Annotated in this window: 56 protein-coding genes (1 of these 56 only partly in view); 7 read left to right on the forward strand and 49 right to left on the reverse strand. The window is 61.5% G+C overall.

Features of this window, described 5'->3' with window-relative positions; genetic code table 11:
- The coding region (locus AC559A_RS12835) for a hypothetical protein (protein WP_498818219.1) at positions 1-182 on the forward strand (182 nt) is incomplete at its 5' end.
- Positions 183-224: 42 nt separating this feature from the next.
- On the opposite strand, the gene AC559A_RS12840 is transcribed toward AC559A_RS12835, so the two are convergent.
- The 45 genes from AC559A_RS12840 to AC559A_RS13060 all read right to left on the reverse strand — a co-directional run bounded on the left by AC559A_RS12840 (position 225) and on the right by AC559A_RS13060 (position 43,574).
- Positions 225-1,544, reverse strand: coding sequence for an MFS transporter (locus AC559A_RS12840; protein WP_498818220.1), 1,320 nt, complete (start codon positions 1,542-1,544; stop codon positions 225-227).
- Between the two features lie 22 nt (positions 1,545-1,566).
- Positions 1,567-2,454, reverse strand: coding sequence for a DMT family transporter (locus AC559A_RS12845; RefSeq protein WP_498818221.1), 888 nt, complete (start codon positions 2,452-2,454; stop codon positions 1,567-1,569).
- A gap of 112 nt (positions 2,455-2,566) precedes the next feature.
- Entirely contained in the window at positions 2,567-3,457 is an 891-nt protein-coding gene (dapA, locus tag AC559A_RS12850; protein ID WP_028573387.1) for a 4-hydroxy-tetrahydrodipicolinate synthase, read from the reverse strand.
- A gap of 70 nt (positions 3,458-3,527) precedes the next feature.
- The gene (dapF, locus tag AC559A_RS12855) at positions 3,528-4,439 is read right to left on the reverse strand and encodes a diaminopimelate epimerase (protein WP_498818222.1); all 912 of its coding nucleotides are present in this window, start codon (positions 4,437-4,439) and stop codon (positions 3,528-3,530) included.
- Between the two features lie 231 nt (positions 4,440-4,670).
- Positions 4,671-4,952, reverse strand: coding sequence for an HU family DNA-binding protein (locus AC559A_RS12860; protein WP_028573389.1), 282 nt, complete (start codon positions 4,950-4,952; stop codon positions 4,671-4,673).
- Between the two features lie 107 nt (positions 4,953-5,059).
- Complete coding sequence (locus AC559A_RS12865; protein WP_035261998.1) at positions 5,060-5,866, reverse strand: MinD/ParA family protein; 807 nt, start codon at positions 5,864-5,866, stop codon at positions 5,060-5,062.
- Positions 5,867-5,889: 23 nt separating this feature from the next.
- Entirely contained in the window at positions 5,890-6,756 is an 867-nt protein-coding gene (locus AC559A_RS12870) for a GGDEF domain-containing protein (protein WP_498818223.1), read from the reverse strand.
- Positions 6,737-7,895, reverse strand: a protein-coding gene (gene prfB, locus AC559A_RS12875) for a peptide chain release factor 2 (RefSeq protein ID WP_245590088.1) whose coding sequence is annotated in 2 segments (ribosomal slippage) — positions 6,737-7,786 and positions 7,788-7,895 — 1,158 coding nt in all. Because the reading frame shifts where the segments join, the coding sequence is not laid out codon by codon here. Before prfB ends, AC559A_RS12870 begins: the two co-directional genes overlap by 20 nt.
- 54 nt (positions 7,896-7,949) lie before the next feature.
- The gene (gene lnt / locus AC559A_RS12880) at positions 7,950-9,488 is read right to left on the reverse strand and encodes an apolipoprotein N-acyltransferase (protein WP_498818224.1); all 1,539 of its coding nucleotides are present in this window, start codon (positions 9,486-9,488) and stop codon (positions 7,950-7,952) included.
- Positions 9,485-10,327 carry a hemolysin family protein gene (locus AC559A_RS12885; protein WP_028573393.1) on the reverse strand — a complete coding sequence of 281 codons (843 nt, stop codon included), beginning with the start codon at positions 10,325-10,327 and terminating at the stop codon, positions 9,485-9,487. The genes lnt and AC559A_RS12885 overlap by 4 nt, the downstream gene beginning before the upstream one ends.
- A 56-nt stretch (positions 10,328-10,383) precedes the next feature.
- Positions 10,384-11,421 carry a PilZ domain-containing protein gene (locus AC559A_RS12890; protein WP_498818225.1) on the reverse strand — a complete coding sequence of 346 codons (1,038 nt, stop codon included), beginning with the start codon at positions 11,419-11,421 and terminating at the stop codon, positions 10,384-10,386.
- Positions 11,409-12,134, reverse strand: coding sequence for a hypothetical protein (locus tag AC559A_RS12895; protein ID WP_028573395.1), 726 nt, complete (start codon positions 12,132-12,134; stop codon positions 11,409-11,411). The genes AC559A_RS12890 and AC559A_RS12895 overlap by 13 nt, the downstream gene beginning before the upstream one ends.
- 14 nt (positions 12,135-12,148) lie before the next feature.
- Positions 12,149-13,132, reverse strand: a complete 984-nt coding sequence (locus AC559A_RS12900) for an MlaD family protein (protein WP_498818226.1) — start codon at positions 13,130-13,132, stop codon at positions 12,149-12,151.
- On the reverse strand, positions 13,129-13,650 hold the full coding sequence (locus AC559A_RS12905; RefSeq protein ID WP_028573397.1) for a hypothetical protein: 522 nt from the start codon (positions 13,648-13,650) through the stop codon (positions 13,129-13,131). Before AC559A_RS12905 ends, AC559A_RS12900 begins: the two co-directional genes overlap by 4 nt.
- 27 nt (positions 13,651-13,677) lie before the next feature.
- The gene (locus AC559A_RS12910; RefSeq protein ID WP_028573398.1) at positions 13,678-14,457 is read right to left on the reverse strand and encodes an MlaE family ABC transporter permease; all 780 of its coding nucleotides are present in this window, start codon (positions 14,455-14,457) and stop codon (positions 13,678-13,680) included.
- Entirely contained in the window at positions 14,454-16,439 is a 1,986-nt protein-coding gene (mnmG, locus tag AC559A_RS12915; protein WP_498818227.1) for a tRNA uridine-5-carboxymethylaminomethyl(34) synthesis enzyme MnmG, read from the reverse strand. The genes AC559A_RS12910 and mnmG overlap by 4 nt, the downstream gene beginning before the upstream one ends.
- A 74-nt stretch (positions 16,440-16,513) precedes the next feature.
- Positions 16,514-17,749 carry a M20 family metallo-hydrolase gene (locus AC559A_RS12920; RefSeq protein WP_498818228.1) on the reverse strand — a complete coding sequence of 412 codons (1,236 nt, stop codon included), beginning with the start codon at positions 17,747-17,749 and terminating at the stop codon, positions 16,514-16,516.
- A gap of 30 nt (positions 17,750-17,779) precedes the next feature.
- On the reverse strand, positions 17,780-18,034 hold the full coding sequence (locus AC559A_RS12925) for a PxxKW family cysteine-rich protein (protein ID WP_498818229.1): 255 nt from the start codon (positions 18,032-18,034) through the stop codon (positions 17,780-17,782).
- A gap of 306 nt (positions 18,035-18,340) precedes the next feature.
- Positions 18,341-19,534 (reverse strand): helix-turn-helix domain-containing protein, encoded by a 1,194-nt coding sequence (locus AC559A_RS12930; protein WP_498818230.1) that lies wholly within the window; start codon positions 19,532-19,534, stop codon positions 18,341-18,343.
- Positions 19,535-19,686: 152 nt separating this feature from the next.
- Positions 19,687-22,425: a DEAD/DEAH box helicase gene (locus AC559A_RS12935; RefSeq protein ID WP_498818231.1), complete on the reverse strand. Its 2,739-nt coding sequence runs from the start codon at positions 22,423-22,425 to the stop codon at positions 19,687-19,689.
- Between the two features lie 25 nt (positions 22,426-22,450).
- Complete coding sequence (gene rsmA / locus AC559A_RS12940) at positions 22,451-23,281, reverse strand: 16S rRNA (adenine(1518)-N(6)/adenine(1519)-N(6))-dimethyltransferase RsmA (RefSeq protein WP_498818232.1); 831 nt, start codon at positions 23,279-23,281, stop codon at positions 22,451-22,453.
- 8 nt (positions 23,282-23,289) lie between these two features.
- Complete coding sequence (locus AC559A_RS12945; protein ID WP_156933007.1) at positions 23,290-23,871, reverse strand: DUF2062 domain-containing protein; 582 nt, start codon at positions 23,869-23,871, stop codon at positions 23,290-23,292.
- Positions 23,868-25,958: an elongation factor G gene (fusA, locus tag AC559A_RS12950; protein ID WP_498818233.1), complete on the reverse strand. Its 2,091-nt coding sequence runs from the start codon at positions 25,956-25,958 to the stop codon at positions 23,868-23,870. Before fusA ends, AC559A_RS12945 begins: the two co-directional genes overlap by 4 nt.
- 111 nt (positions 25,959-26,069) lie before the next feature.
- Complete coding sequence (locus tag AC559A_RS12955; RefSeq protein ID WP_498818234.1) at positions 26,070-26,990, reverse strand: hypothetical protein; 921 nt, start codon at positions 26,988-26,990, stop codon at positions 26,070-26,072.
- A gap of 76 nt (positions 26,991-27,066) precedes the next feature.
- Complete coding sequence (locus tag AC559A_RS12960) at positions 27,067-27,801, reverse strand: outer membrane protein assembly factor BamD (protein WP_498818235.1); 735 nt, start codon at positions 27,799-27,801, stop codon at positions 27,067-27,069.
- The gene (locus AC559A_RS12965) at positions 27,798-28,718 is read right to left on the reverse strand and encodes an NAD(P)/FAD-dependent oxidoreductase (protein ID WP_498818236.1); all 921 of its coding nucleotides are present in this window, start codon (positions 28,716-28,718) and stop codon (positions 27,798-27,800) included. Before AC559A_RS12965 ends, AC559A_RS12960 begins: the two co-directional genes overlap by 4 nt.
- Positions 28,719-28,727: 9 nt before the next feature.
- Complete coding sequence (trxA, locus tag AC559A_RS12970; protein WP_028573406.1) at positions 28,728-29,045, reverse strand: thioredoxin; 318 nt, start codon at positions 29,043-29,045, stop codon at positions 28,728-28,730.
- 121 nt (positions 29,046-29,166) lie between these two features.
- On the reverse strand, positions 29,167-30,261 hold the full coding sequence (tsaD, locus tag AC559A_RS12975; protein WP_498818237.1) for a tRNA (adenosine(37)-N6)-threonylcarbamoyltransferase complex transferase subunit TsaD: 1,095 nt from the start codon (positions 30,259-30,261) through the stop codon (positions 29,167-29,169).
- 31 nt (positions 30,262-30,292) lie between these two features.
- Complete coding sequence (gene fbp, locus AC559A_RS12980) at positions 30,293-31,300, reverse strand: class 1 fructose-bisphosphatase (RefSeq protein WP_028573408.1); 1,008 nt, start codon at positions 31,298-31,300, stop codon at positions 30,293-30,295.
- 22 nt (positions 31,301-31,322) lie between these two features.
- A complete protein-coding gene (locus AC559A_RS12985) occupies positions 31,323-32,087 on the reverse strand; it encodes a hypothetical protein (protein WP_028573409.1) in 765 nt (254 codons plus the stop codon).
- Positions 32,088-32,136: 49 nt separating this feature from the next.
- Entirely contained in the window at positions 32,137-33,273 is a 1,137-nt protein-coding gene (locus tag AC559A_RS12990) for a tetratricopeptide repeat protein (RefSeq protein WP_498818238.1), read from the reverse strand.
- Entirely contained in the window at positions 33,270-33,569 is a 300-nt protein-coding gene (locus AC559A_RS12995; protein ID WP_028573411.1) for an FtsB family cell division protein, read from the reverse strand. The genes AC559A_RS12990 and AC559A_RS12995 overlap by 4 nt, the downstream gene beginning before the upstream one ends.
- A 51-nt stretch (positions 33,570-33,620) precedes the next feature.
- On the reverse strand, positions 33,621-33,866 hold the full coding sequence (locus tag AC559A_RS13000) for a hypothetical protein (protein WP_156933009.1): 246 nt from the start codon (positions 33,864-33,866) through the stop codon (positions 33,621-33,623).
- A 41-nt stretch (positions 33,867-33,907) separates the two neighbouring features.
- Positions 33,908-34,540 (reverse strand): MJ0042-type zinc finger domain-containing protein, encoded by a 633-nt coding sequence (locus AC559A_RS13005; protein WP_498818239.1) that lies wholly within the window; start codon positions 34,538-34,540, stop codon positions 33,908-33,910.
- A gap of 36 nt (positions 34,541-34,576) precedes the next feature.
- Complete coding sequence (locus tag AC559A_RS13010; protein WP_028573414.1) at positions 34,577-35,764, reverse strand: type IV pilus twitching motility protein PilT; 1,188 nt, start codon at positions 35,762-35,764, stop codon at positions 34,577-34,579.
- 3 nt (positions 35,765-35,767) lie between these two features.
- Positions 35,768-36,850, reverse strand: coding sequence for a type IV pilus twitching motility protein PilT (locus tag AC559A_RS13015; protein ID WP_028573415.1), 1,083 nt, complete (start codon positions 36,848-36,850; stop codon positions 35,768-35,770).
- A gap of 273 nt (positions 36,851-37,123) precedes the next feature.
- Positions 37,124-37,675: a CDP-diacylglycerol--glycerol-3-phosphate 3-phosphatidyltransferase gene (pgsA, locus tag AC559A_RS13020; RefSeq protein WP_028573416.1), complete on the reverse strand. Its 552-nt coding sequence runs from the start codon at positions 37,673-37,675 to the stop codon at positions 37,124-37,126.
- Between the two features lie 3 nt (positions 37,676-37,678).
- Positions 37,679-38,281: a transglycosylase SLT domain-containing protein gene (locus AC559A_RS13025; RefSeq protein WP_498818240.1), complete on the reverse strand. Its 603-nt coding sequence runs from the start codon at positions 38,279-38,281 to the stop codon at positions 37,679-37,681.
- A gap of 42 nt (positions 38,282-38,323) precedes the next feature.
- Positions 38,324-39,244, reverse strand: a complete 921-nt coding sequence (locus AC559A_RS13030) for a P-loop NTPase (protein ID WP_498818241.1) — start codon at positions 39,242-39,244, stop codon at positions 38,324-38,326.
- Between the two features lie 94 nt (positions 39,245-39,338).
- Positions 39,339-39,983 carry a protein-L-isoaspartate(D-aspartate) O-methyltransferase gene (locus AC559A_RS13035; protein ID WP_028573418.1) on the reverse strand — a complete coding sequence of 215 codons (645 nt, stop codon included), beginning with the start codon at positions 39,981-39,983 and terminating at the stop codon, positions 39,339-39,341.
- 202 nt (positions 39,984-40,185) lie between these two features.
- Entirely contained in the window at positions 40,186-40,809 is a 624-nt protein-coding gene (locus AC559A_RS13040; RefSeq protein ID WP_498818242.1) for a redoxin domain-containing protein, read from the reverse strand.
- Between the two features lie 8 nt (positions 40,810-40,817).
- Entirely contained in the window at positions 40,818-41,390 is a 573-nt protein-coding gene (locus tag AC559A_RS13045) for a peroxiredoxin family protein (protein ID WP_498818243.1), read from the reverse strand.
- 283 nt (positions 41,391-41,673) lie between these two features.
- Positions 41,674-41,937 (reverse strand): hypothetical protein, encoded by a 264-nt coding sequence (locus tag AC559A_RS13050; RefSeq protein ID WP_051434799.1) that lies wholly within the window; start codon positions 41,935-41,937, stop codon positions 41,674-41,676.
- Between the two features lie 41 nt (positions 41,938-41,978).
- Positions 41,979-42,830 (reverse strand): FlgO family outer membrane protein, encoded by an 852-nt coding sequence (locus tag AC559A_RS13055; protein WP_498818244.1) that lies wholly within the window; start codon positions 42,828-42,830, stop codon positions 41,979-41,981.
- A 12-nt stretch (positions 42,831-42,842) separates the two neighbouring features.
- Positions 42,843-43,574 (reverse strand): hypothetical protein, encoded by a 732-nt coding sequence (locus AC559A_RS13060; protein ID WP_498818245.1) that lies wholly within the window; start codon positions 43,572-43,574, stop codon positions 42,843-42,845.
- Positions 43,575-43,843: 269 nt separating this feature from the next.
- Here AC559A_RS13060 and AC559A_RS13065 point away from each other — a divergent pair, with 269 nt between their 5' ends.
- Positions 43,844-44,551 carry a FlgO family outer membrane protein gene (locus tag AC559A_RS13065; protein WP_498818246.1) on the forward strand — a complete coding sequence of 236 codons (708 nt, stop codon included), beginning with the start codon at positions 43,844-43,846 and terminating at the stop codon, positions 44,549-44,551.
- 123 nt (positions 44,552-44,674) lie between these two features.
- Here AC559A_RS13065 and AC559A_RS13070 read toward each other — a convergent pair whose 3' ends face one another.
- The 3 genes from AC559A_RS13070 to AC559A_RS13080 form a co-directional block, all read right to left on the reverse strand.
- Positions 44,675-45,529, reverse strand: coding sequence for a 2-oxoacid:ferredoxin oxidoreductase subunit beta (locus AC559A_RS13070; protein ID WP_498818247.1), 855 nt, complete (start codon positions 45,527-45,529; stop codon positions 44,675-44,677).
- Complete coding sequence (locus AC559A_RS13075) at positions 45,526-47,301, reverse strand: 2-oxoacid:acceptor oxidoreductase subunit alpha (protein WP_498818248.1); 1,776 nt, start codon at positions 47,299-47,301, stop codon at positions 45,526-45,528. Before AC559A_RS13075 ends, AC559A_RS13070 begins: the two co-directional genes overlap by 4 nt.
- A 139-nt stretch (positions 47,302-47,440) precedes the next feature.
- Positions 47,441-47,959, reverse strand: coding sequence for a ferritin (locus AC559A_RS13080; protein WP_028573422.1), 519 nt, complete (start codon positions 47,957-47,959; stop codon positions 47,441-47,443).
- A 468-nt stretch (positions 47,960-48,427) separates the two neighbouring features.
- Between AC559A_RS13080 and AC559A_RS13085 the strand changes: the two genes are divergently transcribed.
- From AC559A_RS13085 to qrcD, 5 genes are all read left to right on the forward strand, one after another.
- Entirely contained in the window at positions 48,428-49,882 is a 1,455-nt protein-coding gene (locus tag AC559A_RS13085; RefSeq protein ID WP_498818249.1) for a mannose-1-phosphate guanylyltransferase/mannose-6-phosphate isomerase, read from the forward strand.
- A gap of 204 nt (positions 49,883-50,086) precedes the next feature.
- The gene (qrcA, locus tag AC559A_RS13090) at positions 50,087-50,674 is read left to right on the forward strand and encodes a menaquinone reductase multiheme cytochrome c subunit QrcA (protein ID WP_028573424.1); all 588 of its coding nucleotides are present in this window, start codon (positions 50,087-50,089) and stop codon (positions 50,672-50,674) included.
- A gap of 16 nt (positions 50,675-50,690) precedes the next feature.
- Positions 50,691-52,850 carry a menaquinone reductase molybdopterin-binding-like subunit QrcB gene (gene qrcB, locus AC559A_RS13095; RefSeq protein ID WP_498818250.1) on the forward strand — a complete coding sequence of 720 codons (2,160 nt, stop codon included), beginning with the start codon at positions 50,691-50,693 and terminating at the stop codon, positions 52,848-52,850.
- Between the two features lie 15 nt (positions 52,851-52,865).
- Entirely contained in the window at positions 52,866-53,639 is a 774-nt protein-coding gene (gene qrcC / locus AC559A_RS13100; RefSeq protein ID WP_028573426.1) for a menaquinone reductase iron-sulfur cluster-binding subunit QrcC, read from the forward strand.
- Positions 53,640-53,642: 3 nt separating this feature from the next.
- Positions 53,643-54,878 carry a menaquinone reductase integral membrane subunit QrcD gene (gene qrcD, locus AC559A_RS13105; protein WP_028573427.1) on the forward strand — a complete coding sequence of 412 codons (1,236 nt, stop codon included), beginning with the start codon at positions 53,643-53,645 and terminating at the stop codon, positions 54,876-54,878.
- Positions 54,879-55,009: 131 nt separating this feature from the next.
- Here qrcD and hydA read toward each other — a convergent pair whose 3' ends face one another.
- Positions 55,010-56,295, reverse strand: partial view of a dihydropyrimidinase gene (gene hydA, locus AC559A_RS13110; RefSeq protein ID WP_498818251.1) — the 3' portion only. It continues 124 nt past the right edge of the window; 1,286 of the gene's 1,410 nt are visible here — the last part of the coding sequence; the start codon falls outside the window, past its right edge — the gene reads right to left on this strand; it ends in the stop codon at positions 55,010-55,012.

Consider the following 56,295-nt stretch of genomic DNA (forward strand, 5'->3'; position numbering starts at 1 on the left):
TCAAAGAACTCATGCCCGACGACCACGAAACCGACCCAAACTCACCAGCCGGAAGTGCTCGCCGCGAAACGACAGTATCTAAAAGAACTCCCCCGTACTGTCAACAAAAACTTTCTGAATTTTTAAAAAATATTTTTTCGCCAATGAATTCAAAGGGCTTTCTCTGGGCTGATCTATCGTGAAGATGAGGTACTGATCGACATGTGCAAGAGTGAGGATATCGGCTACGACTTTTCCCGAGGCGGATGGCAATGGGTTTCCCTAGTGAACCAAGCCAGAAAAACTGTGACGCAGAGCCAGGCGAGCATGGGCAGGAAGGCCGCTTGGTAGGCCTGGGCGTCGTAGATCCGTACGCCGTTGAGCAGCTCTCCCCGCCATTGTCGGTCCAGAATCCACCCGACCAGAGGTTGGAGGATCATCGGGCCGGACATGGTGCCCATGTTGCAAACGCCGGAGACCGTCCCGGCCAGGCGGGACGGCACGGATTCCTTGGCAAAGGCGAAGCCCACGATGACGACTCCGCAGGCCGCGGCCCCGGCCATGGCGGCAACGGCGAACAGAGGCAGGGGCAGTCCGGGGATGAGCAGGGCCGCGGACCAGCCCGTCAAGGCGACCACGGAGGCGGCCACGTAGAGCCGTTTACGGGCGCACAACTTGTCCGAGAAGAATCCCAGAAGGGGGCCGGACAGAGCCCAGGAGATCATGATCGCCGAACTCAGGGTCGCAGCGGTCAGCGTGGAAAGGGCGTAGCGGGCTTCCAGGAACGGGACCCCCCACAGTCCGCCGAAGGTCAGCACCGTGCCGACCATCCCGCCCTGGGCCACGGTCAGCAGCAAGGTGTTTCGGTAGTGAAAGATGCTGCCGAGGCCGTGGAACATGCTGTCGGAAGAATTGCTCTTCGCGGCGAGCGTGGGAGCATGGGAGGCATACCCCCGCTGTGTCGGGTCGTCGCGGACGATCAGCCAGATGGCCGCGCCCAGGATCAGACAGATGAGTCCTAGAATCCACATCACCCCGCGCCAACCCATCAGATCGACCAGCAGGCGCAGCGGCGCCCCGGCGGTGACCGCGCCCATCACCCCCACCAGCAGCCCGATCCCGGTGACGAAAGCAAACATCCGTGGCGGGAACCAGTGGGTGGCCAGTTTCATCAGGGTCACCCAGGCCACGGCCACGGAACCGCCGATGAGCAGCCGACCGATGTTGGCCAGGAGCACGGTGTCGGCCAAAGCGAAAAAAATGGTGCCCAGGGCCGCCAGCAAGGCCCCGGCCGTGAGCAGCCGCCTCGGCCCCCAGTGGTCCGCCAGCATGCCCGTGGGGACCTGCATGGCCACATAGCTGTAGAAATAAAAGGCTGAAAAATTGCCCAGGGCAGCGGCTCCGATCTGGAAATCGCTCATCAGCAGGTCGGTCATCACCGCCGGGGCCACCCGCTGGTAGAAACTCATAAAGTAGAGCGCAGCGCCCAACCCCCATATCAGCCAGGAAAGCCCAAGGGGAGGAGGGGCGAGGCTCGCCGGGACGCGATCGTCAATGGGGGACATCGAGGGCTTCATCAAGAGTATTTCATCGGGGTGCCGCCCCTTTTCGATTGGTGAGGTACACGCCCAAGCCGACCATGGCCGCTCCCAGAATCAGGGTCAGGCTGATGGTTTCACCCAGGATCAGGAATCCGGAGGCAATGGCCCAGACGGGCACGAAGTTGATGAATACCGCGGCTCTGGACGGGCCGATGGTTTTGACGCCCTGATAGAACCAGGTGAAGCCCAGCACCGTGCCGAACACTCCAAGATAAATCAGGGCCGCCCAGCGTGTCCAGGTCAGCGCCAAGACGTGGCCCGGCAAGCCCTCGGCCAAGCTAAAGGGCAGCAGTGCCGCGACGCCCACCAGGCAGGACCAAGTCACCGCCGCATGAGGTGAAAGATTCTTCATCATCACTTTACCCACCAGGAGATAGATCACCCAACTGGCCACGCAACCGAAAATGGCCAAATCACCCCAAGACAAGGCTTGGTTAAAAAGATCCTGGGGGCGGCCGCCGGTAATGGCCAGGATCGCCCCGCAGACCGAAAGTCCGATGCCGACCAGTCTGCCCATGCCCAGCGGTTCCTTAAACAGTGGAGCGGCCAGCAGGGCGACGAAGATGGGATTGGTAGCCACGATCACCGCCGCCCGTCCGGCTTCTACGGTGCGCAGGCCGGTGAAGAACAACACATTGTAGGCGAAGATGCCGCTCATGCCCAGGATGAACACCGGAAGCAACTGACCCAGGCGAAGTCGCGGCAGGCCGCCTTCGTACACGCGCACCAGAATCACTAGGCTGACTGAGGCGATGGCGAAGCGTAAAAACGCCGCGGAGAACGGCGGCAGGTCCGCGGCCACCACTCGCCCGGCCACGAAGGTGCCGCCCCAGAACATGGAGGTGCAGAGCAGCTTGAGGTAGGTTTTGAACACGAGGGATCTTTGCCCGGGCTGTTGGAATGGTTGTCGTTCGGGGGACGCGGAATAAAAAAAGGGACGAGGGAGAGCCCTCGTCCCTGGTCGCCGAACCGTGTGCGGCGTTGGATTATTTTTTCAGGGTGATCAGGCCGGCTTGTCCGAGAATGTCCTTGAGTCGGGCCTCGTTGTTGGGCTGCATCCGAACCATGGGCAGACGGAACTCCGGCTTGACCTTGCCCATCAGGGACAAAGCGGTCTTGGCGGGTGCCGGGTTGGTCTCCAGGAACATGGCCCGGCACAGCGGGGCCAGTTCGTAATGCAGATCCTGGGCCTTGGCGGTGTTGCCTTCTCGATATTCGCGGCAGAGGGCGCTCATTTTGTTTGGAGCGATGTTGGAAACCACGGAGATGACCCCCTTGCCGCCCAGAGCCAAGAGGGGCAGGACCGTGAAGTCGTCCCCGGAAAGAACGATGAAGTCCGATCCGCAGTATTCGAGCACTTCGGAAACCTGAGCCATGTTCCCGGTGGCCTCCTTGACGCCTTTGACCTCCGGAACTTCCCGGAACAGCCGGGAAAGGGTCTCCGGGAGCATGTTCACGCAGGTCCGGCCCGGAACGTTGTACAGGATCATGGGAATGGAAACTTCCTTGGCCACGGCCCTGAAGTGGGCCACCAGTCCTTCCTGGGTCGGCTTATTGTAGTAGGGCGTAATCAGCAGAACGCCGTCGGCCTTGGCCTGTTTGGCCACTTTGGTCAATTCGACGGCCTCCTTGGTGCTGTTGGAGCCCGAACCGGCCAGCACGGGGACCCGGCCTTTGACTTGATCGACGCAGATCTTGACGACCTGAGCGTGTTCGGCGTGGGACAGGGTCGCGGATTCGCCGGTGGTGCCGCAAGGAACCAACCCATTGATTCCTTCCTCGATCTGCCACTCGATCAGACTTCTGTAGGCGTCTTCATCAATCACGCCGCTGTTGAACGGTGTGACCAGCGCGGTGAACGCTCCGTGAAACGACATATTTCCTCCTTGTGCTGTACGTGCGTGCCGGTGCCGGGCGAATGAATCCGGCCATGGACCGTGTCGCGGATTATGGCTCGGTCCGATTCAGACCCAGGGATCGGAGATTGAGATTGGCCGTAAAGACCAGGACGGCCTTTCCGGTCAGAAAAACGGCGTCTTGGTGAATGGTGATGCCGAGCAGTTCGCCTCCGGATGTGCGGATGTTCACCTCCGGTCCGGTTCGGTTCAAGGCGTGGGTTATCAGGGCCGAGGCCGCCGCTCCGGTGCCGCAGGCGTAGGTTTCCCCCTCAACGCCGCGTTCGTATGTGCGCAACAACAGATTCTCCCGGTCCTGGACCTGGACGAAATTGACGTTGGTGCCGCTGGGGGCGAACCGGGGATGCTCGCGGAACCGGCGTCCGAGGTCTTGGACGTCCAGGCCGGCCACATCCGGAGAGAAGACGACCAGATGCGGAACTCCGGTGTTCACGAAGTGAGCATCCCAGGAGGGCGTTGATTCGATTTGTTCGGAAGCCTTCGGAAGAGACGATTCCAGAGCCAGATTCAGACCCAGGCGCAGATCGTGGTGCGGGGTCAGCTGGACCTTGACCAAGTCCTGGTCGGGCAAGACCTCGGCTTTGATGGGACCGGCGTCCGTGCCCAGAACATGCGTCTTTCCGGCCAGTCCCAATTCATGGGCCAGTCGGGCGGCGCACCGGGAACCGTTGCCGCACATTTCGGCCCGGGAGCCGTCGGCATTGTAGAAGTGCCAGATATAGTCCGCCTCCACGCCCGAAGGCGTCGTGTCCAGCAGGATCAGCCCATCGGCTCCCACGCCGAAGGCCTTGCGGCAGACGGCCCTGGCCCAGGCGGGCATTTCACCTTGGGCAAGTTGCAAAGCCCGGTTGTCCAGGACGACGAAGTCGTTGCCGCTGCCCTGCATCTTGCAGCATTCCACCCAGGGACCGAACGCGTCGCTGGTTGATATCCGTTGGTTCATTGCGCTTCCTCAGATCGTGGGCGATGCACGCGCCAATGTTGTGTGACGATACCTGCTCAAAAACTCCGAGGTGACCGTCCTCTCATGCTCAGCGAAGCGGTGCTCGTGCTCGTGTTTGGAATCGAGCTGGAAGGTTCGGGAAAACGACCGATTACGAGTACGAGCGCCGCCGTGACCGGCTGAGCACGAGCACGATTGGGCGTTGTTCCCTACGACGTTGCGCTTGCAGCGCTACGCGTCTTCGTTCAGGTGGTCCTTGAGCTCCTTGCCCGGTCGGAAGAAGGGCAGTCGTTTGGGCTGGACTTCCACGGACTGACCGGTTTTGGGGTTGCGGCCCTTGTAGCCCTGGTAGTCCTTGACCTTGAAGCTGCCGAATCCCCTGATCTCCACGCGGTCGCCCTGGATCATGGCATCCTTGATGGACTGAAAAAAGGTGTTCACCACAGTGGTTGCGTAATCCATCGGGATGTCGTTCTTTTCGGCAAGATTGCGGATTAATTCGCTTTTGTTCATGAGCATTTTCTCCAAATCTGTATGGCGGGCGATACGAAAAACACCACGGCAAGGGCCAATTCGCGACTACCTACACCGATACGTGAAAAAATTCTATAGGTTGAAGGTTAAAAATTTGCCAGGGCCGGTTTGTCGAGCAATCCCGGCATCAGGGCCGCGCGCAGGGATTGCAGCCGTTCGGCCAGGACCCGAATGTCCTCGGCAGCCGGTGATTTGGGCGCGATGCGCATCAGGGCTTGCTGCTTGGCCACGGCTTTTCCCATGTTCGGATCACTCCGGACCATGCCCAGGTAGTGGGTTTTGAAGCCGAGAAATTTTTCCACGGCAGCGTCCAGGCGTCGATGGGTGGTTTGGGCCTCCTCCCGGTTCGCGACCTGGTTGACCAGGATCAGAAAGTCGTGAATGTCGGCTTTGGCTGAAAGCACTTTGATTACGGCGTAGGCGTCGGTCAGCGAGGTGGGCTCCGGAGTGAGCACGACGATCCGCTTGGCAGCGGCCCGTGCCATGGCCAGCAACGTGGGGTTCAGACCGGCGGCCATGTCCAGGATCAGAAAGGCGTAGTCGGATATGATCGGCTCCAGTTTTTTCAGCAACAGGCCGCGCTGGTCCTCATCCATCTCCACCAGTTCGGGCACACCGCTGGCAGCCGGCAGCAGGTCCAGGTTTGGGGCCACCGGCTGGACGAGTCGTTGTGCGGCGATGTCCCGGACCAGCAGGTCCTGGATGGTGGCTTCGCTGGAGATTCCCAACAGGATGTCCAGATTGGCCAGCCCGAGGTCGCAGTCCATCAGCAGGCAGCGCAGTCCGGATTCACTGAGGCAGAAGCCCAGGTTCGCGCTGAGGCTGGACTTGCCGACACCGCCCTTGCCGCTGAATACGGCGATGCTCAAGGTCCCATTGGGGTTGGTTTGCATTGGTTGGTGGGGGTTCATGGTGATCAGGCGGACAATCCTTGGAAAAGAAAATTTTTCTCCGTGGCATCCACCAAGGTTTGGGAAGCCGAATCCGGAGCGATGTCCCGGAACGGGGCTTTTTCCAGACGATCCTTGCCGGCCCGCTTGGCTGAGTACAAGGCGTTGTCCGCCAGTTCGACCAGTTCCACGGGCAACATGTTCCGGAACCCCTTGTAGCAGGCCAGTCCGGTGGAAATGGTCACCTGGGGGACGGTGGAAGGAGCGGGACAGTCGAAACGCAGCTTCCGGACGGCGTCCATGATTCGCTCCAGCAGGATCACCGCGCTGGTCTGGGTCGTGGCGGGCATCAGCAGGGCGAATTCCTCCCCACCCAGGCGTGCGGCCAGATCGGCCCTGCGGATGTTTTTGCGCAGAACCTCGGCCACGGTTCGCAGGACCAAGTCTCCGTGGACATGGCCGCAGTCGTCGTTGATTTGCTTGAAGTCGTCGATGTCCAGAATGGCCAGGCTCAAGGACAGTTTGGAGCGCCGGGTGCGTTCCATCTCCGTGTGCAGGGCCTGATCGAAGACGACTCGCCGGGCCAAATCGGTCAGATCGTCATGGCCGGCGGCGTGGGTCAGATCGTCGATTCGGGCCTGAAGGCGGTTCAGGGCCGGGTAGACATCTCCTTCCAGGGGCAGAAGCATCCAAGGGAAACCCTGAAGCACGGCCTGCACTTCGGCGGACCGTTGCGGAGAAAGGCCCCTGAGCAGACGAAACAAGACCGCGTCCGCACCGGGGTCTTCAGTAGGGTTGGTGGCGAGAGGCAGGGAGGCCAGTCGGCCCCGCAGGGTTTCCAACTCGGCTCGCAACTCCGAAGGCGCGGGAAGGCTAGGCGACTTTCCGGACATGGGTCTCCAAAAGATGGTTCCGGATAAAGCCGTCGATGTCCCCGTCCAGCACGGCCTCGACGTTGCCCATCTCGAAATTCGTGCGATGGTCCTTGACCAGACGGTAGGGCTGGAGGGTGTAGGTCCGGATCTGGCTGCCCCAGGCAATGGCGTCCTTAGTGGCGTATTGGGCCTGTTTTTCGTCTTCGCGCTTGCGCAGTTCCAGTTCGTAGAGGCGGGCCTTGAGCATCTTCATGGCCGCGTCCTTGTTGCGGTGCTGGGACTTTTCATTTTGGCACTGGGTCACGATGTTCGTGGGCAGGTGGGTGATTCGGATCGCGGAACTGGTCTTGTTCACGTGCTGTCCCCCGGGACCGCTGGCCCGGAAGACGTCGATGCGCAGATCTTCCTCGTTGATTTCGATCTCGATCTCCTGACCCACGTCCGGGTAGATGTCCACGGAGGCGAAGGAGGTGTGCCGCCTGCCGGAGGAGTCGAAGGGCGAAATGCGGATCAAGCGATGAATACCTTTTTCACTTTTCAGCAGGCCGTAGGCGTACGAGCCTTCGATCTGGAGCACCACGCTCTTCACTCCGGCCTCGTCCCCGGGCAGATAGTCCAAAATCTGGACCTTGAATTGATGGCGCTCGGCCCAGCGCCGATACATCCGCAGGAGCATTTCGGCCCAGTCCTGGGCTTCCGTGCCCCCGGCACCGGGATGGATTTCCAGGATAACCGGGTGCTGGTCCTCCGGTGCGCTGAGCAAGGTATGCAGTTCCGCCTGTTCCAGTTTGTCGGACAAAACGGCCATGTGCCGCTGAACCTCTTCCAGGATTTCCCGCTCGGGTTCGTCTTCGGCCATGGCCAGCCACTCGCCCAAATCCTGCTTGGCCTTGCGCAGAGCGTACCATTCCTGGAGCGCGGTACTGAGTCGGGTCTTTTCCTGAAGCAGAGGCGTCATGCTCCGAGGGTCGTTCCAAGCCTCGGGATGGGAGATGGCCTTGTCGATTTCCACCAGGCGGGCTTCGTAGGCATCCCGGTCAAAGGCTCCTCCAGAAGCTGTCGAATTGGACTTCCAGGTTCGCACTTTCCGTTTTTAATTCGGAAAACTGCAAGAGTTTCTTGCCGTTCTCGGCGCGTTGGGCTTCAGCCGTGTTCATGAAACAAGACTCCATGGTTCGATGCGGTGCTTGACGATAGTCAAAAAAAATATCTTATTCCATCCCGAAAGACGCTCGCCGTCGACGCAGCCACCAGACCGATCCGAGCAACACGCCGACGGTCGCGGGCAAAAGCGCCTGGAGGATCGTGTAGTGCCGGTGATAAAACGTGCGGTCTTCGAGGAGGAGAACTTCCGGATAGGAGAGGGTCAAACGATGGAACAATCCTCCGGCTTCAAGTCGTCGGCCTCGTGGGTCGATGATCGCCGTGACGCCCGTATTGGTGGAACGAACGAGAAATCGGCCCTGCTCCACGGACCTGAGGACGGCCTGGTTCAAGTGTTGTCGCGGGGCCGAGGAGCGGCCGAACCAGGCATCGTTGCTAATGTTCACCAGGAGGTTCGCTCCGGCGCGAACCCGTTCCCGGCTCAATCCGGGAAAGATCGCTTCGTAGCAAATGAGCATGCCCAGGGCAAGCCGGTCCCAATGGAGCGGAGCGGGGTCGTTGCCGGCCACGAAGTCGCCCTCGCTCTGGGCCAGACGACGGATGAAGGGCAGGAGGTGGCCCAAGGGAACATACTCGCCGAAGGGGACAAGGTGTTCCTTGTCGTAGACGTCGAGGGTTTCTCCCCTCGGGCCGAGCAAAAAGGCCGAGTTGCCGTATCCGATTTCTCCGGTGGACAGGTTTACTTCGTAGCGCGGAGCGCCGGTAAGCAGGGCGAAACGTTCCTGGGAGCGGACGAAATCCCGCACCTGCCTGGACAAGGCGTTTTCCTCCTGAAGGTAAAAGGGCATGGCCGTTTCCGGCCAAATCACCAATTCCGGCGCGGAGGAGAGCTCCTTGGCGGTCAGGTCGAGGTAAGTACGAATCGTGGCTTCCTGGTATTCCGGCTCCCATTTCACGGTTTGGTCGATATTGCCCTGGACCAGCGTGACCCGGACCGGTGCTCCTTCCGGGAGAGGCTTGGTCAGCATCACAGCGCCGAAGCCGATCAAGGCCAGGGGCGTAGCAATGCCCAACAACAGGCCGAACGTGCTCTCACGAGCCAGAATCAGCCAAGCCGCGGCGGCCACGAACACCGCGGACAACCAGTATTCGCCCACCAAGGCCAAGCCCTGGATGGCCGGAGGCCAGGGCGCCAGGGCCGCCGGGAGCGTCAGCCAGGAGAAGCCGGTGAACAGCGTTCCCTGGGCCATTTCCAATCCTCCCCAGAGCAGACCGGCACCCAAGCCAAGAGGAACAGGGGAAAGGACGGGACGCGCCCAATGGATCAGGGCGGAAAACGCCCCGCCGTACAGGCCCAGGTACATGCCCAGCAGGATCGGGCAGGGCAGGGCCAGAATCCAGGGCAGGCCGCCGTGGACGTGGACCGGGATGAAGACCCAGTACAGGCAGGCGGCGTAGGCCAAGGCGGCGCAGATCCAGCCGGAGCGGAAGGCCGCGCCTGGAGAGGAGGCTTTCAGGGCGATCCAAAACAACGCGGCCGGAAAAAGAACCGCCGCCCCAGGCACATGGGAGATCGGGTTGGCATGGCCGAACCAGGCCCCGGGCAGGGCGACCAAAAGCGCGGCGGGCAGCGTGGCCGAGATCATGCTTCCGGACCGGATTCCGTTTCCAGGGGTTGGACGTCGATCCAGCGGACCTTTTTCTGATCCGCGTCCTTGATCCGGAAGCGGAAGTCCTGAATGTCGAAAACATCGCCCTTGCGTGGGACCCGTCCGGCCAGTTGAGACAGGTAGCCCCCGATGGTGTCCACCTGGTCGCTATCCAGATCGACCACAAGGTTTTCGCGCAATTCCGTCAGTTCGGTCCTGCCGGAGATCAGGTAGCCTCCATCTCCCTGGACCTGGATGTCGTCGGGACGCGGGGCGTCGTATTCGTCCTCAATGTCCCCGACGATCTCCTCCAGGACGTCCTCGAAGGTGAGCATGCCCGAGGTCCCGCCGTACTCGTCCAGGGCGATTGCCAGATGATTTTTGCGCGACTGAAACTCCTGGAGCATTTCCATGACGTTCTTGGTTTCCGGAATGAACAGGGGCTCGCGCAGGATTTCCTCCAGTCTGTTGCGAGGGGATGGCGTGGGATGGAGCACGAACTGCAAGAGGTCCTTGGCGTGCACGATGCCCACGATGTTGTCCTTGTTGTCCTTGTAGATCGGAATCCGGGTGTGACCGTGGGCGATGATCAACTCGGCCACGTCCTCGATCCGATCCTCGATCTCGGCGCAGACGATATCCGTGCGCGGAATCATGATTTCATGGACTTGCTTGCGTCCCAGGCGAAGCACTTTGAGGACGATGGAGGCCTCCTCCTTGCGGATCTCGCCTTCGTCCCTGGCCGCCAGAATGATGGCTTCAATGCTGGATGCGTCGTCCTTGCGGAAAATCCGTTTGAACATGCTCCAGAATTTGCCTTCTATGCCCTCTTCCAAAGATTCCTCCCGTTTTGTTTGGTTTTGGGGGTTAGGGGGTCAACCTAAAAAAATCATCAAACCAAGCCCTTTTCTCGGTACAAACCCAAATGACGCTTGAAAACCCAGTCCTCGATTTCTTCAACACCCTTGCCGTCCAGAGATTTCCAGCGTCTCGAGCCTTCCGTGACGGGCAGATGGGCGACGAAGGAGAGTCCGATCAGGCGTTTACCGTGGGTCGGGTCGATGAAAACATTCCGGACCTGGGTCAAGAGCTGGTAGGTTTGCGCAGAGCCTTGCTCCGGGTCGCGCAGGACCAAGCGGATGTAGAACCGGTGGCCTTTTTCCAGGTCCGCACCCAGGGCCTTGGGCAGCGGAGGGCGCAGTTCCAGCAAAAGGCCGCCGGCGGAAATGTTCAGAACGCGGAGTGGGTTCTCCTGTTGGGTGACCAAGTACTCCAGCAGGGGCGGGTCATCCTCGGGGCGGTGGAGATTGGAGAGGGTTTCCGGCCAGATCTGAAGCTCGGGGATATCCTCGCTGGGCGGGTCCAGGCGGAGGTGGTCGCGACGCTGCTTGCGATCCAATTGGTCCGGGATGGCCAGGACGATGCGCTGGATCGCTTGGGGGGAGGCGATGTCGATGATGGTGGTCGCAAAGGAGAAGAACAGCCATTTTGTTTCTTTGCGTTGTCCGGCGATTTTGAAGTAGCAGACGACGCGCCGCCCGACCCAGGACGGCTGGGGCTTGATGAACCCGGAAACTTCCAGCGTGATCCCTACGGCGGGATCAATGTCCGTGGGGGAGCAGGCAAAACTGGTTCGCTGGGCGCTTTCGTCCTGGAACCGTAATTCATGCGTGGCGCGCTGTTGGAGCGCTTCGTTGAGAATGTCTTGAATCTTGGTCGGTTCGTGGATGGAAAACCCGGCGGTCCCCGAGCCCCTGGCGCGACGATACAGCGTGACCGCCGCGGAAACCAGGGCCAGGAACAGGATCAGGGCGATGGTTATGGTCAACGGTTTTTGGGCGTCCGAAACGCTGAATCCCCAATTCTGGAAATAGAACCCGGCCTGGCTCACGGGCAATGGAAGGGGAGCGACCGGGCTTACGGGGAACATGGCTGAATCAGGCCGCGCAGGAGATCAACGCGGTTTTGGATGTGGAGAACCTCGGCCGGGTCCGGAGTCAAGGACAGGATGAAGTTCCAGTCTTCGATGAGAAAGACGACCCAGCCTTGCCCGGCATCCAGTTCGCGGGTCCGGTGGATGAGCATCCGGGCCTGTTCCAACTGGTCGGCTTCCAGGGCGGCTTTGGTGGCCTTGCGTCCGTAGACCGAGGCGAAGAGCGGGTCCGGCTCCGCGCCCAGCTTGGCGGCAAGGGCCGTGAACGCCCCTTGTTCGAGCATTTCGCGGTAGGCACGGTCCGTCGGCGTGAGATGATCTTCGGCTTGAACTTCGTGGACCGCGTCGGTGCCGGGAAGGTCGAGCTCCGGACAGGCCAATCCGGTCTCGGCCAGGTTTCGGGCCGCTTCCAGATGGTGGTCCGCGTCCAGGTTCAGGTATTGGTGCAGTTTCCAGGCGATCAGGTGGTTTCGCGCGGCGGAGCAAAAGTCGTCCTGGAGCTGATAGCTTTCCAGGCTGCGTTCGAACAGTCCCTGGGCCTCGCACCAGCGGCCTTGCAGGAAAAGCTGGATGAACTCATGCCGTTGGGCTTCGGCCATGCGCAGTGTGTCCGGGGGGGGGTACGCAGTCCGCGACGAGGAAGACCCGCAGGCCCACAGGGTCGGAAAAAGGGCGACGAGCAGCGCCAGAAATATGATGCGGATCGACACCGTTCACTCTCCTTTTACGGCCAGGGATAGGCGTGTTCCGGCCCGGTCGCCTCCCGGCGGGAAAGCGGCCAGGTTTCCTTGAGCCGCAACAACAGTTCCGTGCCCAGCCGCAGGCTGTACTCCCCCTGACGGCGCAGGCTGATCAGGTCGTGGGTCGCGGTTTTTACGTCTTCGGAAATCTGGGTGATGTTGGCCAACAGCGGCGTGACGTCCTCACGAATGCCCTGGAACTCCACGATCAGAACGTTCACCTCTCGGATCACCCCGGCGATCTCCTCCTGGATCGGCGCCAAGTCTTCCACCCGCAGCGCCGCGGTGTCCAGCAGGCGGTTGACGCCCTGCATCGCGGTATCAGCTTGACTTAGAATATGATCGATATGCTCGATGGGGCGAGGATCTTCGGCAAGGTAGTGGATCAGGCCGTGCTCGGCCAGGAGACGTTCGGTCATGGTTTGGGCGTTGACCAGGATGCGGCGCACCGGGCCTTCCTGGTCAACGAGGTAATCGGTCAGATCCCAGATGTTGATCACGATGGCCCTGAGCGCCTCGACCACCGGCTGCATTTCCTCAATCAGCTCGGTGATCCCGCCGACTCTGTCCAGGCGGATCACCGAGCCTTCCTCCAGTACCGGAGAGGTTTCCGTGCCGGGCAGGAGCTTCAGGAAGCTGTTGCCGATGAAGCCCTCTTGGTCCAGAATGATCCTGGCGTCCTCGGTGAACCACTGCTGATAGCGCTTCAGGACGCGGATGGTCACCCGGACTTGGTCCACCCGGTCCAGGGTCACTTCCGTGACCTGCCCGACGTTGAAACCGGAGAGGCGAACGGGAATGCCCGGTTCGATCCGTTCGCCGGTCTGGCTGATCACGGTGTATTGGATGCGCTCGGCGAAGAGGTCCTTCTTGATTCCGATATAGACGATCAGAACAACCACGGCGACGAGGATGGCCAGCACGAAAAAGCCGACCTTGAGTTCCAGGATGCGTTGGTTGAGGCTCATGGCGTCGAGTTCAGTTCAATGACGGGGTATTCCAAGGAAGTATAGACATCCTGATCGATTGACAAGCAGGCGACCCAGAGAAAAACGTCTTGATCCAGGATTTCCGCTGCCCGGTGCAGGATGTCGCAGTCCGAGCGGGAAAGCGTGGGCAAAAAAATAAAGGTCGATTCGTTGGCCATGCAGCGTAACAGATGCATTTTCAACAGCATCGGTCTGCTCATAAACTGGGCCTGCTGATCCAGGCTTTCATTCACTCCCAGGGCGTCGACGAGGTCCTGAATTTTCTTCCGGCAGGAATGAAGCGACATGGTCTTGTGGTACATGCACCCCAGGACGATGTTCTCCAGTGCGGAAAGGTTGGTCAGAAAGGGGAAGTCGTCGCTGATGATCCCGATGTGGAAGTCGGACTGAAGGACCATGGCCGTGAGTCGGGAAATCGTGGACTCGTCCTCGGAAACCAGGAGCAGGTGTCGGCGCTGGGCCGTGAGGGTGGAAATGGAGATCGGGAGCGTGGACATGGCTTTACGACGATTCGTTTGCATCCTCTAAAACAGGTTGAAGAGCACTTCCACGGCGATGATCAGGGTGACGGTCTGGATCATGCCCTGGATCAGCCGGATGGGAACTTCCGTGAAGGAACGCTGGACGCTGAGTCCGCGCTGCAGGGCTACCAGACAGACCAGGCCGGCCATGATCGTGGATTTGGCGATCATGGTCAGGACGTCGAAGACATGCACCGCTTCCAGGAGCCGGTCCAGGTAGCTGGCAAAGGTGATGTCGTGCAGGAACCCCAGCGTAAAAAAGCCGCCGAACAGTCCGACGATACAGAAACAAAAGCTCAGGCAAGGGCCGGCGATCAGAAAGGCCGTCAGTCGGGGCAGATACAGATACTCCGCCACCGGAACAGCCAGGGCGTCCAGGGTGGCGATTTCCCGGTTGATCTTCATCAGGGCCACCTCGGTCAGCACCGCGGTTCCCGAGCGCAGGACGATGATCAGGGTGCAGGTGATGGGTGCGATGTAGTGGAGCATGGCCGTGACCAGATACGCCCCGATCTGTTCGTAGGCACCCAGGCTGAGCAGGATGCGCAGCAGGATGTGCACCGTGACCGAGCCCAGGATCAGGGCCGCCACGATGATGATGGTCAGCGGCTGGACCGCGGTGAAGTAGACTTGGCGGACAAGGACGAAAAAAACGGCTGGATTGAAAAAGGAAAGCCGCGCGAATGCCGAACCGGTCTGGCCCAGAATGCGCGCCATCCGGGTGTAGCTTTGGGACCGGTCAATGGCCCAACGACCCAGGGTTTGGACCAGGGGGAGGCTCATGGTTCGGGGGTGGTCGGCGGATTTGGCGGTGTGGAAGGCGTTTTCTCCATCTTGCGCAGGTGAATGCGTAGACATCCCAGGGCCGCCGGGGTGACGCCGGAAATCCGGCCGGCCTGGCCCAGGTTCAACGGCCTGACGCGGCACAACTTTTCCCGAACCTCACGGGAAAGTCCAGCAACATGTTCGAAGTCCAGGTTTTCCGGCAAACGGATTTGTTCCAGGGACTGGTCCCGGTCGGCCAGTTCCTCTTGCCGGGTCAGGTACCCCGCGTATTTAACCCGGTTCTCCACTTCCTCGGCCACGTCCTGCTCCAGGCTTGCCAAGTCCGGCCAAAATTCGGTCAGGTCGCCCAGGTGCAGTTCCGGTCGACGGAGCAGTTCCTCCAGAGTGAGGGCCTTGCCGGGCAGGGCCGTGCCCCGTGACTCGCAGAACGCCTTAGTGGCGGCGTCAGGTCGGATCGTGACGCCGCGCAGTCCTTCCAGCGTGGCGTGTAAGGCTTCTTGTTTGCGCGAAAAAATATGCCAGTGATCGTCCTGAACCAGACCCCGGGTCAGGGATCGGCCCAGGGGGGTCAGGCGCTGATCCGCGTTGCCCTCGCGCAACAACAGGCGGTGTTCGGCCCGGGAAGTGAACATCCGGTAAGGTTCGCGGGTGCCTTTGGTCACCAGGTCGTCCACCAGCACGGCCATGTAGGCCTGGTCGCGCCCGAGGAGAAAGGGCGGGTCGCCGGTCAGAGCCGCGGCGATGTTCAGCGCGGCCCACAGTCCCTGGGCCGCAGCCTCCTCATAGCCGGAGGTGCCGTTGATCTGTCCGGCCAAGTACAAGCCGCGAACGGCCTTGGTCTCCAGGGTTGGCAGAAGCTGTTCCGGGAAGACGAAATCGTACTCAATGGCGTAGCCGGGGCGGACGATCTGGGCCTTTTCCAGGCCGGGGATGGTGCGCAGCATGGCTCGTTGAACTTCCAGGGGCAGGCTGGTGGGCAATCCGTTGGGATAGACTTCCGGATGGTCCACCCCTTCGGGCTCCACGAAGACCTGGTGGCGGTCCTTGTCCGGGAACCGGGCTATCTTGTCCTCAATGGACGGACAGTAACGCGCTCCGGTGCCCTGGATGATTCCGGTATACAGCGGGGAGCGGTCCAGGCCGGAGCGGATCACGGCGTGGGTGGCCGTGTTGGTATGGGTCAGGTGGCAGGGAATCTGGGGCAGACGGATGCCGGGAGAATGAAAACTGAAGGGCCGCGGCGGTTCGTCGCCGGGTTGCGGGATCATGGATTGGTAGTCGATGCTGTCGCGCCGCAACCGAGGCACTGTGCCGGTCTTCAGTCGACCCAGTTCCAGGCCGAGCCGGAGCAGGTCCGTGGAAAGCGATTTTGCCGGAGGGTCGCCGAGTCGCCCGCCGGAAAAGTGTTCCAGGCCGATGTGGATCAGGCCGCGCAAAAAGGTGCCCGTGGTCAGGAGCACGGCCCGGGCGGGCAGGTTTTCGCCCAGACGGGTGCGCACGCCCAGGACGCGTCCGTCCCGGTCAAGCAGGCCGTCCACCATTTCCTGTCGGACCCAGAGCCGCTCTTGGGCAAAGACGTCCCGCTGGACCACCCGCATGTAGACGTCCCGGTCGATCTGGGCCCTGGTGGCCCGGACGGCCGGCCCCTTGCGGGTATTCAAAATCCGAAACTGGATACCGGCCTGGTCGGCCCAAACACCCATGCATCCGCCCAGGGCGTCGATCTCCTTGACCATGTGCCCCTTGGCCAAGCCGCCGATGGCCGGATTACAGGAAAGGTGGCCGACGCGGTCGATGTTGATGGTCAGCAGCAGAGTGTTCAGGCCCATCCGGGCCGCGGCCATGGCCGCCTCGCACCCGGCATGGCCGGCGCCGACGACGATGACGTCGAATTGGTCCGGCTCCAGAGGCTTGCGAAGGATCACGCGGTTGGAGGGCCGGGGAGAGGGAGGTTCTTCAGTGGTCGAGGATCGAGGCATGGGGATGGCGAAGGACCACCCGGATCAAACCCGGGAGATCTCGGAAAGATTCGTCCCGATTTCCTGTTCGGTTTTCAGGCCGGGTCGTTCATGCACAGGACATGGGCCATGACCTGTGCATCGGCCAGGGTGTTTCGGATGGATGAATGCTCGTTGGGCTGGTGGGCCGTGCCCAAAAGAGTGGACCAGACCACGCAGGGGATGTCTTGGCGGCGCAGAAACGAAGCCACTGTGCCGCCGCCGATGCCCATGGGCCTGGGGTTGGTCCCGTGCACGGCCCGGACCGCGGCCAGCATGCGCTGAACAATGGGACTTTCCGGTGGGGTGGCCGGTGCCGAGCGGACTTCCTGGACGATCTCCCACTCCACGCGCACCCCGTGGTCCGCAGCCATCCCGACGCAGATCTCGTCCACGGCGGCTTGTACCTCGTCCAGGTCGTATTGGACCAGGACCCGGCAGTCCACATAAAAGACGTCCAGCCCGGGAATGGTGTTCACGTTGGGGACATTGGCTTCTTTTTTCGTCGCTTCGAAGGTGGAGTTGGGTGGAAAGAACAGCGGGTCCTGATGGTCGAAGCGGGTGTACAGGGAGCGCAGGCGCAGGATCAGGTCCGAGGCGGCGACCAGACTGTTGACGCCTTTTTGGGGGGTGGAGGCGTGACACTGTTTGCCGAAGACCGAGAATTTCAACCAGAGCAAGCTTTTCTCTGCCACTTCAACCATTTCTCCATCCGCGGTCCCGAAGTCCGGGATCAGGATCAAATCCTGGGGACCAAAGAGATCCCGGCGGTGGGTCAGCACGTAATCCAGTCCCTTGGCGCTGGCGGTCTCCTCGTCCGCGACGAAGAGCATCCCAAAATTGATGGGCGGCGGCTCAGACCCGGCGAGCACGGCCTCGGCCACCAGCAACGAGGCCACCAAGCCTTGGTGGTTGTCCTCCACGCCGCGTCCGTAGATCAGGTCCCCGTCCACCCGCAGCTCGTAAGGCGGGCTGGTCCACAATCCCGCGTCACCCGGAGGGACGATGTCGGTGTGCGAAATGACCCAGAATGTCCGCGAAGTGTCCCGGCCCGGAATCACCGCGGCCAGATTGGGCCGGAAGCCGCAGGACACGGTGTCGTCCGGAGCCGGGATCTCCTCGATGTGCTGGATACCCATGGACCGCAGCAGACGCAGCAGGTGTTCGGCCTTTTCCCGTTCTCCCTGGCCGCCGTTGATCGGGCCCAGGGCCGGGATAGCCACCAGATCGCGCTGCAGTTCGATCAACCGGTCGCGTCCACCGGCGATGAAGGAGCACAAAGCGTCACGCATCAGAGCACGGTCCCGAAACCAAAAGGTCGCCTAACGTCCGCGAGCAGCGCGTTTGGAGGCCTTCAAGGGGTTGACCTTGATTTTACCCTGCTTGTCCACGCTGGCCTTGACATGGGTAGCGAAGTTGCAGACCCCCAGAGCCCACTTGGCCTCGGGTTCGGCGTAGCTGCTGCAATGGCGCAATCCATCGTCTTCCTTGATCCGCTCACAGCCCTCGCACTTCTCCACCACGGGCTGAAATACAAAGGCGCTGGCGGCGCCGTTTTTCGTCTTTTCGACTTGCATCGCAAAACTCCTGAAAAAGAAATTGGAAAAAGAGAGGTCTTTTATGGACAACCGCTTCGGTCTGTCAAGGCAGGACAATTTTGTTCTCGAACTACGGGCGCTCTTGATCGGTATCGAAATCGAAATCGTGGTCGAAATCGATTTCTGGTAACATTCTGATTTCGATAGCGATTTCGATGGTTGCTGGCCCACACATGGGGGTTCCTCTTGAACATCCTGCAATCTACCACTCTGAAAGTATGGATATTTTCCAGAAAACAAAATGGCCCTGTCTGTCAAGGTGACGTTTTCGCCCTTCCTCTCTGCTCAGGATTTCGACTCCACCTGGTCATGCAGGCGCTGCAATGCCGAGAGGCAACGGTCTTGCAGGTTGAGTCGGCCACGGCTGTTTTCCCAGCGGTAGACGCTGGCCGGAGTCACGCCCAGCTTGGCGGCGAAATTCTGGACCGTAAGGCCGGACTTTTCGCGCAACCTGGATATGCTCGTGCCCTTGGGCACGAAGGGTTTGGGCTTGGGGGCGGCTTGCGGCGTGGCCCTGGTTTTGGCGGACTGGTCTTTGGTTGGCTTTGGAGCACGAGGTTTGCCAGGCTCGACGGCTGTTTTGGCTTTTGACGCGACAGGAGGTTTGGCGGTCTTCTTCGTCGGCGAGGCAACGGTTTTTGCGGATGCTTTGCTGCTCGGCGCTGTTTCGGCCTTGGCCCTGGTCCCGGCTGGCGTTGTTTTCGTCGTTGCTTTTCTCCGCGGACTCGCGGTGGTGGTTTTGGAGGCAGGCTCGGCAGGCGGGCCAAGATCCATGGCTTCGTCCAGTTCGATGCCGAAAATATCGCCCAGGGAATCTTCGTGCAGGGAGTCGACCTTGGATTCCGGCTTTCCGGGCAAGGCCATGCCCTGGGTGATCAGTTCTTGCGGATCCACGCCGCGCAACAGAAACAGCAGGTTCGGGTCGTCGTCCAGGCGGCTGCCCACGCCGTAGAGCACCGCGGCCACGTGTTTGCACATGGTCGCCCAGTCCGGGCAGGAGCAGTTGAGCTTGATCTCGCCGGGCAGCGGGAATAAGCCTTGCTGCTTCTCGGTGACCACGGCCATCACCTGGGACGAGAGCTTGCCTTGCAGCAGCTCGATGATCGAGCCGACCTGGCCGGCGCAGTTCTGCTTGATCCGGCTCCATTTGGCCGTGTCCAGCTTCGCGACGGTGATGGTGACCTTGTACAGCTCCGACCCGCTGACATTGGCCTCGATCCGCCCCGGAGCAACGCCCAGGTGGCAGACCGAGCCGTTGCGGACATAGGTTCGCCCACGGGGCAGACGGTTTTCGTAATCGGAAAAGGACTCCAGGTGATCGCACCAGCCTTTGCCCCAGAAACTGCGCGCAATGGTCCGGCCCTCGATGACCACGGGCTGGATGCACGCCCCCTTCTTGCGCAGCTTTTCCATTTCCTTCTTGGCCTTGGCTTGGCGAGCCGCCACCGGGACATAAGGCCTCCAGCCCCATCTGGACATTCCGATTCTCCGTATCTGGTTGCAATGATTCGTTGTGGGGCAATACGGTCGAGCAATTTGATGCCGTATGCTCTTCCCGGCACGGTCATAAACCCACTTTGCTCCAGCCGACAAGAGGATTGTCGGCCTTCCATCCCGTAACCATGCCTTGGCTATCCCGCCGCGCTGTCCAGGTCCAGGCTGACCAGCCTGATCAGCGCGTCGTCCGGGAGTTCCGTGAGTCGGATTTCGGCGTCGTCGGAGAGGAGTTGTTCGACCATTCGTTGCTTCTCGGTGATCATGTCGTCGATGCGTTCTTCAATGGTTCCCCGGGTGACGAATTTGTGGACCAGGACATTGCGCTTCTGGCCGATGCGGCAGGCCCGGTCCGTGGCCTGGTTCTCCACCGCCGGGTTCCACCAGCGGTCGAAGTGGATCACGTGGGAGGCCGCGGTCAGGTTCAGACCGGTGCCGCCGGCCTTGAGGGAGAGGATGAAGAAGGGCGGACCGCCCTCGCGCTGGAACTGATCCACGATGGCCTTGCGTCTTTTGACGTTCACGGCCCCATGCAGGACCAGGCCAGGGCGGCCGAAAATTCGCTCCAGGTGCTCTTCCAGGGAGGGGATGATTTCCCGGAACTGGGTAAAGACCAGCACACGCTCCTGGCGCTCCCCGAGCTCCTCGCAGATTTCCGTAAGCCTGGCGAACTTGCCGCTGGCCGCGGGGATGAAATCCCCGTCCCCGGTGAACTGGGCCGGATGGTTGCAGATCTGCTTCAGGCGCATCAGGGTTTGCAGAACCAGCCCCCGGCGGGCCATGGCCTCGACCTCTTTCAGGGTCTTGGTCATGTGGTTCACCACCTGCTGGTAGAGTTTGACCTGGGTTTTGGTCAGCAGGCAGTAGCGCACGGTTTCGGTCTTGTCCGGGAGGTCGGCGATGATCCTGCGATCGGTTTTCAGCCGTCGCAGGATATACGGGCCGGCCAGGCGACGCAGGGGGCCGAAGGGGTCGTTCTCCCGGGCCTCCAGGGCCTTGACGAACTCCTTGAACCGCTTGGCGTTGCCCAGCAGGCCGGGGTTGAGAAAGTCGAACAGGCTCCAGAGCTCGCCCAGCCGGTTTTCCACGGGCGTGCCGGTCAGGGCCACACGCGCCTGGGCAGGGAGTTTTTTAGCCGCCCTGCTCTGGGCCGTGGAGGGGTTCTTGATGGCCTGGGCTTCGTCCAGGATCACCAGCCGCCATGGCTGGCCGGCCAGCCAGGGCATTCGTCCGACCATGGAATAGGTGGTCACGACCAGGTCGATGCCCGAAAGAATTCGGGTGTGATCACGGGCCAGGGCGTCCAGATCCTTGCGCGGGGTTTCCGAGGGGTGCGCGAAAAGCAGACGCAGATTCGGGGCGAAATGCTGGGCCTCGGCCCGCCAGTTGCCCAGCAGCGAGGCTGGAATGAGCAGCAGGGAAGGCCCGGCTCGCCCCCCGGCTTCCGCGGCTTCGGCCTTGATTCGGCTGAGCAGGCCGAGCACCTGGATGGTCTTGCCCAGGCCCATGTCGTCGGCCAGGCAGGCCCCCAGACCCAGGCTGGTCAGGAAGTGCAGCCAGCCCACGCCGTCTTTCTGGTACGGCCGCAGGGTCGCACTCAGGCCGATGGCGGACTCGTCCACCCGCAACCGGGCCGGATCGCGCAGGGTGTCCAGAATCTCGCGCAAGGCCGTTCCGGCCTGGACATGGGCCCACTCCCGGATGGCCTCGTCCTGGTCGTCGTCGCGCAGATCCGCCGATGCCCCGGCCAGCAGGCGCATCCCGTTGATAAAGGATATCTGGCCTTCCTGGGAGGTCCGGGCCTCCCGCTCCAGCCGCTTCCAATGCTCCAGGGCTTGCTGCAGCCGTTCCCGGTCCACCTCCACCCACTGGCCCTTGAACAAAACCAGGCTCTCCGTGCCGGAGAGCAGCTCCTGCATATCCTCCCCGGTCAGCGGCGTATCCCCCAGGGCGACCTGCACCCGGAAATCCAGCATGGCCTCCGCGCCCAGGGACGTCTTGCGCTGCTCGCCGATGACCACGCCCACCTGGGGCCTGGGACGCTTCCGCCACCAGTTGGGCAGGCGCACGGACAGGCCGCTGTCCTCCAGGGAAGGAGCGGATCGGAGCATCTCGTAGGCCCGGGGGACGCTCCAGGCCATGGGCCGATAGACGTCCCCCCCGTCCACCAGAACCTTGACCCAATCCAGACGTTTGGCCGCCTCATGGACCGGGGTCAGCAGCTTGAGCAGGGCCGCCTTGTTGCCGGCTCCGGCGTAAAGTTCCAGGGCCTTGCGCAGCGGCAGGTGCCGGACCTGGCCCGAGGCATCCATGCCGGTGCTGAAACTGGCCATGAAGGCAAAGGGGCGGTCCTCGTCGGTCTTGTTCTCAGCCAGATGAAAGGTGACCCGGCCGACCTGGTTCCAGCGCGGGGCGCGCTTGCGCAGAAATTCCGAGGGGCCGTTGTCCCGGGCCATGGTCTCCTGGGCCCAGGCGGACAGCTCGTCCCAGATTCCAGCCAGCAGATCAGAGGAAAGGTATTCCCCACCGACCATCGGCGGGGCGGAATCGGCCCAGGACTGAAAACGCTCCGGGGGCGGCGGCGGAAGCTGAATGGAATGGGGGGTCGGCAAACGGTGCTTAAGTCCGCGTGGTCCCGTGGATTGGACATGTGCGGCGGCCTCTGGCGCGTGGCAAAGCCTGGTCAGGTAATCCGCCGCTATCCTGGTCCAGAAGCTCATGGAAGGCGACGAGGCCAGATCGCCGCGAGCCGCGAGCAGAAACAGCCCTTCGCGCCAGTCGCGGGCAAAGGCTTCGGTCAGGGCCGTGGGCGCGGGGTCCGTGTCCGGGGCATGCAGATTCAGTTGGCCGGTGGGGGTGAGACGGATTTCAGGCATGTACGGGAGCGGGGTGGTGGTTGCTTTACATTGATTCGTGGGCCCCGTTTGACAAAGGCGGGAAGACGAGGTTCGCCAAAAGTTGGAAGCGGTGGGGCGAGAGTTCTTCGGGGCGGCTTTCCGGGCGCAGGTCTTGGTCTTGGAACCATTGATCCAGGTGGTCGCCCCAGAGTGGGCGGAGGATGGTTTTGAGTTGTTTGCGGCGTTGCTGGAAGCACAGGGGCAGTAATCGGCGGAGCGGGCCGGAGTGTTGAAGGCGTTCTTCCGGTGCCAAGGTGGTGAGGCGGACCACGGCGGAGTCCACTTTGGGGCGGGGGTGGAAGACCTGGGGGCCAACGGTGAACAGGCCGCGAACCTGGACATGGCTCTGGACCCAGACGCTCAGGGCCCCGTAGTTTCGCGAGCCCGGCGCGGCGGCCAGCCTTTGGGCGACTTCCTTTTGGACCATGAATATTCCCCGTTCGAGGTGCGGGACGTCGGCGGCCAGATCCCAGATGATCGGCGAGGCCACGTTGTAGGGCAGGTTGCCGATGATCCGCCATGGGCCGTGGAGTTTGGTCCAGTTGAACCGCAGCGCGTCCATCACGACCACTGCAAGCGTCGGCCAGCGGTGTTTCAGCTCTTCGGCCAGGACATCGTCCTTTTCCAGGGCGTACAGCCGGCAACCGGACTCCAGGAGCCGTCCGGTCAGCGCACCGCGCCCCGGACCGATTTCCAGAACCGGGTCTTCGGATGAGGCCTCCAGGGCGTCCGCGATCTTATGGGCCGTGCCCTGGTCGGAGAGAAAATTCTGTCCCAGGCTGCGCTTGGGCCGGTGGGTGGTCCTCTGAGCGATTTGTCGCTCCGTCTTGGGCATGGCTGGCATTATGCGTCCGAACCAGGCTGATGGGGAGGGGTGCGGGAAGATTCGGACGAGGGCGAAAGGAAATGCCTTTTATACGGCGACGTGGCCATTTTCCTGGCGCGGCGGGCCTGGTGGGCCCGGGTCACGGCCAGGGTCAGGAAGTAGGCCAGCACGGCGCTGGGCACGGCGATCACGAACCCGCCCAGCAGGATGCTGCCGTAGAAATGCCAACCGGCTTGCAGGAGTTCGCCGATGGTCCAGTGATCCGGGTTGAGCCGTCCCCGTCCGTCGGGGAGAAAAAAGCGGCCGATCCGGAGCATGATCAGGTAGAAAAACGGAATGGTCAGCGGATTGGTGATCAGGGTGCCGATCAGGGCGGTCAGTTTGCTGCATCGCAAAAGCAGGGCCAGGGCCAGGACCACCACGGTCTGCAGCGGGATGATCGGCAACAGGCCGATGAACACCCCCAGCCCCATGCCCAGGGCGATGTCCTCGGGAGAGGATTTGAGCCGCAGAATTTTCTTATATCCATGGCGGATTCCCCTGATCAGGTTCTCCCACCAAATTCTGGTCCGTCGTGGATGCATGGGAGCGGGGATCACGCCAGGACGTCGAAGCGGGAGAAACGCATGGTGAAGCCGGCCCGGCCCTGGGAGGCGGAGCGCAGGGCCGTGGAAAAGCCGAAAAGTTGCCGCATGGGAGCCATGCCGGTGACCACCTTGGCGCCGGAACGGTCGAACATGTTGCCCACCCGACCGCCTCGGGAGTTGAAGAGACCGATCACCTCGCCCACGAATTCGTCGGGAACGGTCATTTCGATGTTCATGATCGGCTCCAGGAGCACCGGACCGGCTTCGTTCAAGGCCTGTTTCAGGGCCTGGGCCGCGGCCATTTGGTAGCCCACCGGCGAGGATTCGCCGTCACGCCGTTCCAGGTGGACGATTTCCACCAGCACGTCCTGGACAGGGTATCCCTTGGCCACGCCGCTTTGCAGGCCGTCGGCGACGCCTTGCTCCACGGCCTTGACCCAGGTTTCCGGCCAGCCTTGGGTGTCCATGGTCCAGCGTACGGCGTTACCCGCGTCCCGGTGGCGCGGAGCCACGGCGATTCGGACCGCGCCGAAATGCGGAATCTTGGCCAGCTCGCGTTCGAACACGGCCTGGCCATCGGCGGGTTTGAGGATGGTTTCCTGATGCAGCACCTGTGGGTTGCCGGTCCGTGGGGAAACTCCGTACTCCCGGTGCATCCGCTCCAGGACGACGTCCAGGTGCAGCTCGCCCATTCCGGAGAGGATCAATTGGTCGGTTTCCTCGTCCTGGCTCAGGAACAGGGTCGGGTCCTGGAGCAGGAAGAACTGGAGCGATTCGGAGAGTTTCTTGGCGTCCGCCTGGGTCTTGGGCTCCAGGGCCAGGGAGATCACCGGCTGGTAGGCGGTGATTTGCTCCAGAAGCACCGGGCTGTTCAACGTCGCCAGCGTATCCCCGGTACGGGTGACCTTGCAGCCGGCCAGAGCCACGATCAGGCCGGCCCCGGCCTTGTCCAGGCGTTGCTTTTTGTCGGCGTGCATCCGGTAGATATGGGCAATACGTTCATCCTGGCCCTGGGTCACGTTGCGGATCTGCTCGCCTTCGGCCAGGGTGCCGGAGTAGATCCGGGCATAGGCCAAGCGCCGGCCGGCCTCAATGGTGATCTTGAAGACCAGGGCGGCCAGCGGCCCCCCGGGGTTCGCGGACAGGGAAATGGGGTCATGGCTGACCGGATGGACGCCTTTGGCGGCCGGGGCATCCTCTGGGGAAGGCAGGTAGGCGCAGATCGCGTCCAGCAGGGGTTGGATCCCGGCGTTTTTAAGGGCTGAGCCGCAGAGCACGGGAACCAGGGCACCCTCCAGCGTCGACCGACGGATCACGGCCTGAACGGCGTCCAGGTCCATGGGCGCGCCGGAAAGATACGCCTCCAGCAGAGTGTCGTCCTGTTCGGCGATCTTTTCCAGGAGCTGCTCCCGCCAGGGCCGGGCGGCCAGTTCCTGTTCAGCGGTCAACTCCGTCTCTTGCCACTGCGCGTTCGCATTTTTGTCCTCCGGAACGAAGCTCAAAAAGCGCATCCCGAGCAGGTCGATCACGCCTTTGAAGTCCTGGCCCTGTCCGTCCGGAATTTGCAACGGCAAGGGCGTGGTGCGCAGCTTGGAGCGCATGTCCTCCAACACGGCGGCGAAGTCCGCCCCCAGCCGATCGAGTTTGTTGATGAAGGCCAGTTTGGGCACGCCGAATTTTTCAGACTGCCGCCAGACCGTCTCGGACTGCGGCTCCACTCCGCCCACGGCGCAAAACACGCCCACGGCCCCGTCCAAGACCCGCAGGCTGCGCTCCACCTCAATGGTGAAGTCCACATGGCCCGGAGTGTCGATGATGTTCAGAATATGTTCATGCCACTGCGTGGTGGTACAGGCCGAGGTGATGGTGATCCCCCGTTCCTGTTCCTCGGGGAGATAGTCCATGGTGGCGTTGCCTTCGTGCACCTCGCCCATGCGGTGAATGGCTCCGCTGAAATAGAGGATGCGCTCGGTGACCGTGGTTTTGCCGGCGTCGATGTGGGCGATGATCCCGATGTTGCGGACCAGGGACAAGCTGGAACGTTTTCCCGGTCCGTGGCCGGATGAAGACATCGTCGGCGTGGATTTGGCTTTGCTCATGTGGGAGATTGTTACAGATGAACGTCCGGCCTTACAAGGGGGCTTCTGGGAAGGGGCGTTCAGGGAAAATGAGTGTCCACGGCGTGCAAATGGCTCGTTTGGGGTCGGCGCCTAGAATGCGATCGCCTCACCTCGAGAGTCGGCAAGGGCCATGCCGCGCCGAAAGCACAAGAAGCCCGGATCAAGGTCCGGCCAGTACCAACAGCCTTCCTGTCCCGGCGTGAGAATCAGGCCGGGGCCCGGTAGGTCCGACAGGCGGGCGTGAAGCATGTCCGCGCCGACGCCCAGGACCGCTCCGGGTAAGCGGCGGAAGTCGTCCCAGTCCCCGTCGCCCTGGAGCACCCGGTCCGGCGCGGTTTCACGGCACGGGCCCCAGGCTTCGATCCGGGCATGGGGGTGGTTCCATTCCAGGGTCGACCAATCCCACTGATCGGGAGTGGCGCACCAGATTCGGAGTTGCCCTGAAAGTCGGGGACGCCAGACCATGGTCCGGAGGAAGACCTCCGCCGTGAGCGGATCATAAGAAGCCAGGCCTCCCAGATCCAGGATCAAGCCAGCAGGGTCCCGTGCGACGAGGGCGTGGAGTTCCCTTGGTATTGCTTTTCGGGGAACAGCGTATACGTTTTCCAGGCCGCATAGCTCAAGAGTGGTCAGCAGGTGGGCGGACTGCAGGGACGAAGGAGGCAGGATCGCCAGAATGTCGGTAATGCCCGCGGTCATCACCGGTACCAGGGCCGCCGCGATTTCGGCCGGACCGGCTCCAGCTTCGGACATTGATTCCGGGCACACCAGGCACGCCCAGGGCCTGGCAAGACGGGTGGACGTGGTGGCAAGGCCGCCGCTCCAACTGGTACACGTGCTGGAGCGGTCCGTGCCCCTGGGAGGGTGCAGGGCGTAGAGCTGGGCGATGTTTTTTTTGATCCATGAACGCTCGACATCACCGACGGACGAATATGAGGCGGCCAGGACGTCATCCTGGACCCGCAGATCATCCGAGAGAACGGGCCAAGCCAAGGTGCCGGGTTCAGGCATGGTGAACGGGCAGGCCGAAAAGTAGCGCAAAAGCCAGGGAACGGGTGGAAAGCATTGTCACGCGAGTGCAGCGGAATCAGAGCCAGTCCAGCAGACGTTTCCAGGTACCTTCCCGCTCTTCCCGGTATTCCTGGGACTGCTGCTTCTGAAAGCGGTAGTAGGCGAAATCACTTTGCCGCTGGGCGTATTCCGAAATTTCCGGAATGTCGCCAAACTCTTGCTGGACGGCTTGGTATCGCCGCCAGGCAGGCCCATACTGACCTCTGCGCCAATAGAAGTCGGCCACAAACAACTCGTGCTCGGCAATGCGGCTCCGGGTCTCCTGGATGGCTTGTTCGGCGTCCCGGGCCTGGGGAGACTGAGGGAAGGTCTGTTGAAGGCGTTGGAAATATTGCAGAGCCAGGTGGAGGTTGTCGGTGGGCCGGTCGATGGAGCGAAATTGTCGGAGATTGGCCATGCCGACCTGGAACAGGACGTAGGGGATGGCCTCGTGGCCTGGGTGCAGGGACTCGAACTCCAGATAGGTCTGGACCGCGGCCTCGTATTGCTCCGAGAGATAGTAGGCGTCGCCCAAGGCCAACTCCGCCGCGGAGGTGAATGGACTGAAGGGATACCGGTCCTTGAGTTTGGTAAAGGCGGTGATGGCCCGGCGATAGTCCTTTTCCTCCATGGCTTCGAACCCGGCCTGGGCCAGTTCCTGGGCCGTGTCCTCCGGAGGCGTCAGAAAATAATAGTCGATGATGCCGCAACCCGACAGGTATACGGTGAGCAGCAAGCAGGACAGGAAGGCGAAGATGGGTGTTTTGTTCACAGGGAGTCCAGAAAAAGGGATGCGGAATGGGCGGCCGTGGCACCGTCTCCCACGGCCGTGGCTACTTGGCGGCAGAGCTTGTCGCGAACGTCCCCGGCGGCGTAAATTCCCGGCAGGTTGGTTGCCATTTCCAGGTCGGTGACGATGAAGCGCGCCGGGGAGAGGGGCAGCGTTTCGGGAACGAAGTCGGTCAAGGGGGTGGATCCCACGAAGACGAACAACCCGGAGACGTCCAGAAGGCGCTGTGCGCCGTCGGGCAGATGCGTCACCCGGATACCTTTGAGTTCCGTGTCGCCCACGAGTTCCGTGGCCACGGACCGCATCACGCACTCGATGTTCGGAATGCGCTTGATTCGTTCCTGGAGAATCTTGTCGGCTCGGAAGGCGTCGCGACGGTGGATCAGGTAGACCTTGGCGACGATTTTGGAAAGATAGATGGATTCCTCCAGAGCCGTGTTGCCGCCGCCCACCGCGGCCACGGCCTGGCCCCTGAAGAAATTGGCGTCGCAGAGGGCGCAATACGAGATGCCCCGTCCGGTGAAGTACTCTTCCCGCTCCAGTCCCAAGCGCTTCCAGGCCACGCCGGAGCAGATCACCACGACCTTGGCCTGAATGGTTTCCTCTTCCAGATGCACGAGGTTGCGCCCAGGACCCTGGTGTTCGATGGATCGGACCTCCTGGCGCAGGGTCGTGTAGGAAAAATCTTTGAGGTGATCGGCCATCAGGTCGGCCAACTCATAGCCCTTCACGCCCTTGGGGTGGCCGGGATAGTTTTCGATCCTCTCCGTGGTCAGGATCTGGCCGCCGGGAGCGAGGCGTTCCACCAAGGCCACGGAGGCTCCGGAGCGCAACAAGTAGAGGGCGGCCGTCATGCCTGCCGGGCCGCCCCCTATGATGACCGAATCAAAAGATTTCATGCTCGAGAACTAGATTTTCTTGGAGATCATTTCCTTGATGCTGCTCTTGGAGACGGCGCCGGTCAACTGCTCGACCACTTCCCCGTTCTTGAAGAGGATCAGCGTGGGGATGGCCCGAATGCCGAAGCGAGAAGGAGTTTTTGAGCTTTCGTCCACGTTCATCTTCGCAATTTTGACCTGTCCGGTCAGCTCCTGGGAGAGTTCTTCGATGACCGGGGCGATGGCCCGACACGGACCGCACCAGGGTGCCCAGAAATCGACGAGGACCGGAAGGTCGCACTGCAGGACTTCAGCGTCGAAATTCGTATCGTTTAGTTCATGAGCCATGTTCGTCTCCTTTTCGCTTGCGGGTTCGTATGACGTGCCGTTTGGTTACGTGAACGGATAATGCCGGAAGTAGAGCAAACTCCTGTGCAGCCAATCAAACTAGTTGTGGGGGCTGTACGTGTCAAGGTGAGGCGGACGGCTTCGGAAAAGATCGAGGGCGGTAATCCCAGGGAATGGGTTTGCCGCGGGGGAGGGCTTCCACGGTCAGGTCGTGTTCCCAGCCGTCCCGAGCCAGTAGCCAGCCGGAGTAGGCGATCATCGCGGCGTTGTCCGTGCACAGGGTCGGGCTGGGCAGAATCAGTTCCAGGCCATGGGACTGCGCGGTTTTCGCCAGCATGGAGCGGAGCATGGTGTTCGCGGCCACGCCGCCGGCCGCGATCACGGAGCGGTAGGCTGTTTTGTCCGTCAGGGTTCGTTCGACCTTGGTTCGCAGGGTTTCGGCGATGCTCCAGTTCAGGGATGCGCAGACCGTGCCCACTTCCGGATGGTCCTCGGCCCATCGGGTCAGGGCGGCGTCGTCCGGGAGGCGCGGCAGACGCAGATCGGGACGCTGGGCAAGATGCTGGGAAAAAGCGGTCTTCAGACCGCTGAAGCTGAAATCCAGGTTCCGGTTGTCCAAATAGGGCCGGGGAAACAAGGATCGGTTCGGTTCGGATCCCGCGGCCAGGGCGTCGATGTGTCGGCCGCCGGGGTAGGGCAGGTTGAGCATGGACGCGGCCTTGTCCAGAGCCTCTCCGGCCGCGTCGTCCAGGGTTCGGCCCAGCAGGTCGAATTGGAACGGAGAGGTGATCCGGTACAATTGGGTGTGTCCTCCGGAGACCAAAAGCCCCAGGGCCGGGAACGGGATATCCCGCTCCAGTCCGGCGGCCAGCAGGTGGGCGTGCAGGTGGTTGACGCCCACCAGGGGGACGCCCAGGGACAGAGCCAGGCCCTTGGCCATGCCCAGGCCCACCAGCAGGCTGCCCAGCAGTCCGGGCCCTCTTGCGGCGGCCACAATCTGGACGTCCCGAATGGTCAGGCCGGTCCGCTCCATGAGCCGTTCCAGGAGAACCGGCAGGGCCGTGAGATGTCCTCGGGAAGCCAGTTCCGGAACCACCCCTCCGAACAAGGCGTGGAGTTTTTCCTGACTGTGCAGACACTGCCCCAGCAGTCGGCCGTCGTGGACCAGGGCCAACGCGGTCTCGTCGCAGGAGGTTTCAATGCCGAGGCAGAGCATGGGCGGAAATGTGAGCCGGTGCCTGGTCGGCTCAACCGGCCTGGAGCAGTTCCCGGACCTTGAGCACGTCCAGCTTGGAACCGATGACCAGAGGAACGCGCTGGTGCAGTTCCGTGGGTTGGATGTCCAGGATGCGGTTGATTCCGTCGGTGGCCATGCCGCCGGCCTGCTCCACGACCATGGCCAGGGGGTTGGCCTCGCACATCAGGCGCAGTTTTCCATGGGGATGACTGGAGTCTTTGGTGTCCGCCGGGTAGAGAAAGACGCCGCCGTAGAGCAGGTTGCGATGGAAGTCCGCCACCAGGGAGCCGATGTACCGGGAGCGATAGACCCGCTTGGAGTCGTTGTCCGGATCCTTGAAATAGTCGATGGCCTTGCGGGTGGGCTGGTCCCAATAGTGCCGATAGCCTTCGTTGGCGGAGTAAATCTTGCCCCGTTCCGGAATCTGAATGTCCGGATGGGAGAGCAGGAATTCCCCGACGCTGGGGTCCAGGGTAAAGCCGTGAACCCCTTTGCCCGTGGTATATACGAGCATGGTGGACGATCCGTAGATGATGTACCCGGCGGCCACCTGTTGGGCGCCCTTTTGGAGCACGTCGGCCATGGTGGCGGGTTCCTCGCAAGCACTGGTCCGGCGAAAAATGGAGAAGATCGTGCCGATGCTGACGTTGGCGTCGATGTTCGACGAACCGTCCAGGGGGTCGAAAATCAGGATGTAGTCCCCTTGGGGGCAGTCGGCGGGGATATGGATCAAATCGGCGTTTTCCTCGGAAGCCAGGGCGCAGAGCACACCCGCCCGCTGCAAGCGGTGCACCAGGACTTGGTTGGCGAATTCATCCAGCTTGCGGACCTTTTCTCCCTGAACGTTGGTCTCCCCGGTCAGCCCCAGGATTTCCACCAACCCGGCCTTGTTCACCTCTTGATTAATAATCTTTCCGGAGAGGATCATTTCCGAAAGAAGGCGGGTGAATCGTCCCGTGGCCATGGGGGATTCCTTCTGGTGGAAAAGCAGGTGTTCGATGACCGTGATCTGGGGCATGGGGCGACTCCATAAAATAGCGTTAGTTGGGCAGGGCCAGGGCGTAGATCAGTTGCAGGGTTCCGATGGGCCGAGACAGCCAGAGGAAGGTCTTGGTTTCAGCCGATTGACGGCCGTGAACCCGGTCCCGGAGGATGTTCTCCCAGGGGGCTTCCGTGATTTTTCGGGTCGCTTCCTGGTCGACGCCGGTCCAGAGAAGGGTTTCCGGAGTCAGCAGGACCAAGCGCTCTGAAGCCGTGGCGAAGGCTGTCAGGGCGCGAGGATCGAAGTGGGCGATGATCAACCCTTGCCACGCCCCGTCGTGGAAGAACGGGCCGGCGATGATCACTTCCGGACCCAACGGCGTCTCCTCGACGAATCCTTGCAGGTCGCGATGGAGCATGGACCATTCCCGTTCCAGCAACGCCTCCACGGGGACGCTTTTCAGCGGGGTCTCCGGATGGCTGGTCAGCACTCGACCCTGGGCGTCCACCGCCAGAACGGCGGTCATCCAGGGAAACCGCTCCAGAAACGCGGTGAACCAGGCCGAGGGCGGAAATCGATCCTGAGGTGCCAGGGTCCGCAAGGCCTCCTCCAGATGTTGGTCCATCAGGCTGAACTGCGTGGCTAAGAGTTGTTCGTTTCTGGACAAGCCGGGACGGCGGTCCAGGTCGATCTCCGGTTTGGGGTCGACATAGGTTTCATAGGCGTCGGAGGTTTTGTCCCAGGCGCTTTGGATGGTCGAGCAGCCGGCCAGGGAAATGAGTAGGGCCAAAAGGCTCAGACGGAAAAGAATGTGGATGGTCATAATCGCGGTGAACTCCAATCGCATGCAGTGTGGAACGTGTTCGGGGAGGCTATTTTTCGGCCCGGGATTCCAAGCGTTCCGCAAGCTTTTTGAGGGTTTGTTTCGTGGTCGCGGTTTTCGGCGACGGGGCCGTGGAGGGCGAAGCGACGGGATCGTCCGCATCGTGCGGCACTTCTCCCTTCCCGATGCTCAATTTCGGTTCCGGGGCTGTCCCAGGCTCAGGCCCAGGTTCAGGCCCAGGCCCAGGCTCAGGTTCAAATTCCGGCTTTGTTTCAGACTCTGGCTGTGGTTTCGCGTCTTTTTCGGCTGGTTTGGAATCCAGATCCTTGGGGCCTTTGGCGGCCCGGTCCCGCAGTTCCTGTATCCGAGCCTCCAGGTCCAGGCGTTGTTCGTCGTCCGGAGACGTTTGGAGCAGTTTTGCGTACAGGTCCAGGGCTTCGTCGTGCTCGCCCTGCTTGGCCAGTAGGTCGGCATAAGTTTTTGTCTCATAGTACCGTCGCTCGCCTTCGGAAAGGTGAGCCTCGGCCTCCGCCTCGGGGCGCGGTACTTCGACCGGTTCGGGCTCCGAGGGAAACGTTTGCGCTGTTTCCGTTTTAAGTTTCGGCTCGGGTTCCTGTTCGGGGTCGGGCGTAAGATCCGGCTCCGGAGCCGGATCAGACTCTGGCTTCGACAGGGGGTCGGGTTCCGGAGGTGTAGAGTGTTTTTCCTCCTGGGGAGCGGGAGTCTGAAGTTCTTCGCGTCCTCCGGTCACCGCGCGCAGGCCCTGTTCCAGAAGCGTCTCCCAGGTGATCCGGGCTCCGCCGAGTTGGACCGCGAGCATGTCCAGGGTCACGGCGAGGTCGGTCCGGCCTTCGGCCCTGCTTCGGGCGGCCCAGTGCCTCCAAAAGGAAGGGTGTCCTGCCAACGCCTTGACGAGCGATTCCAGTTCCGGGGAGGAGAGGGCCTCAGGAGTTTCTTCGGTGGAAGAAGGGAAGTCCTTGGAGACGACGTCCAGCTGGGAGAGGCATTCGATCAAAAGGAGGCGGGCTTCCAGGTGTTCCGGGTGAAAGGTCAACCCCTTGCGCAATATGGCGATGGCGTCCTCGGGCCGATGATCCTGCGTATATGCCTGGGCCAGGGGGAAAAACAGCTTGGAGTTGGGCTCCAGGCGCAACACCTCTTCAAACCAGGCGATTTTTTCGGTCATGGCAGCCTCCGGAACGTATCGTTTTGTGGAATATAGAGGATTTCATCGGGCCGAAGGTAGTGCATCTCCACCCGGATCACGCTGGCCACGTAGTCGTGGTCCGTGGTCAGACGACGGATTTCCCGGCTCAGATCCAGATTGACCTCGTCCACGGCGGCAATCTGCTCGACAAGCGTATCCCGGCGGTCCCGCAGTTCCAGGTAGGATTTCCAGCCCTGATCATGGATCAGAAGCGTCCAGGCCAAAAAGCCGCTCAACAGCAGGAGGAAAGAAAAGAGCAGGCGGGTCCATTTCATGGCGTGGTCACTTCGCGATGAGTCGGGGGGCATCCCAGACCGTAAAACATTTTATTGGAGCAACCGGTCGGCGTGGGGCCTGGTTTCCAGGTACTGAAACTGTACTCCCAACTCCTGTAAAAAAATGGTCGTCGCCAGTTCAATGCGCTTAATGTCCGCCTCGTCCACCGGGGTCCGCTCCAGTTTGAGGCCATGGATCAGGGATCGCAGAGACGAGAGTTCCGCCACCAGCGCTCCGGCCTCGCGCAGGGAGCGCAATTGGGACTCCATTTCCAGGATGGTTTCCAAGCAATTCAACAAACGTGCTTTTTTTTGCGATTCCATATCCGTCGTGAACGTCAGTTCGTGGGTTTGCCCGATTCTTCAGCGGCCAGACGCCACATTTTGTAGGTTTCCTCGTACCCGTCAATGACGGTCCGCACAAGCCGGGGGACGTCGGCGACGTCGCTTCGGTGCAGGTACCAGTTCACGCCGTTGCGAAAAGAGGTGTCGGGGTGCAGGCTTTTGGCCTCGTCGCCGATCAGGACGACGTTCACTCCTCGGCGCTGGATTCCCGGCCAGCCGTGGACGCGTTGCAGCACTTCGGCTCCGTGCGGGGCATGGTCGATGAATACGAGTTCATAAGCGGCGGAGTCAATTTTTTGAAGTGCTTCCGCCGGACCATCGGGGACGGCCAAATGGTAGCCTTGTTCGTCCAGACAGGAGACCAGGGCGGCTTTCCATTCCGGATCGCGTACCAAAACAAAGGCGATTTTCGCTCCCGGAGGATAGAAGTCCAGCTCTTCCGCGGTTGGAGGCGTCGGTGACGCAGAGGACATGGTGTTTGAACCGGAAGGTGTGCCAACGGAGTCAGGCTCCACGGTGAACGGCTTGTTGCATTGCGGACAGACTAATTTAAAGCGTTGGCCGGACGGGATTTTTTCGTCGGCCACGGAGAGTTGTCGATCACAGTGCGGGCAGTTCAGGCGCATGCGGAAATTTCCTGTTTCGGTGTTGAACTTACGTTCTCAAAAATCAGAGTTGCGTTGATCGTAGTTTGTATCCAGTTCCAACCCCTCGATGTTCGTCACTTTTTCCCCGCGCAGTGTCTTGACGCGGTTGATGGTCTGGCCCAGGCGGGAACGGTCCGAGGCCGTGTTCATGGCCGTTTCCTCGGTGATGGCTTCTTCGGAATACAGCCGAGCCAGGTGTTGGTCAAAGGTGAACATGCCGTAAGCATCGCCGGACTCGACCACATTGTAGAAGGTCTTTTCACCTGATTCGCCGTTGATGATCAATTCTTTGATCCGTAGCGTGTTGGTCAGCACTTCCAGGGCCGCCACCCGTCCGCCGCCGATGCGGGGCATCAGCCGCTGGGAGACGACGTACTTCAAAGCCTGGGACAGGCGTTGGCGGATCAGGCGTTCTTCGGCCAGTTCGAACATGCCGATGATCCGGTTGATGGTCTGGCCCGTGTCGCTGGTATGCAGGGTGCCCAGAACCAAGTGGCCGGTTTCCGAGGCCTGCAGAGCGATTTCAATGGTTTCCCGGTCTCGGATTTCGCCTACCAGGATCACCTTGGGAGCTTGACGCAGGGCCGCGCGCAGGCCGGAGGAGAATCGGTCGAAGTCCGTGCCCATCTCCCTTTGGTTGACCGTGCCGCGTTTGTGGTGATGCACGAACTCCACCGGGTCTTCCAGAGTCAGGATGTGCTTGGAGTGGCGTTCGTTGATGGCGTCGATCAGCGCGGCCAGGGTGGTGGATTTTCCGGTCCCGGTTCCGCCGGTGAGCAGGATCAGCCCGTATTTTTCGTCGGCCATCCGGTCGAAGAGCGGGGGGAGGTTGAGATCCTTGAGCGTAGGGATCGTGCTGGGCATCTTGCGCATCACGATGGAGGCCGAGCCCTGCTGAAAAAAGATGTTCACCCGGAAGCGGCAAAAGCCCGGAAGGTCGTAGGAGAGGTCGCAGGAGCCCTGCTCTTGAAGATCCTGAAACAGACGCAGGCTGCCGGAGTGCTTGTTCAGCATCATGCAAAACCCCACGGACTCGACCTGAAACGGGACCAGGGCATCGGAGAGCAGGGCCGTGGGCACGTCGGTCAGCCTGCCGTGAACCTCGGCCTGGATGGGCTTGCCCACGGTGAACAGGATGTCCGAGGTGTCCGGGGCCTTGGTCAGCACCTCGGCGATGGTGGCGTCCAATTGGCTGCGGTGCATGGATCAGACCTCTGTGAAATCCTGTGGGGGCTCGGTGAGGAAATCCCGGAACTTGGATTTGGAAACAGCCTTGTTATATGCGTCCGTGGGGGAGACGGCCCCTTCCTGAAGGAGCTTGAGAATGGCGTCGTCCAGGGATTGCATGCCGTATTTGCGTCCGGTCTCAATCACGGAATTGATCTGGAAAGTCTTGTTTTCGCGGATCAGGTTGCGCACCGCCGGGACGCCCACCAGAATTTCCAGGGCCGCGCACCGACCCGGACGGTCGATGCGTTTGAACAGGTTCTGAGAGATGACCGCCCGCAGGGATTCCGAGAGTCCGGAGCGGATCTGGCCCTGAACATCGCCGGGAAAGACCTCGATAATCCGGTCGATGGTCTTGGACGCGGAAATGGTGTGCAGGGTGGAAAAAACCAGGTGACCCGTTTCCGCGGCTTCGATGGCCAATTCGATGGTTTCCAGGTCGCGCATTTCGCCTACCATGATGATGTCCGGGTCTTCGCGCAGGGCTCCGCGCAGAGCGGATTTGAAGCTCACTGTGTCCCTGGAGACTTCTCGCTGATTGATCAGGCAGCTGACGGGCTCGTGCACGAATTCGATGGGGTCCTCGATGGTCAGGATGTGATCCTTGCGATTCCGGTTGGCGTAGTCCACGATGGCGGCCAGGGTCGTGGACTTACCGCTGCCCGTGGGGCCGGTGACCAGGACCAGTCCCTTGGGGAGCATGGCCAAGCTCTTGAACAGCGGGGGCAGTTTCAGGTCGTCGATGCTCAGGATTTTTTGTGGGATTTCGCGAAAAACCGCGGCGCAGCCGCGACGCTGCTGAAAGAAATTGACCCGGTACCGGGCCAAATTCGGGATTTCGTAGGAAAAATCCACGTCCCCGGTTTCCTCGAAGTTCTTGACCTTTTGCTCCGGCGTGATCTCATAGAGCATCTTCTTGAGTTCCTCATGCTCCAGGACTTTGTACTTGATGCGCTGCAAATCGCCGTGCAGGCGGATGATGGGCTGGGAGCCGGAGGAGAGGTGCAGGTCCGACGCCCCGAGTTCGTGCATCATCCGAAAAAACGCGTCTATTTGGGCCATACGGGGCTCCTTGGCGTGAGGTCGAGAGCGAGGTTCTTTCGTTTAGTTGTGTATTGAAAAAATCCTTATCCACAGTCCGTTCAAAACCCCCAAGTGCAAGGAGCAAAAAAAGCTACCGGACACGTCCTGTGTCCGGCCCTCACGGGCTGTGGCTGCGCCACATTTTCGATTTGCCGTCCTGGCAATCGAATCAAGGTCGAAGCGTTTTTATTCATACGTGAGAGTTTGAACTTTTTGCAGTGACGCAGCAATTGGGGATTTTTCAACGGACTGTTAGAACCCGTCGTCCCGGTTCACCTGGCGAAAGAAGTGGATCACGTACTTCGCGCCGGAAAAGACGGTCAGGATCAGAGCGATGGCCAGCAGCCCCGCGCCCAGAGGCCGGGGGTCGAAACCCCACCAGGGATAGTGGAGGATCAGCGGACACAGGGCCACCACCTGGATCACCGCCTTGAGTTTGCCGAAGCTGTCCGCGGCCAGAACATGGCCCTGGTCCGCGGCGATGGCCCTAAGGCCCGTTACGGTCATCTCCCGGGCGATGATCACGATGGCCATCCAGGCTTGGACCCAGCCGTGGAACACGAGCATGATCAAGACGGAACTGATCAAGAGCTTGTCGGCCAAAGGGTCGAGAAACTTTCCCAGATTGGAGACCATTTGCCAGCGGCGGGCGATGAAGCCGTCGGCCAGGTCGGTCAGGGCCACGAGAATGAACACGATCATGGCCGCGGCGTTGACCGGCTTGCTCGGGAAATACAGCAGCAAGATCAGGACGGGGATGGCCAGGATGCGGCCCAAGGTGACTTGGTTGGCGAGGTTGAGCATGGCTTAGTTTCGCGCCGCCCGCCGACGGTCGTAGTTGGTCGTGACCTTGCGGACGTAGTCCTGGGTTTCCCGGAACGGAGGAATGCCGTTGTAGCGTTCCACGTTGGCCGGTCCGGCGTTGTAGGCGGCCAGGGCCAGGGAGAGGTTCGGGAAGCGGTCCATGAGCATTTTCAGGTAACGGATGCCTGCTTCGATGTTCTCCGCCGGGTCAAAGGGCGCGGTTAGTCCCAGGTCTTGCTGTGTGGCCGGCATGATCTGCATCAGGCCTTGGGCTCCGGCCCGGGAGACGGCCTGATGATTGAAGCCGGATTCAACCTCGATCACGGCCATGACCAGGTGTGGATCAAGGCCGTATCTCTGGCTGTACTGCTCCACGTGGCGGGTGATGGAGGCCCGGTCCGCGCTGCTGCCCATGCGCGAACGCAGGGAGAGAAACGGACGGAACTTGGAGGAGGTGGGGGTGTCCGTAAAATGCATCACCCCGTGTTCGTCCTTGTAGAAAAAGATCGTGCCCGCGGCACATAATCCGGTCCAGAGCAGCAACAGCACGGAAATACCGGCCACGGCTCCGAAAAAGGAGAAAAAACGACGCTGTTTTGTCAGCATGCTCGACCTCGTCATGGCTGAGGGGCGTCTACCGAAGACCGTCTACTGTGGCGGTCCACCGGCGGCGGCCTCCAGGCTGTTTTCAGATGTCCGGATGACAGTGTCCGCCAGTTGCAAGAGGGCGCGCTTGACCGGCGTGTCCTCGTCCAGCATGACCACCGGCTTGCCCAGGTCGCCGGCGACCACGGCCGCGGGGTCCAGGGGAATGGCGCCGAGAAATTCCAGCCCGTACTTTTTGGCCAGGGTCTCTCCTCCGCCGGTTTTGAACAGTTCGATCCGCTCGGAGCAGTGCGGGCAAATCAGCCCGCTCATGTTTTCCACCAGTCCGAGAATGTTGGCGTGGGCGTACTGCAGGAAGTTGATGGCCTTGCGCACGTCGGCCAAGGAGATTTCCTGGGGCGTGGTGACCACGATGCTCAGGGCCTCGGGAATGGTCTTCAGCACGGTCATGGGCTCGTCCCCGGTTCCGGGGGGAGAGTCCACCACCAGATAGTCGAGGTGGCCCCAATCCACGTCGGCGATGAACTGGCGGATGGCCGCGGTTTTCATCGGACCACGCCAGAGCACGGCTTGATCCGGATCTTGGAGCAAGGATTCCATGGAGACGACGAAGAGACGTTCTCCGTATCGTTTCGGCGAGATCAGCGAACCCCGTGACTGTTCCAGGGGGCCGGACAGACCCAGGAGGTGCGGGACGCTGGGACCGTGAATGTCCACGTCCAGCAGGCCCACGCGGTGTCCCTTCAGGGCCAGGGCCGCGGCCAGGTTCACGGCGATGGAACTTTTGCCGACCCCGCCCTTGCCGCTCATCACGAAGAGTTTGAAGCGGATGTTGTCCAGGGTGGATTTGATCAACTGATCCTGAACGTTACCGACGGCGGAACGTTCGCCGTGTCCGCTTTTTTTTCGCGACGGGCAGGTGGAACAGGATGCGTCGGATGAGGTGTTTGAAGCGTTGGTCATGGGTATCTTTTTTTGAGAGACGGTGTTGACTGGAGCGCTGGAGCCGGAGTTCCGGTGCGATGGCTCATCCTTGGCCGGTTGAGAGCTGACTTGGTCACCAACCATGGGCGCCGATCAAGTCGACGAACATGACGGCCCCAAGGTTCGCTTTCATAATTTTGCCTTCTTTCTTGACGAAGCGGATCAGCTCCTGGCTGCGCTGCCTGGCGCCCACGGGGATGATCAGAATGCCGGATTCGTCCAGCTGTTCCAGCAGGGGCGGAGGCACGTCGGGCCCGCCGGCGGTGACCATGATTCGTTGGAACGGACTTTCTTCCGGCCAGCCCATGGTTCCGTCGTCCAGTTTCAGGTGGACGCTGAAATAGCGCATTTTGTTCAGGCGGGTCAGCGCCGCGGAGTAGAGGGGCTGGACGCGCTCCACGGAATAGACCTCGGCTCCCATTTCCGCCAATATCGCCGCTTGATAGCCGGACCCGGTCCCGATTTCCAAAACTCGCATCCCAGGTTGAACATTCAGCACGGCCGTCATCAGGGCCACGATGAACGGCTGGGAGATGGTCTGGCCGTAGCCGATGGGCAGGGGATGATCTTCGTATGCCTGGGAGCGCAGGGCCTCTTCCACGAACAGATGTCGGGGAACTTTGCGCATGGCGGAGAGCACCGCCGGATCTGTAATGCCTCGCGACTCGATCTGTTCACGGACCATCCGCTCTCGATTGCGTTTCGGGTCGATTCTCAATCCGGTGCCCCAGTACTCCTAAAAATCTTTCGCGCCGGCGACAAGCCGGAAACAGGAACCTTGAACCCCGGTTTGAAAACAAATTTTCGCGTCCAAGTCAAACGTGGACGGGCACGGGGTCGAGCGGGCGCGAGCCCGTCTCGTCCCGTGCCCGGAAACGGTGACGAAGGCAAGGGGAGGAAAAACGCTGGAGGAAAAGAGATCAGTCCGTGAGGGTCTGAAGACCTTGCATGACGATCTCCAGCGGCGGACGGATGTTGATATCCTCCACGTGCAGAAAGCGGATCAGCCCTTGTTTGTCGATGAAGATCAGGGCCCGTTCCGTGGTCCCGTCGCCGCGCAACAGACCGTAGGCATCGGCGGTTTTGCCGTGGGGCCAGAAGTCGGAGAGCACTGGAAACCACAGTCCGTCCATGGCTTGGAGCCAGGAGTGGAGCGTCGGGATGTTGTCCACGGTGATGCCCAGAATGATGGTCTCGTGACGGTCGAAGATGTCTTGCAGGATGTTGTATCCGGGCCACTGGTCGGAGCAGACCGGGGTCCAGGCGGCGGGCACGAAGGACAGCATGACGTTTTTTCGGCCATGGTAGTCGCTCAAGGCGATGGTTTCGCCGTGTACCGCGGGCAGGGAAAAGTCGGGAGCCGGATCGCCGATCCGGACCTGCAACTCGCTGTCGATGGGTTTGAGTTTCGGGTTTTGAAAAATAGCTCCCTTGGCTCCATCAGGCGTGCCGGCCAGTGTGCTCCCCGCGGAGAGCAGCACCCAGAGAAGCCCAAGAAGCAGTGCCGTTCGTATCGTGAGTCTGGGGGCATGAGCGAGGCGCATGGCGTCTCCTAGTGTTTGGCGGTGAGCATTTCTTTCAGAAAATCTTCCACGGAATCGAACGCTCCGAGGTGCGAGAGTCGAACAACGTGGCCATTCTCAGCTGAGCCGGAGGGCTGGACAAGGACGAAATAGGGGGTGCCCACGCCGCCAAAGGCTTTGTGCAGGACGTAGTCCGGGTCGGAGACCAAGGGGAACGGGATGTCATAGCGCTCTTGAAACACCTGGACTTCAAGATCCGAATTGCCCGCGCCGAGGCCCAAAATCTTAATCATGTCCGCCAACCCCTCGCGTTGAAGTGCGGCGTACAGCGCGTTCACCTCCGGCGCTTCGCGCTGGCAGATCGGACAGTACATGCTGAATATCTGGATCAGGACGGCCGGGGCGTCTACGTCGGCCAGGGTGAACTGGGACGCTTCCGGGGGCAAACCCAGGTAGTTCCGGTGCGCGGAGGATTCCGGAGCGGTCATGGAAAAGACGGGAAGGTGATCCCCGACGGTGAAGGGTTCGGTTTGGGCGTGACCCGTGAGGATGAGGGCCAGGGTGAAAAGCGGAGTGAACAAAAGAGGGGCGAGGCGGCGCATGGGGGACTCCTGTAGCAAGATTTGAGGGGCAGGGAACGGCGTCCTGACGGCGGTGGAAGGGACATGGTCGAAAACGTCGAGCGGCCACGAACATGAAGAGTTTTTATCACGTTCGTGGCCGCTTGCAAGAAGTGTTTTCAGAAACTTGCGCACGTTTCGGCACCCCGGATCAAGCGCTGGGGAAATTGCCGCGCTTCTCACTTCCTGTCTGGAGGCCCGAATGTTTCCCTGATTACGCCGGTTGGAATGTGATCCGGCCTTGCTCCGGGTGGAGGAATCGACGTCAGTAACAGGGGTTGCACGGAGCGTAAGGCGGCAGCACGGGGTTTACCACCGTGGTCCTGGTGACGTAGGGCAGGTGATAGGGCGTGCAGTAGCCCACATAGCCCGGATGGCAACGGTGCGGTCCATAGGTGGGGAGCACGGGCACCGCGGCAGGGATGGGCTGGGTGATCACCGCCGGCGCGCAGGAGATGCGCGCGGGGCAACAGGAGGACGTGGTCAGAGCCACGCCGGCCAGGATGAGGATGATCGTCAGGTATCTCATGGGAGTTCTCCATGCGGTTGTCCAGGATAAGGTTTCGGAGGTCATTGGCCTGTTCCCTTGAACAGCTCCCGTTGCGCCGAGAGGTCCCAGGTCGTTGGCGAGGCGAGCTGGCGGTTGGACTTGAAGCGATTCAACGCGGCCCGTGAGTTTTTTCCCCAAATGCCGTCGATCCGGTCGGTATAGTAATTCAATTCCGCCAGTCGGGCCTGGATCAGTCGGGCGGCCAGGGAGTTCTTGGGATCCAGGAGGATGGTCCCACGAGCCAATGGCCCCTCGGGCACGGTTTCGCGTTCCGGTTGCGCCGTGGAAGGTTGGGTTCGCTTGGGCTCAAACGTGGCGGTGTTTCTGGTCACCAACTCTTGAATTTCCCGAGTTTTGCGCAAGGTGACGTCCCGTGTGGCCAGAATGGCTCCGTCCAGGGTGCTGAGCAGCTTCGCGGATACGATCACCGCGTTGTCGGTCGCCACGTAGGTGCCCACCAGCACGGCCTGGGTGTCGTGGTTGGTCCGCACGTCCCGCAGGTCGCGGGACAGGATCATTTCTCCGGCGTTTTGGCTGACGATCATGGACCCTTGGCGCAGTTTGAGTTCAACCACCCGGTAGCCGAGCTGCGACATCCTCGAGGCCACCTGTTCGCCCAACAGGCGGCCAAAAGTGCTGGAGGTGTTCAGGTCGTCCAGGTCCACAAAGCTGGTGTACAGAATGGCCCGGGTCCGGTCGACGTACTGGACGAGGTTGTGTTCCAGGCCGTCGGCCAAGGCGTAGGCCAATCCCTGGAAACCTTGGACATGGGAGTAGGAACCAGAGCCGTAATACGGATGGGTGGCCGAGACGGCTTGGGCCAAGGTCAGGGTTACGCTGAACAGAAGGGCCGCGATGAGGTTTCTGAGCATGATTGCGTCTCCCTAGCGGTCCACGAGCTGGTAGTTGACAGTGGCCGGTTGGCTGGGCTGGGCGTGTTGCTTGTAGTGCCACCAGTCCGCGTCGTTGATGTAGTAAATGGAGGAATCCCGCATCAGGAAGTGTTCCTCGAAGACCAGGGACGAGGTGATCAGGACCTCCATCCTGGGCAGCTCGTGAGTGTAGGCCCCGGACTCCACGTTGACCTCCGCGGCTTCCAGCATGGCCTGGTTGACTAACGCGCCATGGCCGTCCGGGGTGAGCAGAGAGGAGCGCTGGACAAAAACGTCCGGGGCCAGAGCCTTGTAGATCCCTTTTCCCGTGCGCAGGACACGGTTGCCGTGGCGGACCGCCTCGATGTCGAAACTCAGGACCATGACGTTGGTAAAGCCGCTGGACACGGCGATGTTCCGCTCCACCAGCTTGGTGATCAACAGGGCATGAAAGGATTTGGCAAAGGGGGTCGTGCCGGACGGTGCCACGTGGACGGGAAACTGACGCTCCAGGACGCGACGCTCCAGGACCTCGTGGACCCTGAGGGCCACGTCGTCGGCCAGGACTTCCCAATGCTGCACGGCTTGCATTTTGGGTTGGGTCTTCAGAGGGTAGGCCGTGGGAACGGGGACTTGGGACAAGACCGGCAACGGGGTGTAGACCATTTGCACCGGTTGCCTCGCGCATCCCGGACCGGCCAGGAGGACGAAGCCGAGGAGAATTCCGAGCAACATTGTCCGCATGTGACGTCGTTCCTTTGGTTACGTTCCGCGTGTCGGAGCACAGGGGCCCGGTTTTTCGGACACGCAAGGTTGGATCGAAATTTGCTAAAAGCCGAGATGAACTCGGAAACGGGCAAAATTTGCATTCCGGATGAGCTCCGAAAATCAAGGTCAGGAAGATTTCCGTGCGCAGAGATTTATCCGGTTGCTCCTCTTATCGGCGGTCATCCGGTTTTCTTTAGGGCAAGGGCGTGTCCGTTGCGGCACGGAATTGATGGAGAAGAAAAGTCATGCTTAGGAAGATGTTCCCTGAATCAAGGCGGTGCGGCTTCGCGATGCTTTGGCTGGCCGGACTCTGGTTGGTCGGGTTCTGGCTGGTCGGATGCTCCCGGCCACATGGCCCGTACATCGCGCACCAACCGGCGGTGGAACTGATCACGGTGCATTACACCGTGGCGGACACGCTGTACGAGGCCCTGTGCAAGCCGGAAGTCTGTGAAATGCCCCTGCTGATGTCCTCCTTCGTCATGCTGGAGGACCTGGACCGGACCAGCCCGCTGGGGCGGATCATCCCCCAGCAGATCGGCTCCCGATTCGCCCAGCACGGCATGCACATGGTGGATGTGCGCCTGCGCACCCAGTCCCTGCTGGTGCGCAAGGGCCAGGGCGAGTTCGCGCTGTCCCGGGAACTGGACAAAATCAACCGGGACATCAACGCCTTCGCCGTGCTCACCGGCACCTACTCCGTGGTCTACGGCCGGGTCTACGTCACGGCCATGATCCTGCGCAGCACCGACGGCGCCCTGCTGGCCTCCCTGGACTACTTCCTCCCCGTGGACCGCAGATCTCTACGACCAGACGGCTTGGAAACCGCTCCCCCAGCTTTTCAGGCCCCAGAAGAGCTCCCCGATCCCTTTGACGGGACGATTCAGCCATCCGTTCTGACGCGGCTGTCTTTTTTCCGCGACCGCGTCACGGGCGGCGAGCTCCAGGGTTGAGGTCGTCGTCAAGGAGCCTTGGGTCGTTGGATCTTCGGCGACGGAGGGGTCGTCTTGGGCTGGAATTTCACTCACTCCGTCTATCGTTGAACCGCTGAACAACTGAACCAGAAACCTCCCCCGTTACATATAGCTCTCCATCAACCGCGTCAGCTTCACCCTGTCCGGGGTGCGCCCGAAGAGGGGGCCTTCCTGGAGGATGGGGAAGTGGGATTCGAAGGTGGGGCGGGATTCGTCGCGGCGGATCACGCCGATGGGGATGCGGTCGCCGAACCGGCGGGCCAGGGTCATGGCCTGGTTCCAGTCCGTGGGATCGTGGTCCTCCGGGATCTCCCAGACGCGTTCCTTGTACCAGGCAAAGGTGTTCACCTTGTTGAAGGAGAGGCAGGGCTGGAGGATGTCCACCAGGGCGAAGCCGGGGAAGGCGTGGGCTTGGCGGATCAGGTCGGTCAGGTGGTCCGGCTTGCCGGCGAAGCCCCGGGCCACGAATCCGGCCTGCATGGCCACGGCCACGGCCACGGGGTTGAAGGGCTGGGACGGTGCGCCATGGGGCTGGGCCTTGGTGGCCTGGCCGTGCCCGGTGGTGGGGCTGGCCTGGCCTTTGGTCAGGCCGTAGATCTGGTTGTCGTGGACCAGCATGGTGATGTCCGCGTTGCGCCGGAGCGCGGCCAGGAAATGGTTGCCACCCTCGCCGTAGGAGCAGCCGTCTCCGCTTTCAACGAAAACGTGGAGCCCTGGGTTGGCCAGCTTGGCGCCGGTGGCCGCGGGCAAGGCCCTGCCGTGCAGGCCGTTGAAGACGTTGCAGCGCAGATAGTGCGGCGTCTTGGCCGCCTGGCCGATGCCGGAGACCATCAGCACTTGGTGGGGCTCCAGGCCGCTGTCGGCCAGGGCCTTTTTGAGCGCCTTGAGGATGGAGAAGTTTCCGCATCCCGGGCACCACGCCGTTTCAAACTCCCCGAAATCTTCGATCGTCGTCATGTGTCTCTCCCCACGGCCTTGCGGGATTCCTGTTCCCGGCCGGTTTCGACATTCAGTTCGCGCAAAATGTCAGCCGCTGTGAACGGCAGTCCGTCGTAGCGCAGGATGGAGCGGGAGACGCTGAATCCGACCTCCTTGCGCAGCAGTCCGGCGAACTGCCCCGTGGCGTTGCTCTCGATGCAGACGGTTTCCCGGGCTTGCCGCAACCGCTCCAGAAACTGCTCCGGTCGCAGGGGCCAGACCTGGCGGAAATGGAGCAAGCCCACGTTGCGTCCTTCCTTGCGCAGGATTTCCGCGGCCTCGTCCGCCGGCCCCAGGGTCGATCCCCAGCAGATCAACAGCAGGTCGCTCTGCTCGTCCCCGATATAGCTCGGGGCCAGGGCACTTTCCCGCAGCTTTCGCTCCTTGGCCAGCCGTTTGTCGACCATCCGCGTCCGGATGGCCAGATCCTCGGTGATATGTCCGTCCTCGGTGTGCTCGTCGCTGTCCAGAACCACCAGATGCTCCCCGGTGCCGGGGAGCATCCGGGGGGAGACCCCGTCTTCGGTGAAGGCGTAGCGCTGGTAGGCGTGGGGATGGTCGCAGTTTTGGGCCGGGCGGAGCGGTTCGGCGAGCATGTCCAGGTCAAAGGGCGGGACGGCCTGGATGGTGTCGGCCAGGTACTGGTCAGTCATGACAATCACCGGCCCCTGGGAGCGCTCGGCCAGGTCCACGGCAGTGTGGGTCAGGCGGAAGCATTCCTCCACGCTGCCCGGCGTGAGGATGGCCCGGGGAAACTCCCCGTGTCCGGCGTACAGGGCCAGGTTCAGATCGCCCTGCTCGGTCCGGGTGGGCAGGCCGGTGGCCGGGCCGGGGCGCTGGCCCAGGACCAGGACCAGAGGTGTTTCGGTCATTCCAGCGAGGCTGATTCCCTCGGTCATCAGGGCGAAACCGCCGCCGGAGGTGGGCACGACGGCCGGTGCTCCGGCAAAGGATGCGCCAAGGGCCATGTTCACCGCGGCGATCTCGTCCTCGGCCTGCTCCACCACCAGTCCCATGTCCTTGGCCGCGGCGCTCAGGTTGAGGGCCACGCCCGTGGCCGGGGTCATGGGGTAGAAGGCGCAGAAACGCACGCCCGCGGCCAGGGCCCCCAGGGCTATAGCCTGATTGCCGTTCAAGACCATCCGTTTGCCAGGTTTCGGCGGTGCGGGGAGGGGCTGGAAGACCGCGGACTGTTCGCCAGCCCATGCCACAGCGGCATGAAGAACGTTCACGTTCTTCTCCATCAGGTCGGCCTTTTTTCTGGCGAAGGTTTCCTTGACCAAGGCGGTGCCCACGTCCTCGGGCAGCCCGAGGAGTCGGGCCGTGACTCCCAAGGCCACGATGTTGTGGAAGACTTTTTCCGGGGCCAGCTCGGCGAAAGGAACGCGCAGGGTGCGGTCTTTTTTGGTTTTTGGGTCGGCTTGCAGGCCTCCGTCCGTTGTCGGGGCTTGATCGTCGTGTTCCGTGTCTACGAGGATCAGGGCGTTTTCGGCCAACTCATCGCGGTGCAAGGCGATGCTTTCCCGGTTCAAGGCGATCAGCAGATCCACGTCCCGGATTCCGGCCCGGATCGGCCCGAGGCCGGTGCGGACGGCAAACGTGTTGTGACCGCCGCGGATGCGGGATTCGTAGCCCTGGGTAACGAAGATTTCATAGCCTGATCTGGCCAGTGCCTTGGCCAGAAGCATGCCCACCGTGGCCAAGCCCTGCCCGGCTTCCCCGGCGATCAGGATGTTTTTGGATAGGCGCATGAACAACTCCGGGGTGAAAGATTGGCCGCATGTGTGCGGTCTGGAATTTCGAAAAGAGCCTTGTCCCGGCGCGCGTCGCCGTGCGCCGGGACAAGGCGGCGTATCGTGGAGGATGCGTCGTGAAGCGGAAAAAATGCGGTCAGGCGGTCGGCTGGGAGCAAGGGCAGGCAGAGGCCCTGCCGGCCAGTTCCCGGTCGATCATGAACAGGCCGCCGCCGTCCTTGCCCAGGAGTTTCAGTTTTTGCAGCACGGCGTTCACGCTGGCTTCCTCTTCCACCTGCTCGGTGACGAACCACTGCAAGAAGATGTTCGTGGCATGATCTTTTTCTGCAATGGCCAGGTCGACCAAGTTGTTGATCAGGGCGGTGACTTTTTGTTCGTGTTCCAGCACGGCCTCGAACACGGCCGTCGGAGAATCCCAGGACGAGGGCGGGGCCTCGATGGCTTTCAGAGTGTTTTTTCCGCCCCGTTCGTTGATGAAGGCGTAAAACTTCATGGCATGACCGAGTTCTTCCTGGGACTGCATGTTCATCCAGTGGGTGAAGCCTTCCAGGTCGTGGTCGCTGAAATAGGCGGCCATGGCCAGATAGAGGTAGGCCGAGTAGAGTTCGGCGTTAACCTGCTCGTTCAGGGCCTGTTCGATTTTCGGGGTCAGCATGTAGGGTTCCTCCTGACGTTGAGCGATGAAGGGGACGAAATTCGCCTTTGCGGACGGAATCGATCCGAAGCGCAAGAGGCTTGTTCAAGATGGATAAGAAATCTACAGAATCCAGATGCACAGGTCAAAGCCGTCGGATCAGCTCGCGAATGATGAAACCGGGGGGTGAGAGGGAGTCTCGACCTTCGTCGGCCAAGGGATCGCAATCGCAATCAATTCTGAAATCAAGGTGTTGAAAAGGGTGTCGGAAAAACTCTTTTCGATCAGGATTTCGAATTGGTCCCGGTACATGTGCACAGTGAGTTCAGATAGGTCCCGTTGTTCTCCGAATCAATGGTTGCAGGGATGCCTTGAGCAGGGTAAGGACGTGGCGTGCACGTTCGTGCATTATGGAACAAGGAGCCCTGGGGTTGCATCGACAGCAAGGGCCTGCCCTAAGATATGGATATCGCAAGGAGTCTTTTTTTGATGAACAAAGCGGAAGTGGATTCCAAGATTTGGGAGAATGCCTGGGCCATCGTGCTGGCCGGCGGCTCCGGCACCCGGCTGTGGCCCATGTCCCGGTCCCTGCTGCCCAAACAATTGCTGGCCTTGAACGGGGAGAAAACCTTGCTGCAACAGACCGCCGAGCGGTTGTTGGGGCGACTGCCCGCCGAGCGAATCGTCACCGTGACCAACGAGGAACATTTTTTCGAGGTTTGCTCGCAGTTGGCCGAAGTGCACCCGGGCCTGAAGGATCACGTGCTCAAGGAGCCCCTGGCCCGCAACACGCTTCCGGCGATCCTGCTCGGCCTGGACAGGATCGTCGCGGCTCAGGATACGGAGCACGGGCAGGCTCTGGTGGGCGTTTTCCCTTCGGACCACATGATCGGCGATCAAGCCAGGTTCGAGGCCGATTGGGGACAGGCCTTGGCCCTGGCGGATCAGGACTGGTTCGTGACCTTCGGCATTCCGCCCACCAAGCCGGAGACCGGCTACGGATACATCGCCAAGGCCGAGGAACTGGCGCCGGGCGCGTACAAGGTAGCGGGCTTCGTGGAGAAACCCCCGCTGGAGGCGGCGCGGGAGTTCGTCAGCGCCGGCACCCACTCCTGGAACAGCGGAATGTTCATTGTTCCCTCCTCGGCGTTCCTGGACGCCGTTGAAGAATTTCAGCCCCGGCTCTGGGCGTGGTGGCGGGAGCGGGACGAACGTGACTTGGCTTCCGGGTACGGCGACATTCCCGACATTTCGGTGGACTATGGGATCATGGAGCATGCCCGGCGCTTGGCGGTGGTGGAAGCCGGATTTTCCTGGGACGACCTGGGAAGCTGGGAAGCCATGTTCCGGATGGGCGAGCAAGACGCCGTGGACCATTGCGTGGTCAAGGGCGACGTGCTGGCCCTGGACTGCCGGGACAGCCTGCTGTTTTCCTCGGGCGGCAAGCTGGCCGCCGTGGGGCTGGAGGGCGTGGCCGTGGTCCAGACCAGGGACGCGACCCTGGTCTGCCCGTTGAGTCAGGTCCAGCGAGTCAAGGACGTGGTCAACCGGCTGAAGGCCGAGAAGTCCACCCTGGTGGAGGCTCACGTCACGGTACGTCGGCCCTGGGGCAGCTACACGGTGTTGGAGGAAGGCCAATTCTACAAGATCAAGCGGATCATGGTCCACCCGGGGGCGAGGCTGAGCCTGCAGATGCATCACCATCGCAGCGAACACTGGGTGGTGATCAAAGGCACGGCTCTGGTCCAGGTGGGGGACAAGGAAACGCTGGTCGCGGAGAATCAGTCCGTGGACATTCCCAAAACCGCGATGCACAGACTTTCCAATCCGGGCCGGGTTCCGGTGGAGATCATCGAGATCCAGAGCGGGCCCTATCTGGAGGAGGACGACATCGTTCGGTTCGACGATGTTTATGGACGGAGCCGGCCCGAGCCTTCCAAGTGAGGCGGATACGGGTTGCCTGAACTGTTCGTTAGTAAGGCAACATGTTTTTTTTATTCATCTTAACTTGCGCCCATGCTTCGTGAATTTTTTCATTTATGCTTGACAGGGCTTTGCTCTCTTGCATAGGGTGCCGAAAATTTGGATCCAGGTAGGGAAACCTGAGGCTCTTTTCATCATCAACACTACAGCATGTGAGGCAACATGATGGAAGAAAAGAAAGGGGGAACGAGTGCGGGCGGAGTAGTTCTGCCGTTCTTGTTGGGGTTTGTGGCCGCGTTGGCCTTCGGATGGTGGGGAGTTCCACAGCTGTTATACAGCAAGAAGGTCCAACCGCTTGTTTTTACACACCAAAACCACATCGAGTTGTATGGGATGATGTGTGACGACTGTCACTCCTTCCGGAGGGATGGCTCCTTTGCGGGGTTGCCCGATAATGCCAAGTGCGCGGAGTGCCACTCTTTTCCCATGGGCGACCATCCGGATGAGATCAAGTTCGTGGAAGAGTACTACGAAAAGGGGATTGAGGTTCCGTGGCTGGTTTATCAGTATCAACCGGACAACGTCTTTTTCTCCCACGCCGCGCACAGAGAGTATGATTGCGCCACCGCCGGCTGTCATCCGGACGTGGGCAGTTCCAACGAGTTGCCGGCCTACTATGAAAACCGCCTGACCAAGTACAGTCGGGATACGATGAAGATGAAGGACTGCGAGCGGTGTCACGCCACGGTGGCCGCCCAGGAGCCGGAGCGGTTCGCTGGTGCTCCCAATGCCTGCCAGATCTGTCATAAATAGAGAGGGGTGATATAAAATGGCACTTAATCGGAGAAGTTTTCTCACGTTTGCTGCCGGGGGTGTCGCGGGAACCCTGTTCACCCCGGTGATTTGGAAATCCATTGACGACACGGCCATCTGGACCCAGAACTGGCCGTGGATTCCCCGGCTGGAGTACGGACCGCGGGCCTATGCCGCGACCACCTGCAAGCTCTGCCCCGCCGGGTGCGGCCTGAACATTCGCACCGCCGGCGGCCGCCCCGTGGCCGCTGAAGGACGAACCGATCATCCGCTGAGCCAGGGCGGGATCTGTCCCCTGGGCGCGGCCGCGGTGCAGCTGCTGTACGCTCCGGCCCGGATCAAAGGACCGATGCAGAAGCAGGCCGACGGAACGCACCAGCCCATTTCCTGGGACCAGGCCGAAGCCTTGTTGAAGGAGAAGCTGGCTGAACAGAACGGCAAAAAAGACGCCGTGGTCTGCGTCAGCGGGGATGAAAACGGGACCATCAACGAACTCTTTTCCGCCTTGCTGGGCGGCCTGGGTTCGGACGGCTGTTTCCTGATGCCCGGCGAACAGATCGTGGCTTCCAAGATTCTTCGCGAGGGAAGCATCGGCTACGACCTCGAAAACGCGGATTTCGTCCTGGCTTTCGGCGCGGACCTGCTGGACGGTTGGGGCACCGCCGTCCGGAACAAAAAGGCTTACGGCGCCGCGCACCCCATGGGCGAGGAAGCCTCCGCGGAATACGTCTATGTCGGGCCGACGCAGAACGTCACCGGCGGCGCGGCCGACCAGTGGGTCTCTATTGCTCCGGGCATGGAAGGCGTTTTAGCCCTGGGCGTCGCCTACCATCTCCTGCAGGGCGGGATGACCGCTCCCCAGGCTCATGACTTTTTCGCCTATCGCAATTTCGTCATCAATCGCTACACCCCGGAATACGTCGAACGCCTGACCGGCGTGGCTCCGGAGCAGGTGGCCGAATTGGCCCGAAAGCTGCGCTCCGCAAACAAGCCGCTGATCATCCCGGGGTCCACCATCGCCCAGGGCGGCGGCGTGTTCAACTTTGCCGCGGCCTTGAGCCTGAACATGCTGTTCGACAACGTCAACTCCGCGGGCGGCATTCAAGTCCTGCCGGATCTGCCCACGGTGGTTTCGGGAGCCAAGGAGCCAGCCCAGGTTCGGGCCAAGGACCTGGTCGCCTATGTTCAGGGCGTGGCTGAAGGCAAAGTGAGCAAGCCGGCCGTGTGTTTGGTCTACGAGGCCAATCCGCTCTTCGCCCTGCCGCTGCCCGACGTGACGGCCCAGGCTTTTGACGGCGCGTATCTGGTCAGCTTCAGCACATTCTACGACGAAACAGCCGCCCAGGCAGACCTGCTGCTGCCCACGCCCACCTTCATAGAACGGTTCGACGACGTCCAGACGCCCTATGGCTCCGGTTTCGCCAGCTACAGCCTGACGCGGCCGGCGATCCGCCAGCCCATTTTCGACACCAAGCCTACCGGCGACGTGCTGCTGGCCGTGGCCAAGGCGCTGGGGATCGATCTTGGATTCGCGTCTTTTGACAAGGTGCTGGAGGCCAAGGTGGCCGTCTTGAGCGAGCTGGAAGGCTTCTTCACGGACAAGGTTCAGCCCTGGGAGGCCAGAGCCGGCAAAGCTCCCGCCGCGGCTTCGGGCAACCTGTGGCGGACCATCTCCAGAGGCGCTGTCTGGGCTTCCATCACGGAACCCTTTCCCACGGCCATGCAGCTCGGCTCCACGATCATTTCCCAGACCGCTCCCCCCGACGCCGAGGACTGGACCTTCCCGGTCAGCTTGGCGGCCATGGACAGCCGGACCTACGGCTCCCGGCACATCGCCATTCCGCCGTTTTGCCTGCCGCTTTTGGGCGAACAGGAAATCCAGGGCGACGTGTTCTACGTCTGGATGAATTCCGCCACAGCCCGCTCCTACGGCTTGCAAGCCGAGGACAAGGTCACGTTGACCGGCCCCAACGGCTCCTGTCTGGCCAAGGTGCGCATTTTCGAGGGCGTGGGCCGGAACATGGTCGCTGCTCCGCTGGGCTTCGGCCACACGGCTTGGGACAAGTTCAGCCGGAACAAGGGAGACAACATCTACAAAGTGTTGACGGTACGTACCGAACCTGGGAGCAACCTGGCCGTTTGGGCCGATTCCCGCGTGCGCATCGCCAAAGCCTAAAGGAAGGTTGAGCATATGGTTTTGTATCTCAAGGAATTCAAAATCAAGTGGGGAATGGTCATCGACCTGGACCGCTGCACCGGTTGCGGAGCCTGCATGGTCGCCTGTCAGGCGGAAAACAACATCGCTCCTCCGGTGGACGCTTCGAACAAGCGCTATAGCCTGACTTGGCTGTTGGTCTACCAGCTCTCCAACAAGCAGCCCTATCCGAACCACGACGTGGCCTACATGCCGCGCCCGTGTTTACAGTGCGGAAAGCCGAACTGCGTGCCGGTCTGCCCGGTCATCGCCACGGACAAGAACCAGGAAGGCGGGATCGTCAGCCAGGTCAACGCCCGGTGCATCGGCTGCCGGTACTGCATGGCCGCCTGCCCCTATCATGCCCGATACTTCAACTGGCATGACCCGGTCTGGCCCGAAGGCATGGAAAAGACTCTCACTCCGGACGTTTCCACCCGGCCCCGGGGCGTGGTGGAAAAATGTCTGTTCTGTCACCATCGCTACATGGCCGCTCGGGACAAGGCCCGGATCGAAGACCGCGACCCCAACGCCCTGGCCGAGGGCGACTACATCCCGGCCTGCGTGGAGATGTGTCCCACCGGGGCCATGGTTTTCGGCGACCTGGAAAATCCGGAGCACAAAGTCCATAAGCTTTCCAAAAGCCCGTATGCGTTTCGGCTGTTGGAGCGCTTGAACACCAAACCTCAGGTCTACTACTACAGCAAGCGGGAATGGGTCCGGAAGCAGGGCGACAATTACCTTGAACATGAAACGGTCGGAGGGGTCTAGACCATGAGTGATAAAGAATTGTGGCCCGAAGGGGTCCAGCGTTGCTCCTTGAAGCTGTTCATCGCCTGGCTGGCGGTCATCTTCGCCGTGCTGGCCTGGGGCGTTTACGCCGCCTACGTGGTCTGGTCCGGCGGGCTGATCGTCACGGGCATGGACAATTACTTCGCCTTTGGCTTGTACATCATCTTCGACTTGGCCGTGATCGCCCTCGGGGCCGGGGCCTTTTTCAGCGGGCTCTTGTATTACCTGATCCGCGTCGAAGGTCTGAAGAACATCATCAACCTGGCGGTGATCATCGGCTTCATCTGCTACTCCGGTGCGCTGCTGATCCTGACCCTGGAAGTCGGTCAGCCGCTGCGGGCCTGGTTCGGATTCTGGCACCCCAACGTCCACTCCATGCTCACGGAAGTCATCTTCTGCATCACTGTGTACATGTTGGTGCTGACCATCGAGTTCATTCCGATCATTCTGGAGAACCGCAAGCTGAACAAGATCAAGTTCCTGCATCACATGGCCCACAACTTCCACGTGATCATGCCCTTGTTCGCCGGTGTCGGGGCCTTCCTGTCCTTCTTCCACCAGGGCTCTCTGGGCGGCATGTACGGCGTGCTGTTCTCCCGGCCCTACGCTTTTCGTGAAGGCTTCTTCATCTGGCCCTGGACCTTCTTCCTGTTCATCCTTTCCGCCGTGGCCTCGGGACCGGGCTTCACCATGCTGGTCGCCACGCTGATGGAGAAAATGACCGGCCGCAAGCTGGTGGACTTCAGCGTCAAGGCCTTGATGGGCAAGATTTCCGGTACCATGCTGGCCATCTATTTGGTCTTCAAGTACCTGGACACGTGGGCCTGGGCCACCGGCATCCTGCCCCGATCCGGCCTGACCTTCAGTGAAGTGTTCTACGGCGTGGCCTACGGCAAGTGGCTGCTGTTCTCCGAACTGATCGTCTGCGGCCTGTTCCCGGCCATCCTGCTGCTCAACGCCAAGACCCGGAACACCCCGTGGATTCTCTATTCCGCATGTACCCTGGTCGGCATCGGCGTGATCATCAACCGGTACGTCCAAACCGCCCAGACCCTGGCTCACCCGGTCATGCCCTTCGACCGCTGGTACGTCTACATGCCCACCTGGGCTGAATGGGCCCCGTCCCTGGCCATCATCGCCTACGGCGCCCTGATCCTCAGCCTGGCCTACCGCTATCTGCCGGTTTTCCCGCAGGAGCGGAAGCTGAATCAGGCCTAATATCTACGAGGCCTAAAGACGACAAAGCGCCCCTTTCCGTGAGGAGAGGGGCGCTTTTTTATGTTTGGAGTTTGGTGAGGATTCGGCTGAGATGAGGGTGCAGGGTCGGAAAAAAATCTTTTTGTCGCTACTTACTCAGCAAGTCTCGAAGGGAGCGATCCCGGCTCGAAAGTCGGTCGGACAATGTGCCGCCCGCTACCCGGTTCGGCGTTGACGCGGCCTTCGCGCACCACTTCCCGTCCAGCCAGATAAGTGGCCACGGGTGCGCCGCGAAAGGTCATGCCTTCGAACACGCTGTAGTCCACGGCGTGGTGATGAGTTTTGGCGCTGACCGTGTGTTCGGCCTGGGGATCCCAGAGCACGATGTCCGCGTCCGCGCCGGGAAGGATGCAGCCCTTGCCGGGATATATGTTGAACAGGCGGGCCGCGTTGGTGGAGGTTACGGCCACGAATTGTTCCGGCGTCAGACGGCCCTGGGCCACGCCGCCGTCCCAGATCACCCGCATCCGATCCTCCAGTCCCGGGGTGCCGCTGGGCAGCTTGGAGAAGTCGCGCAACCCGCCTTGGCGTTGGGCGTCGGTGAAGGCGCAGTTGTCGCTGGCCGTGACCTGGATGGCCCCGGTGGTCAGCCCGGTCCACAGGGCTTCGCGGTCCTCCTTGGGGCGAAACGGCGGGCTCATCACAAAGCGGGCCGCGGCCTGGGCGTCCTCCTGCTCGTAAACTGTCGCGTCCACGGCCAGATGGCCGCCCAGGCATTCCGCGAACACGGGCAAGCCGCGAGCCCGGGCCGCGATCACCGCGTCCAGGGCCTGGGCGCAGGAGAGGTGGACGATGTAAAGCGGCACGCTCGCGGCCTCGGCCACGGCAATGGCCCGCCACGTGGCGTCCGCCTCCCCGGACGCGGGATGGGAGATCGGGTGGCCCCTGGGGTGGGTTATTCCTTGGGCCAGGAGCTTGCGTTGCAGAAAGGGGATGATCTCGGCATTCTCGGCATGAACGGTGCATAGACAGCCCAGCTCCCCGGCCCGGGCGAAGCTGTCCGGCATCTGCTCCGGATCGAGCATCACCGTGCCCTTGTAGGCCATGTAGTGCTTGAAGGAATTGACCCCCCGCTCCCGGGCCAGCACGCCCATTTCCTGGGCAACACGCGCGTCGAACCAGGTCACGGCCACATGAAAGGAATAGTCGCAGGTGGCGCTGCGGGCCAATTCCATCCAGGCGTCATGAGCCTGGAGCAGGGATTGGCCCTGGCGGGGAATGACGAAGTCGATGATCGTGGTGGTCCCCCCGGCCAGGGCGGCCCGGCCGCCCTGTTCAAAGTCGTCCGCCGTGCGGGTTCCGGCAATGGGCATGTCCAGGTGAGTGTGCGGGTCGATGCCTCCGGGCAGGGCCAGAAGGCCGTCGGCGTCCACGATCC

Origin of the sequence: Desulfonatronum zhilinae (assembly GCF_900182865.1) — a bacterium.
In the GTDB taxonomy this organism is placed as follows: domain Bacteria; phylum Desulfobacterota; class Desulfovibrionia; order Desulfovibrionales; family Desulfonatronaceae; genus Desulfonatronum; species Desulfonatronum lacustre.

Bases quoted from the DNA above. Each gene is read 5' to 3' on its own strand.
- qrcA (WP_028573424.1), top strand. From the start codon at position 50,087: ATGGAAGAAAAGAAAGGGGGAACGAGTGCGGGCGGAGTAGTTCTGCCG.
- qrcD (WP_028573427.1), top strand. From the start codon at position 53,643: ATGAGTGATAAAGAATTGTGGCCCGAAGGGGTCCAGCGTTGCTCCTTG.
- AC559A_RS12900 (WP_498818226.1), bottom strand. From the start codon at position 13,132: ATGAGCCTCAACCAACGCATCCTGGAACTCAAGGTCGGCTTTTTCGTG.
- dapF (WP_498818222.1), bottom strand. From the start codon at position 4,439: ATGAACCAACGGATATCAACCAGCGACGCGTTCGGTCCCTGGGTGGAA.
- AC559A_RS12935 (WP_498818231.1), bottom strand. From the start codon at position 22,425: ATGCCTGAAATCCGTCTCACCCCCACCGGCCAACTGAATCTGCATGCC.
- AC559A_RS13060 (WP_498818245.1), bottom strand. From the start codon at position 43,574: ATGCGGACAATGTTGCTCGGAATTCTCCTCGGCTTCGTCCTCCTGGCC.
- rsmA (WP_498818232.1), bottom strand. From the start codon at position 23,281: ATGCCCAAGACGGAGCGACAAATCGCTCAGAGGACCACCCACCGGCCC.
- fbp (WP_028573408.1), bottom strand. From the start codon at position 31,300: ATGCCCCAGATCACGGTCATCGAACACCTGCTTTTCCACCAGAAGGAA.
- AC559A_RS13040 (WP_498818242.1), bottom strand. From the start codon at position 40,809: ATGCGCCTCGCTCATGCCCCCAGACTCACGATACGAACGGCACTGCTT.
- AC559A_RS12990 (WP_498818238.1), bottom strand. From the start codon at position 33,273: ATGACCGAAAAAATCGCCTGGTTTGAAGAGGTGTTGCGCCTGGAGCCC.
- AC559A_RS12925 (WP_498818229.1), bottom strand. From the start codon at position 18,034: ATGCAAGTCGAAAAGACGAAAAACGGCGCCGCCAGCGCCTTTGTATTT.
- qrcC (WP_028573426.1), top strand. From the start codon at position 52,866: ATGGTTTTGTATCTCAAGGAATTCAAAATCAAGTGGGGAATGGTCATC.
- mnmG (WP_498818227.1), bottom strand. From the start codon at position 16,439: ATGCCTCGATCCTCGACCACTGAAGAACCTCCCTCTCCCCGGCCCTCC.
- AC559A_RS12965 (WP_498818236.1), bottom strand. From the start codon at position 28,718: ATGAAATCTTTTGATTCGGTCATCATAGGGGGCGGCCCGGCAGGCATG.
- pgsA (WP_028573416.1), bottom strand. From the start codon at position 37,675: ATGCTCAACCTCGCCAACCAAGTCACCTTGGGCCGCATCCTGGCCATC.
- AC559A_RS12870 (WP_498818223.1), bottom strand. From the start codon at position 6,756: ATGTCCGGAAAGTCGCCTAGCCTTCCCGCGCCTTCGGAGTTGCGAGCC.
- AC559A_RS13030 (WP_498818241.1), bottom strand. From the start codon at position 39,244: ATGACCAACGCTTCAAACACCTCATCCGACGCATCCTGTTCCACCTGC.
- AC559A_RS13080 (WP_028573422.1), bottom strand. From the start codon at position 47,959: ATGCTGACCCCGAAAATCGAACAGGCCCTGAACGAGCAGGTTAACGCC.
- fusA (WP_498818233.1), bottom strand. From the start codon at position 25,958: ATGAGCAAAGCCAAATCCACGCCGACGATGTCTTCATCCGGCCACGGA.
- tsaD (WP_498818237.1), bottom strand. From the start codon at position 30,261: ATGCTCTGCCTCGGCATTGAAACCTCCTGCGACGAGACCGCGTTGGCC.
- AC559A_RS13085 (WP_498818249.1), top strand. From the start codon at position 48,428: ATGAACAAAGCGGAAGTGGATTCCAAGATTTGGGAGAATGCCTGGGCC.
- AC559A_RS13065 (WP_498818246.1), top strand. From the start codon at position 43,844: ATGCTTAGGAAGATGTTCCCTGAATCAAGGCGGTGCGGCTTCGCGATG.
- AC559A_RS12930 (WP_498818230.1), bottom strand. From the start codon at position 19,534: ATGTCCAGATGGGGCTGGAGGCCTTATGTCCCGGTGGCGGCTCGCCAA.
- AC559A_RS13010 (WP_028573414.1), bottom strand. From the start codon at position 35,764: ATGCACCGCAGCCAATTGGACGCCACCATCGCCGAGGTGCTGACCAAG.
- AC559A_RS12890 (WP_498818225.1), bottom strand. From the start codon at position 11,421: ATGTTCCCCGTAAGCCCGGTCGCTCCCCTTCCATTGCCCGTGAGCCAG.
- dapA (WP_028573387.1), bottom strand. From the start codon at position 3,457: ATGTCGTTTCACGGAGCGTTCACCGCGCTGGTCACACCGTTCAACAGC.
- AC559A_RS12905 (WP_028573397.1), bottom strand. From the start codon at position 13,650: ATGTCCACGCTCCCGATCTCCATTTCCACCCTCACGGCCCAGCGCCGA.
- AC559A_RS13075 (WP_498818248.1), bottom strand. From the start codon at position 47,301: ATGCGCCTATCCAAAAACATCCTGATCGCCGGGGAAGCCGGGCAGGGC.
- lnt (WP_498818224.1), bottom strand. From the start codon at position 9,488: ATGATCTCGGCCACGCTGCCCGCCGCGCTTTTGGTCGCCCTGCCCGGG.
- AC559A_RS13015 (WP_028573415.1), bottom strand. From the start codon at position 36,850: ATGGCCCAAATAGACGCGTTTTTTCGGATGATGCACGAACTCGGGGCG.
- AC559A_RS13005 (WP_498818239.1), bottom strand. From the start codon at position 34,540: ATGCGCCTGAACTGCCCGCACTGTGATCGACAACTCTCCGTGGCCGAC.
- AC559A_RS13045 (WP_498818243.1), bottom strand. From the start codon at position 41,390: ATGCGCCGCCTCGCCCCTCTTTTGTTCACTCCGCTTTTCACCCTGGCC.
- AC559A_RS12910 (WP_028573398.1), bottom strand. From the start codon at position 14,457: ATGAGCCTCCCCCTGGTCCAAACCCTGGGTCGTTGGGCCATTGACCGG.
- AC559A_RS12920 (WP_498818228.1), bottom strand. From the start codon at position 17,749: ATGCGTGACGCTTTGTGCTCCTTCATCGCCGGTGGACGCGACCGGTTG.
- AC559A_RS12840 (WP_498818220.1), bottom strand. From the start codon at position 1,544: ATGTCCCCCATTGACGATCGCGTCCCGGCGAGCCTCGCCCCTCCTCCC.
- AC559A_RS12995 (WP_028573411.1), bottom strand. From the start codon at position 33,569: ATGAAATGGACCCGCCTGCTCTTTTCTTTCCTCCTGCTGTTGAGCGGC.
- trxA (WP_028573406.1), bottom strand. From the start codon at position 29,045: ATGGCTCATGAACTAAACGATACGAATTTCGACGCTGAAGTCCTGCAG.
- qrcB (WP_498818250.1), top strand. From the start codon at position 50,691: ATGGCACTTAATCGGAGAAGTTTTCTCACGTTTGCTGCCGGGGGTGTC.
- AC559A_RS12955 (WP_498818234.1), bottom strand. From the start codon at position 26,990: ATGCCTGAACCCGGCACCTTGGCTTGGCCCGTTCTCTCGGATGATCTG.
- AC559A_RS13050 (WP_051434799.1), bottom strand. From the start codon at position 41,937: ATGAGATACCTGACGATCATCCTCATCCTGGCCGGCGTGGCTCTGACC.
- AC559A_RS13070 (WP_498818247.1), bottom strand. From the start codon at position 45,529: ATGACGACGATCGAAGATTTCGGGGAGTTTGAAACGGCGTGGTGCCCG.
- AC559A_RS13055 (WP_498818244.1), bottom strand. From the start codon at position 42,830: ATGCTCAGAAACCTCATCGCGGCCCTTCTGTTCAGCGTAACCCTGACC.
- AC559A_RS13025 (WP_498818240.1), bottom strand. From the start codon at position 38,281: ATGCTGACAAAACAGCGTCGTTTTTTCTCCTTTTTCGGAGCCGTGGCC.
- AC559A_RS12860 (WP_028573389.1), bottom strand. From the start codon at position 4,952: ATGAACAAAAGCGAATTAATCCGCAATCTTGCCGAAAAGAACGACATC.
- AC559A_RS12985 (WP_028573409.1), bottom strand. From the start codon at position 32,087: ATGACCATCCACATTCTTTTCCGTCTGAGCCTTTTGGCCCTACTCATT.
- AC559A_RS12865 (WP_035261998.1), bottom strand. From the start codon at position 5,866: ATGCAAACCAACCCCAATGGGACCTTGAGCATCGCCGTATTCAGCGGC.